Annotated in this window: 51 protein-coding genes, 1 pseudogene and 1 riboswitch (2 of these 53 running past the window's edge); of the genes and pseudogenes, 27 read left to right on the top strand and 25 right to left on the bottom strand. The window is 71.7% G+C overall.

Annotated features, from left to right (window positions below; all coding sequences use genetic code 11):
- Together ACWD4J_RS03340 and ACWD4J_RS03335 are read left to right on the top strand one after the other, a co-directional pair.
- Positions 1 to 1,668 carry the 3' portion of a glycoside hydrolase family 15 protein gene (locus ACWD4J_RS03340; RefSeq protein WP_451393533.1) on the top strand. Its footprint begins 120 nt before the window's first position, so only the last 1,668 of its 1,788 coding nucleotides appear in the window; its start codon lies beyond the left edge, outside the window; its stop codon occupies positions 1,666 to 1,668.
- A gap of 5 nt (positions 1,669 to 1,673) precedes the next feature.
- Positions 1,674 to 2,429, top strand: a complete 756-nt coding sequence (locus tag ACWD4J_RS03335) for an SDR family oxidoreductase (protein ID WP_451393532.1) — start codon at positions 1,674 to 1,676, stop codon at positions 2,427 to 2,429.
- 17 nt (positions 2,430 to 2,446) lie between these two features.
- Here ACWD4J_RS03335 and amaP read toward each other — a convergent pair whose 3' ends face one another.
- The 5 genes from amaP to ACWD4J_RS03310 form a co-directional block, all read right to left on the bottom strand.
- Positions 2,447 to 3,034, bottom strand: a complete 588-nt coding sequence (amaP, locus tag ACWD4J_RS03330) for an alkaline shock response membrane anchor protein AmaP (RefSeq protein WP_451393531.1) — start codon at positions 3,032 to 3,034, stop codon at positions 2,447 to 2,449.
- The gene (locus ACWD4J_RS03325; RefSeq protein WP_451393530.1) at positions 3,031 to 3,726 is read right to left on the bottom strand and encodes a DUF6286 domain-containing protein; all 696 of its coding nucleotides are present in this window, start codon (positions 3,724 to 3,726) and stop codon (positions 3,031 to 3,033) included. Before ACWD4J_RS03325 ends, amaP begins: the two co-directional genes overlap by 4 nt.
- The gene (locus tag ACWD4J_RS03320; protein ID WP_451393529.1) at positions 3,723 to 4,094 is read right to left on the bottom strand and encodes a hypothetical protein; all 372 of its coding nucleotides are present in this window, start codon (positions 4,092 to 4,094) and stop codon (positions 3,723 to 3,725) included. Before ACWD4J_RS03320 ends, ACWD4J_RS03325 begins: the two co-directional genes overlap by 4 nt.
- Positions 4,091 to 4,276 carry a hypothetical protein gene (locus ACWD4J_RS03315; protein WP_451393528.1) on the bottom strand — a complete coding sequence of 62 codons (186 nt, stop codon included), beginning with the start codon at positions 4,274 to 4,276 and terminating at the stop codon, positions 4,091 to 4,093. The genes ACWD4J_RS03320 and ACWD4J_RS03315 overlap by 4 nt, the downstream gene beginning before the upstream one ends.
- A 91-nt stretch (positions 4,277 to 4,367) precedes the next feature.
- Entirely contained in the window at positions 4,368 to 4,859 is a 492-nt protein-coding gene (locus ACWD4J_RS03310) for an Asp23/Gls24 family envelope stress response protein (RefSeq protein WP_451393527.1), read from the bottom strand.
- Between the two features lie 103 nt (positions 4,860 to 4,962).
- Between ACWD4J_RS03310 and ACWD4J_RS03305 the strand changes: the two genes are divergently transcribed.
- Positions 4,963 to 5,847, top strand: a complete 885-nt coding sequence (locus ACWD4J_RS03305) for a nucleopolyhedrovirus P10 family protein (protein ID WP_451393526.1) — start codon at positions 4,963 to 4,965, stop codon at positions 5,845 to 5,847.
- 154 nt (positions 5,848 to 6,001) lie between these two features.
- Here the strand turns inward: ACWD4J_RS03305 and ACWD4J_RS03300 are convergent, their stop codons facing one another.
- From ACWD4J_RS03300 to ACWD4J_RS03270, 7 genes are all read right to left on the bottom strand, one after another.
- A complete protein-coding gene (locus ACWD4J_RS03300) occupies positions 6,002 to 6,793 on the bottom strand; it encodes an enoyl-CoA hydratase/isomerase family protein (RefSeq protein WP_451393525.1) in 792 nt (263 codons plus the stop codon).
- A 235-nt stretch (positions 6,794 to 7,028) separates the two neighbouring features.
- Positions 7,029 to 7,250 carry a helix-turn-helix domain-containing protein gene (locus ACWD4J_RS03295; protein ID WP_018533414.1) on the bottom strand — a complete coding sequence of 74 codons (222 nt, stop codon included), beginning with the start codon at positions 7,248 to 7,250 and terminating at the stop codon, positions 7,029 to 7,031.
- Between the two features lie 414 nt (positions 7,251 to 7,664).
- On the bottom strand, positions 7,665 to 9,263 hold the full coding sequence (locus ACWD4J_RS03290) for an ABC-F family ATP-binding cassette domain-containing protein (protein ID WP_451393524.1): 1,599 nt from the start codon (positions 9,261 to 9,263) through the stop codon (positions 7,665 to 7,667).
- Between the two features lie 130 nt (positions 9,264 to 9,393).
- Positions 9,394 to 10,131 carry a hypothetical protein gene (locus ACWD4J_RS03285; protein WP_451393523.1) on the bottom strand — a complete coding sequence of 246 codons (738 nt, stop codon included), beginning with the start codon at positions 10,129 to 10,131 and terminating at the stop codon, positions 9,394 to 9,396.
- A gap of 454 nt (positions 10,132 to 10,585) precedes the next feature.
- Positions 10,586 to 12,022 carry a hypothetical protein gene (locus tag ACWD4J_RS03280; protein ID WP_451393522.1) on the bottom strand — a complete coding sequence of 479 codons (1,437 nt, stop codon included), beginning with the start codon at positions 12,020 to 12,022 and terminating at the stop codon, positions 10,586 to 10,588.
- Between the two features lie 165 nt (positions 12,023 to 12,187).
- Positions 12,188 to 13,315, bottom strand: coding sequence for an alpha/beta hydrolase (locus ACWD4J_RS03275; RefSeq protein ID WP_451393521.1), 1,128 nt, complete (start codon positions 13,313 to 13,315; stop codon positions 12,188 to 12,190).
- A gap of 201 nt (positions 13,316 to 13,516) precedes the next feature.
- Positions 13,517 to 14,227 carry a class II aldolase/adducin family protein gene (locus ACWD4J_RS03270; protein WP_451393520.1) on the bottom strand — a complete coding sequence of 237 codons (711 nt, stop codon included), beginning with the start codon at positions 14,225 to 14,227 and terminating at the stop codon, positions 13,517 to 13,519.
- A gap of 284 nt (positions 14,228 to 14,511) precedes the next feature.
- On the opposite strand from ACWD4J_RS03270, the gene ACWD4J_RS03265 reads away from it, so the two are divergent.
- The 16 genes and pseudogenes from ACWD4J_RS03265 to cobC all read left to right on the top strand — a co-directional run.
- Entirely contained in the window at positions 14,512 to 15,252 is a 741-nt protein-coding gene (locus ACWD4J_RS03265; RefSeq protein WP_451393519.1) for a lysozyme, read from the top strand.
- Positions 15,253 to 15,475: 223 nt separating this feature from the next.
- Positions 15,476 to 16,732: an anion permease gene (locus ACWD4J_RS03260; RefSeq protein WP_451393518.1), complete on the top strand. Its 1,257-nt coding sequence runs from the start codon at positions 15,476 to 15,478 to the stop codon at positions 16,730 to 16,732.
- 12 nt (positions 16,733 to 16,744) lie between these two features.
- Positions 16,745 to 16,966, top strand: a complete 222-nt coding sequence (locus ACWD4J_RS03255; protein ID WP_451393517.1) for a hypothetical protein — start codon at positions 16,745 to 16,747, stop codon at positions 16,964 to 16,966.
- Positions 16,967 to 17,166: 200 nt separating this feature from the next.
- A riboswitch (cobalamin riboswitch) is annotated at positions 17,167 to 17,296 on the top strand.
- Between the two features lie 145 nt (positions 17,297 to 17,441).
- A complete protein-coding gene (locus ACWD4J_RS03250) occupies positions 17,442 to 18,440 on the top strand; it encodes a cobalamin biosynthesis protein (protein WP_451393628.1) in 999 nt (332 codons plus the stop codon).
- Positions 18,437 to 19,948, top strand: a complete 1,512-nt coding sequence (locus ACWD4J_RS03245; RefSeq protein ID WP_451393516.1) for a cobyric acid synthase — start codon at positions 18,437 to 18,439, stop codon at positions 19,946 to 19,948. The genes ACWD4J_RS03250 and ACWD4J_RS03245 overlap by 4 nt, the downstream gene beginning before the upstream one ends.
- A complete protein-coding gene (gene cobN, locus ACWD4J_RS03240) occupies positions 19,945 to 23,607 on the top strand; it encodes a cobaltochelatase subunit CobN (RefSeq protein WP_451393515.1) in 3,663 nt (1,220 codons plus the stop codon). Before ACWD4J_RS03245 ends, cobN begins: the two co-directional genes overlap by 4 nt.
- Positions 23,604 to 25,676: a putative cobaltochelatase gene (locus ACWD4J_RS03235; RefSeq protein ID WP_451393514.1), complete on the top strand. Its 2,073-nt coding sequence runs from the start codon at positions 23,604 to 23,606 to the stop codon at positions 25,674 to 25,676. Before cobN ends, ACWD4J_RS03235 begins: the two co-directional genes overlap by 4 nt.
- The gene (cobO, locus tag ACWD4J_RS03230) at positions 25,676 to 26,284 is read left to right on the top strand and encodes a cob(I)yrinic acid a,c-diamide adenosyltransferase (RefSeq protein WP_451393513.1); all 609 of its coding nucleotides are present in this window, start codon (positions 25,676 to 25,678) and stop codon (positions 26,282 to 26,284) included. The genes ACWD4J_RS03235 and cobO overlap by 1 nt, the downstream gene beginning before the upstream one ends.
- A gap of 8 nt (positions 26,285 to 26,292) precedes the next feature.
- A complete protein-coding gene (locus tag ACWD4J_RS03225; RefSeq protein WP_451393627.1) occupies positions 26,293 to 27,825 on the top strand; it encodes a cobyrinate a,c-diamide synthase in 1,533 nt (510 codons plus the stop codon).
- Positions 27,822 to 28,574 (top strand): precorrin-2 C(20)-methyltransferase, encoded by a 753-nt coding sequence (gene cobI, locus ACWD4J_RS03220; RefSeq protein ID WP_451393512.1) that lies wholly within the window; start codon positions 27,822 to 27,824, stop codon positions 28,572 to 28,574. Before ACWD4J_RS03225 ends, cobI begins: the two co-directional genes overlap by 4 nt.
- Before the next feature lie 62 nt (positions 28,575 to 28,636).
- Positions 28,637 to 29,485, top strand: coding sequence for a precorrin-4 C(11)-methyltransferase (cobM, locus tag ACWD4J_RS03215; RefSeq protein WP_451393511.1), 849 nt, complete (start codon positions 28,637 to 28,639; stop codon positions 29,483 to 29,485).
- Positions 29,486 to 29,487: 2 nt separating this feature from the next.
- A complete protein-coding gene (gene cbiE / locus ACWD4J_RS03210; RefSeq protein WP_451393626.1) occupies positions 29,488 to 30,765 on the top strand; it encodes a precorrin-6y C5,15-methyltransferase (decarboxylating) subunit CbiE in 1,278 nt (425 codons plus the stop codon).
- Entirely contained in the window at positions 30,762 to 32,474 is a 1,713-nt protein-coding gene (cobJ, locus tag ACWD4J_RS03205; RefSeq protein ID WP_451393510.1) for a precorrin-3B C(17)-methyltransferase, read from the top strand. Before cbiE ends, cobJ begins: the two co-directional genes overlap by 4 nt.
- Positions 32,471 to 33,064, top strand: a complete 594-nt coding sequence (locus tag ACWD4J_RS03200; protein ID WP_451393509.1) for a precorrin-8X methylmutase — start codon at positions 32,471 to 32,473, stop codon at positions 33,062 to 33,064. The genes cobJ and ACWD4J_RS03200 overlap by 4 nt, the downstream gene beginning before the upstream one ends.
- Positions 33,061 to 33,996, top strand: a complete 936-nt coding sequence (locus tag ACWD4J_RS03195; RefSeq protein WP_451393508.1) for a sirohydrochlorin chelatase — start codon at positions 33,061 to 33,063, stop codon at positions 33,994 to 33,996. Before ACWD4J_RS03200 ends, ACWD4J_RS03195 begins: the two co-directional genes overlap by 4 nt.
- Positions 33,968 to 35,038, top strand: a pseudogene (gene cobC / locus ACWD4J_RS03190) (Rv2231c family pyridoxal phosphate-dependent protein CobC); the annotation flags it as partial. The gene ACWD4J_RS03195 and the pseudogene cobC, both read left to right, overlap by 29 nt.
- Before the next feature lie 121 nt (positions 35,039 to 35,159).
- Here cobC and ACWD4J_RS03185 read toward each other — a convergent pair.
- The 5 genes from ACWD4J_RS03185 to ACWD4J_RS03165 form a co-directional block, all read right to left on the bottom strand.
- Positions 35,160 to 36,125: an SCO1860 family LAETG-anchored protein gene (locus ACWD4J_RS03185; protein WP_451393507.1), complete on the bottom strand. Its 966-nt coding sequence runs from the start codon at positions 36,123 to 36,125 to the stop codon at positions 35,160 to 35,162.
- Positions 36,126 to 36,443: 318 nt separating this feature from the next.
- The gene (locus ACWD4J_RS03180) at positions 36,444 to 37,535 is read right to left on the bottom strand and encodes an amidohydrolase family protein (RefSeq protein WP_451393506.1); all 1,092 of its coding nucleotides are present in this window, start codon (positions 37,533 to 37,535) and stop codon (positions 36,444 to 36,446) included.
- Between the two features lie 162 nt (positions 37,536 to 37,697).
- Entirely contained in the window at positions 37,698 to 38,483 is a 786-nt protein-coding gene (locus tag ACWD4J_RS03175; protein WP_451393625.1) for an amino acid ABC transporter ATP-binding protein, read from the bottom strand.
- 38 nt (positions 38,484 to 38,521) lie between these two features.
- Positions 38,522 to 39,373 carry an amino acid ABC transporter permease gene (locus ACWD4J_RS03170; protein ID WP_451393505.1) on the bottom strand — a complete coding sequence of 284 codons (852 nt, stop codon included), beginning with the start codon at positions 39,371 to 39,373 and terminating at the stop codon, positions 38,522 to 38,524.
- Positions 39,370 to 40,239, bottom strand: coding sequence for a transporter substrate-binding domain-containing protein (locus tag ACWD4J_RS03165; RefSeq protein ID WP_451393504.1), 870 nt, complete (start codon positions 40,237 to 40,239; stop codon positions 39,370 to 39,372). The genes ACWD4J_RS03170 and ACWD4J_RS03165 overlap by 4 nt, the downstream gene beginning before the upstream one ends.
- 329 nt (positions 40,240 to 40,568) lie before the next feature.
- Here ACWD4J_RS03165 and ACWD4J_RS03160 point away from each other — a divergent pair, with 329 nt between their 5' ends.
- The 5 genes from ACWD4J_RS03160 (at position 40,569) to thpD (ending at position 45,336) form a co-directional block, all read left to right on the top strand.
- Positions 40,569 to 41,669, top strand: a complete 1,101-nt coding sequence (locus ACWD4J_RS03160) for a pyridoxal-phosphate-dependent aminotransferase family protein (protein ID WP_451393503.1) — start codon at positions 40,569 to 40,571, stop codon at positions 41,667 to 41,669.
- Positions 41,670 to 42,105: 436 nt separating this feature from the next.
- Positions 42,106 to 42,672, top strand: coding sequence for a diaminobutyrate acetyltransferase (gene ectA, locus ACWD4J_RS03155; protein ID WP_451393502.1), 567 nt, complete (start codon positions 42,106 to 42,108; stop codon positions 42,670 to 42,672).
- A gap of 61 nt (positions 42,673 to 42,733) precedes the next feature.
- Positions 42,734 to 44,005, top strand: a complete 1,272-nt coding sequence (gene ectB, locus ACWD4J_RS03150; protein ID WP_451393501.1) for a diaminobutyrate--2-oxoglutarate transaminase — start codon at positions 42,734 to 42,736, stop codon at positions 44,003 to 44,005.
- Positions 44,006 to 44,044: 39 nt separating this feature from the next.
- Positions 44,045 to 44,443: an ectoine synthase gene (locus ACWD4J_RS03145; RefSeq protein WP_451393500.1), complete on the top strand. Its 399-nt coding sequence runs from the start codon at positions 44,045 to 44,047 to the stop codon at positions 44,441 to 44,443.
- 5 nt (positions 44,444 to 44,448) lie between these two features.
- Positions 44,449 to 45,336 (top strand): ectoine hydroxylase, encoded by an 888-nt coding sequence (gene thpD / locus ACWD4J_RS03140; RefSeq protein WP_451393499.1) that lies wholly within the window; start codon positions 44,449 to 44,451, stop codon positions 45,334 to 45,336.
- A 64-nt stretch (positions 45,337 to 45,400) separates the two neighbouring features.
- Here thpD and ACWD4J_RS03135 read toward each other — a convergent pair whose 3' ends face one another.
- The 5 genes from ACWD4J_RS03135 to ACWD4J_RS03115 form a co-directional block, all read right to left on the bottom strand.
- A complete protein-coding gene (locus ACWD4J_RS03135; RefSeq protein ID WP_451393498.1) occupies positions 45,401 to 46,453 on the bottom strand; it encodes an aminotransferase class V-fold PLP-dependent enzyme in 1,053 nt (350 codons plus the stop codon).
- Positions 46,454 to 46,567: 114 nt separating this feature from the next.
- Positions 46,568 to 47,443 (bottom strand): glycosyltransferase family 2 protein, encoded by an 876-nt coding sequence (locus ACWD4J_RS03130; RefSeq protein ID WP_451393497.1) that lies wholly within the window; start codon positions 47,441 to 47,443, stop codon positions 46,568 to 46,570.
- Positions 47,444 to 47,588: 145 nt separating this feature from the next.
- Complete coding sequence (locus ACWD4J_RS03125; RefSeq protein WP_451393496.1) at positions 47,589 to 48,311, bottom strand: DsbA family oxidoreductase; 723 nt, start codon at positions 48,309 to 48,311, stop codon at positions 47,589 to 47,591.
- A gap of 76 nt (positions 48,312 to 48,387) precedes the next feature.
- Positions 48,388 to 48,894 (bottom strand): N-acetyltransferase family protein, encoded by a 507-nt coding sequence (locus ACWD4J_RS03120; RefSeq protein WP_451393495.1) that lies wholly within the window; start codon positions 48,892 to 48,894, stop codon positions 48,388 to 48,390.
- Entirely contained in the window at positions 48,891 to 49,925 is a 1,035-nt protein-coding gene (locus ACWD4J_RS03115; RefSeq protein WP_451393494.1) for a GlxA family transcriptional regulator, read from the bottom strand. Before ACWD4J_RS03115 ends, ACWD4J_RS03120 begins: the two co-directional genes overlap by 4 nt.
- 71 nt (positions 49,926 to 49,996) lie before the next feature.
- Between ACWD4J_RS03115 and ACWD4J_RS03110 the strand changes: the two genes are divergently transcribed.
- A complete protein-coding gene (locus ACWD4J_RS03110) occupies positions 49,997 to 51,418 on the top strand; it encodes an MFS transporter (protein ID WP_451393493.1) in 1,422 nt (473 codons plus the stop codon).
- 58 nt (positions 51,419 to 51,476) lie between these two features.
- Here the strand turns inward: ACWD4J_RS03110 and ACWD4J_RS03105 are convergent, their stop codons facing one another.
- Entirely contained in the window at positions 51,477 to 52,085 is a 609-nt protein-coding gene (locus ACWD4J_RS03105; RefSeq protein ID WP_451393492.1) for a DUF1349 domain-containing protein, read from the bottom strand.
- Positions 52,086 to 52,150: 65 nt separating this feature from the next.
- A complete protein-coding gene (locus tag ACWD4J_RS03100) occupies positions 52,151 to 53,680 on the bottom strand; it encodes an aldehyde dehydrogenase (NADP(+)) (RefSeq protein ID WP_451393491.1) in 1,530 nt (509 codons plus the stop codon).
- A gap of 133 nt (positions 53,681 to 53,813) precedes the next feature.
- Here ACWD4J_RS03100 and ACWD4J_RS03095 point away from each other — a divergent pair, with 133 nt between their 5' ends.
- Both ACWD4J_RS03095 and ACWD4J_RS03090 read left to right on the top strand, forming a co-directional pair.
- Positions 53,814 to 54,587 carry an IclR family transcriptional regulator gene (locus ACWD4J_RS03095; protein WP_451393490.1) on the top strand — a complete coding sequence of 258 codons (774 nt, stop codon included), beginning with the start codon at positions 53,814 to 53,816 and terminating at the stop codon, positions 54,585 to 54,587.
- Between the two features lie 128 nt (positions 54,588 to 54,715).
- Positions 54,716 to 56,170 (top strand): peptidoglycan D,D-transpeptidase FtsI family protein, encoded by a 1,455-nt coding sequence (locus tag ACWD4J_RS03090; RefSeq protein ID WP_451393489.1) that lies wholly within the window; start codon positions 54,716 to 54,718, stop codon positions 56,168 to 56,170.
- A gap of 171 nt (positions 56,171 to 56,341) precedes the next feature.
- On the opposite strand, the gene ACWD4J_RS03085 is transcribed toward ACWD4J_RS03090, so the two are convergent.
- On the bottom strand, positions 56,342 to 57,295 hold the 3' portion of the coding sequence (locus tag ACWD4J_RS03085) for an NCS2 family permease (protein WP_451393488.1). Its footprint extends 507 nt past the window's final position; 954 of the gene's 1,461 nt are visible here — the last part of the coding sequence; its start codon lies beyond the right edge, outside the window; it ends in the stop codon at positions 56,342 to 56,344.

The following is a 57,295-nucleotide window of genomic DNA, read 5'->3' as shown; positions in this document are numbered from 1 at the left end:
GCCGCGCTCCTCGGCGACGAGGAGAACGGGCACTGGCGTATCGCGCCGAAGGGCGCGGGCGGCCCCTGCACCCGCCGTGCATACCGCCCGCACTCACTGGTACTGGACACGGTCTGGGAGACCGGCACGGGCACGGTCCGCGTCACCGACCTGATGCCGCAGCGCGACCGCTTCCCCGACGTCGTCCGCATCGTCGAGGGCCTCTCCGGCGAGGTGCCGATGTGCAGCACACTCAGGCTGCGCTTCGACTACGGCTCGGTCATCCCCTGGATGCGCAGGGACGACGGCCATCGCGTGGCCGTGGCGGGCCCCGACTCGATGTGGCTGCGCAGCGAGCCCGAAGTGCGCACGCAGGGCAAGGACTTCGGTACGCACTCGGAGTTCACGGTCGGCGAGGGCGACAAGGTGGCGTTCGTGCTCACCTGGCACCCCTCCCACCAGCCGCGTCCCCCGCTCGTCGACCCGCACCAGGCGCTGGCCGACAGCCTCGAGGACTGGCAGGCCTGGGCGGACCGGTGCCGGTACAAGGGCCCGCACGCGGACGCGGTCCTGCGCTCCCTCATTACCCTCAAAGCCCTCACCTACGCCCCGACCGGCGGCATCGTCGCCGCCGCCACCACCTCGCTCCCCGAGGAGATCGGCGGAGTGCGCAACTGGGACTACCGCTACTGCTGGCTGCGCGACTCGACGCTCACCCTGGGCGTGCTGCTGGAGGCCGGCTACCTCGACGAGGCCAAGGCGTGGCGGGACTGGCTGCTCCGCGCGGTCGCGGGCAGCCCCGGCGACCTGCAGATCATGTACGGCCTGGCGGGCGAGCGCAGGATCCCGGAGTACGAACTGCCGTGGCTGGCGGGGTACGCGGACTCGGCCCCGGTGCGGATCGGCAACGAAGCGGTGCGGCAGCTGCAGCTCGACGTGTACGGCGAGGTCGTCGACTCGTTCATGCTGGCGCGCCAGGCGGGCCTGCCGGCCAAGCCCCACGCGTGGCAGGTGCAGCGCCGCCTGCTGGAGTTCCTCGAGTCCGTCTGGCACCAGCCGGACTCGGGGCTGTGGGAGGTCCGCGGCCCGCGCCGCCACTTCGTGCACTCCAAGATCATGGTGTGGGTGGCCGCCGACCGTACCGTGCGCGCGCTGGAGGCGGACCCGAGGCTGCGCGGTGACATCAACCGCTGGCGCGCGATGCGGGACGCGGTGCACCGCGAGGTGTGCGAGCGCGGCTTCGACGCGGAGCGGGGCACGTTCACGCAGTCCTACGGCTCCCGCGAACTGGACGCCGCCCTGCTGCTCACCCCCCGCGTCGGATTCCTGCCGCCGACGGACCCACGGGTGACCGGGACCATCGAGGCGGTGCGCAAGGAGCTCGCCCACGACGGCTTTCTGCGCCGCTACAGCACGGAGCAGACGAACGTCGACGGGCTGCCCGGCGGCGAGGGCACCTTCCTCGCCTGCTCCTTCTGGCTCGTCGACGCCCTGCACCTGACGGGACGCACGCAGGAGGCCCGCGAGCTGTTCGAACGGCTGGTGGGGCTCTGCAACGACGTCGGCCTGCTCGCCGAGGAGTACGACCCCGTGAACCGCAGGCAGCTCGGGAACTACCCGCAGGCATTCAGCCACATCGGCCTGGTGGGGGCCGCTTTCACCCTGTTCGGGACCGAGGAGGCAGGATAGGGGCCATGGATCTTGGACTGAAGGACCGCGTCTACGTCGTCACCGGAGCCACCCGGGGCCTGGGCAACGCGGCGGCGCGTGAACTCGTCGCGGACGGCGCGAAGGTGGTCATCACCGGCCGGGACGAGAAGCGCGTCGCCGACGCCGCCGCCGAACTCGGCCCGAACGCCGTCGGCCTGGCCGCGGACAACGCGGACCCGTCCTCCGCCGGACACCTCATCGCGGCCGCGCGCGAGCACTTCGGGGGCTTCGACGGCGTACTGATCAGCGTCGGCGGACCGGCACCCGGCTTCCTCGCCGACAACACCGACGAGCAGTGGCAGTCGGCGTTCGAGTCCGTCTTCCTCGGCGCGGTGCGCCTGGCGCGGGCGGCCGCGGCGGAACTCGACGAGGGCGGCGTCATCGGCTTCGTCCTGTCCGGTTCGGTGCACGAGCCGATCCCCGGGCTGACGATCTCCAACGGCCTGCGCCCCGGCCTCGCGGGCTTCGCCAAGTCGCTCGCCGACGAGCTCGGTCCGCGCGGCATCCGCGTCATAGGGCTGCTGCCGTCCCGTATCGACACGGACCGGGCCCGCGAGCTGGACGCCCTCTCCGCAGACCCGGAGGCCGCCCGCGCGGCCAACGAGGCGAACATCCCGCTGCGCCGTTACGGCACCCCGGAGGAGTTCGGCCGCACGGCGGCGTTCCTGCTGTCGCCGGCAGCGTCGTATCTGACGGGGATCATGCTGCCGGTGGACGGCGGCGCGAGGCACGGCTTCTGAGGGGAGCCAAGGGCTCCTTACGTGACCCGCTCCGCGCGGTGCCTGACCGCGCGGAGCTGGACCTCGGCGGGCAGCCGGTCCAGCCCGGCCGAGCCGCGGGCATGGGCCAGCGCCTCGCCGACCAGCTTCCGCAGGGCATCCCCGGGCGCGGCGAATGGCTGTAGCACCAGTCGCATCCGTGCCTCGGGGGCGCCCCGCCGCCCGGTCAGCGTGGCGTGCGCCCGCTCGACACCGTCCAGCGCTCCCGCCTCGCTCGTCAGGACGGACTCCAGGGCCCGCCCCCGCAGCAGCGCCCCCTCACCGTCGCCGGTGTCGACCAGCACCTCGGCCAGCCGGCGCCGGCGCAACTGGGCCGTCAGCCACCACAGGGCGAGCAGCAGGAGCACCGCGAGGACGGCGATGACGGTGGGCCACCACCAGCCTTGGTCCTGCCATCTGGCCCGGTCGGCGTCGCTCAGCAGCACATCGTGCTTGCCGTCGTGGATCCACCACGACGGCGGTGTGACGCCGAGGCCGACGGCGAGCACCGAGCCGCCCAGCACGAGCAGCACCAGGCCGACGATGCCCAGCAGCACGCGGTTGACCGTCCTCAGCACTGCTCTCACCCCTTCTTGCCGGGCCGGCGGACGTGCACGGAGAGGGCTGGCGCCCGGCCGAGCCCCAACTCCCTCACGGCGTCCGCGAGCACGGTGTCCAAGTCGCTGCGCACGTCGTCGAGTTCACGGAAGTGCGACACCGCGCGGACGTCGACCTTCTTACGCCTCGTACGCACGCGTACGGACCGCACTCCCGCGACCTCCATGGCGCGGTCACGCAGCACCATGGCGGCGGCGTCGCGGTGCAGCCCGGACCGTACGTCGGGGTGCACGCGCCGCATGGGCAGGACCGCACGGCGGCCCGGTGTGGCGGCGAGCACCAGCAGCCACAGCCCCAGGGCGGCGGCCACCCCGGCGCCGGTCAGCACCCAGGTGTCGTCGAGGGGGCGTTCGGCGAGCTCGCGGACGAGGGTCTTGCGCCACTGCATCGCGGGCCGGCCCGCGCGCACGGCCGCGACGTCGTACAGCATCAGCCCCGCACCGGCGAAGACCAGCAGCGCGACCAGCGCCGCGGGGATGCGGCGGGCGGACCAGAAGCGGCCGGGCCTGCGGTCGTCGCCCTCGGCGGTGGGCAGCGGTTCGTACGAGGCCGCGGACGCGGACTGGTCGAGCCCGTTCTGCGTCCCGGCCTCCTTCCGCTCGATGACCGGCAGAGGCTGGGTGCCGCCGGCCGAACCCGACGGGCCTTGGGACTCGCTCACCGTGTCCTCCCCTGTGCCGCGCTGCGCGCGTACGCCGAGTGCAGCCGCTCCACCTGGACGGCCACTTCGGGCACCTCCACCCCCGCCAATGCCTTTACCCGCTCGGCGACGCGCCGACGCACGGCACCGCACTGGCGTCCGATGTCGGATGGATAGTCGAGTTCGAGGCTGATCCGGACGCGGGCGGCCCGAACGCGGCCGGTCTCCTTGTGCACGGTGACCGTCGCATGCGGCGGCTCACCGCCCTTGGGTACGGCGTCCAACGCCTCACGTGCCGCCCAGGCGGCAATCTTGGCGACGACTCGGTCGGCGATCCGGGTCGCGCCGCGCTCTGCGGGCTCGACGACCTGACCGGGCAACGGCGTCACCGCCGCCGTTCGCCGCGGGTACGGAAGAATTCACCAGGTTCCATGTCCCCCTCCAGGAACCGCCCTGCGACGAATCCGACGGCGCCGAGCGCCGCCACAAGGAGGAAGGCTCCGAAACCGCCGAAGTATCCGGCGAACCCCAGCGCCATTCCGGCGATCAAGCCGATAATGGTCATGTTCATTGTGCGCTCCTCTGCGAGAGCCTCGAGAGCGTGCGGCGGCGGGGGGCGCCCGCGTCGACGGCGAGCGTCACTCACGGACCTGGAACGCTCGCTACTGCAGCCTCGTCTCGGGCTCTTCGTCCTCTTCCTCCGGGACCTTCACATCGCTGACGGCGATGTTGACCTCCACCACCTCGAGCCCCGTCATGCGCTCGACGGCCGCGATCACGTTCTCCCGTACGTCACGGGCGACGTCCTCGATCGCCACGCCGTAGACGACGACGATCTCCAGGTCGAGGGCCGTCTGTACCTCGCCGACCTCTGCCTTCACCCCGCGCGTGACGGACCTGTCACCGCCGCCGGGCACCCGCTCGCGCATGGCGCCGAAGGTACGGGAGAGGCCGCTGCCCATCACGTGCACGCCGAAGACGTCGCGCGCCGCGAGCCCGGCGATCTTCTCTACGACGCCGTCGGCGATGGTCGTACGTCCCCGGGTGCCGGGGTCGCCGCCCCCGCGCCGCACCGGGCCGCCCTTCCTGCCCCGCTCCTCCGGCGACGCCTGCTCGCGGGGCTCCGGGCCTTTCTGCTGTGTCGTCTCAGTCATCGCCGCTCATCCTTTTAGGAAACTTTTAGGAGGGGATGTACTTATTTGTTCACATTAAGCGCGGTTTCCCCACTGCGCGCCAAAGATGCGGCAGGCTGGAGCAATGACGGCGGACCGATGGGCACAGGCGGTACGGCGACAGCTGGCCCTGGGCAGGCTGCTGCCCCTCGGTGGGCCGCGCGACGGAGCGTGGCTGGCGGAATCGGCGGCTGACTCGGTATTGCGCGGCGCGGCGGACGCGCTGCCCGGCATCCGCCTGGGCCCGCTCCGCATCTCCCCGGCCGACCCGGACGAGGCACAGGCCCCGGCGGTACCGCCACCGCCGAGCGGCCTGTCGCCCGGCCCGCTCCGCATCACCGCGGAGTTCGCCGCGAGCCCGGCCGACCCCCTCCCGACGACGGCCGAGCGCCTGCGCGCGACCCTGTTCACCACGGCAACGCAGGACATCGGCCTGACCGTCACGGAGGTGGACCTGCGGGTTTCGGCCCTCCTCGACCCGGAGCCCCAGGCTCCCGAGCCGACGGCGCCGAAACCCGCCACGCCGGAACCGTCCGCCGCGACGACCCGCAACGGCGAAGGGCTAACACCGCCGGCGGACGCACACCGCCCGTCGGGAGCAGCATCCAGCGGCCGGACGGATGTGCTCCCCGAACGCGAGGAGGGGGCCGAGGGGGCTGGCCGGGGAGCGGAGTCGCCGTCCGAGCCGGGCGCAGACGGCGACGAGGCCCGGGTGGCTGCGGAGGTGCTGGCCGTGCCGGGCGTGGTCCGGTTGACGGGTACGCTCGGCGGCCGCGGGCGCGCGGTTCACATCGAGGAGCACCCGCAGGCGGCCTCCGATACGGCCCTCCCCCGCCGGCACGTCCGCATCGAACTGGCGGCATCGCGCGACCACCGCGCCTTGGACGTGGCCCTCGCGGTCCGCACAGCGGTCACCGAGTCCCTGCCGAACCATCCGACAGTCGCGGTAGTGGTGACAGAACTGCCGTGACACGCGACCACGGCGGTCGCGTGTCACACGGCAGCGGCACAGGCACAGGCACGCCACATCCAGCCGCGGCAGGGCGGTCGCCGGCACAGCAAACCGCCGTGCGGCCTGCAAGACCCGGCACGGCAGCCCGCCCCGCGACGCCTCGGTGGCGCGCTCAGTCGCCGAGTCCCGCCAGGTCCCGCAGGCGGCGGGCCTGGGCGGCGCGCTCGGCGGCGCGCTGGGCGTCGTAGTCGCGGGTCGTCGCACCCTGGAGCAGCGCCTTCGTCTCGATCACCGCATCCCGGGGCGCCGCGAGGAGCGCGGCCGCAAGGTCGCGGGCCGCGGCGTCCAGCTGGTCGCCGGGCACGACGAGGTTGGCGAGGCCGATGCGCTCGGCCTCGTCGGCGTGGACGAAGCGCCCGGTGGCGCAGATCTCCAGCGCCCGGGCGTAGCCCACGAGCCCCACGAGCGGATGCGTCCCGGTGAGGTCGGGCACCAGGCCGAGGCTGGTCTCGCGCATGGCGAACTGCACATCGTCGGCGACGATCCGCAGATCGCAAGCGAGAGCGAGCTGGAAGCCCGCACCGATGGCATGGCCCTGGACAGTGGCGATGGTCACGATGTCGCTGCGCCGCCACCAGGTGAACGCCTCCTGGTACTCGGCGATCGCCGCATCCAGCTGCTCGTCCGAGCCGCGCGCCAGATCGATGAACGACGGCTCCCCGTCGAACCCTTCGGGCGTGAACGCCTGCCGGTCGAGGCCGGCGGAGAAGGACTTGCCCTCGCCGCGCAGCACGACGACACGGACACTGCCCGGCAGCGCCCGTCCGGCCTCGGTCAAGGCCCGCCACATCGCGAAGTTCTGGGCATTGCGCTTGGCAGGATTGGCCAACGTCACCGTGGCGATCGCCTCGTCGACGGTGAGCCGCACGCCGTCCTTGTCGAGTACCGGGTCGAGCGAAGCCATGGGGCGCCTCCGATGGAATGCAGTCGGGCAGGGTGCCGTACCCGGACACCCGTAAGTGACTGCACAGTAACCACCCGGCCGATCACCGGACCGACCGGGTGGCCACCATCGAAGCTGGGGAGCCTCCCCGACCACTCGACTCCGCCCCGCTCTCGATTTCTCCCCCCAGCACCTCAAGGGCCTGGGGCGAGTCCCCGGAGCGAGGGGGACGTCACGAGCCGGGAGGCCTCCGCCGTCAGGACGCGGCGGCCTTCTTGCCTCGCGTTGCCCCGCCGCGTCCCCGCAACGTGACCCCGGACTCACTCAGCATCCGGTGTACGAAGCCATACGAGCGGCCGGTCTCCTCGGCCAGTGCCCGAATGCTCGCACCGGAGTCATACTTTTTCTTCAGGTCTGCCGCGAGCTTGTCGCGCGCGGCGCCGGTCACCCGGCTGCCCTTCTTCAGAGTCTCGGCCACCCGTGCCTCCTCATGGGAAGTGCGCTCTGGACTCTCATGATCACCCCTCCGGAGCTTCCTGGCCACCCATTCGGCAAGGTCCATGTATCAAGGTTTGGACTCACGGAACCGGTCATCACGAGCGGAATTCCAGCTTCCGGCGGCGGTTTCGATCATGGCTTCCCGAATTCACAAGCTAATGAGCAGGTCAGAGCCGCGTTGTGACGCGACCCCGACCCATGCCCGATCCGGCCCGGAAATCGATGTACGACACACCGCTGTATGAGGAGATCTCACACAGATGATGGATCACGGATCGGCCGAATGATCCATGCGCAGTGGATCAGTGAATTCGATCAAGCAACGCGCGGCACCGCCAGGCCGAAATCGGCCGGGCATGCCGAGATAAACGATCATGCTCGGCCGGAAAACCGGTCAGGCCAGCGCGACCAGGTCCGCGTAGTCGGCGCCCCACAGGTCCTCGACGCCGTCCGGCAGCAGAATGATCCGCTCGGGCTGGAGCGCCTCGACCGCTCCCTCGTCGTGCGTGACGAGGACGACCGCACCCTTGTATGTGCGCAGGGCGCCGAGGATCTCCTCGCGGCTGGCCGGGTCGAGGTTGTTGGTCGGCTCGTCGAGCAGCAGGACGTTGGCCGAGGAGACCACGAGCGTGGCGAGCGCGAGGCGGGTCTTCTCGCCGCCGGACAGCACACCGGCCGGCTTGTCGACGTCGTCGCCGGAGAAGAGGAAGGAACCGAGGACCTTGCGCACCTCGACCAGGTCCATGTCGGGTGCGGCGGAGCGCATGTTCTCGAGCACCGTGCGGTCCGCGTCGAGCGTCTCGTGCTCCTGCGCGTAGTACCCGATCTTCAGGCCGTGGCCGGGCACGACCTGGCCGGTGTCGGGCTTCTCGACGCCGCCGAGCAGCCTGAGCAGCGTGGTCTTGCCGGCGCCGTTGAGGCCGAGGATGACGACCCGGGAGCCCTTGTCGATGGCCAGGTCGACGTCGGTGAAGATCTCCAGCGAACCGTACGACTTGGACAGGCCCTCGGCCGTGAGCGGCGTCCTGCCGCACGGGGCGGGCTCGGGGAAGCGCAGCTTGGCGACCTTGTCGGCCTTCCGCTCGGCCTCGAGACCGGCGAGCAGCTTGTCCGCGCGGCGGGCCATGTTCTGGGCTGCAACCGTCTTGGTGGCCTTGGCGCGCATCTTGTCGGCCTGGGAGTTCAGCGCGGCGGCCTTCTTCTCGGCGTTCTGGCGCTCGCGCTTTCGGCGCTTCTCGTCGGCCTCGCGCTGCTGCTGGTAGAGCTTCCAGCCCATGTTGTAGACGTCGATCACGGAGCGGTTGGCGTCCAGGTAGAACACCTTGTTGACGACCGTCTCGACGAGGTCGACGTCGTGCGAGATGACGATGAAGCCGCCGCGGTACGTCTTCAGGTAGTCGCGCAGCCAGACGATCGAGTCGGCGTCGAGATGGTTCGTCGGCTCGTCGAGCAGGAGGGTGTCCGCGTCCGAGAAGAGGATGCGGGCCAGTTCGATACGGCGCCGCTGACCGCCGGAGAGCGTATGGAGCGGCTGGCCGAGCACCCGGTCGGGCAGGTTGAGCGCGGCGGCGATGGTGGCGGCCTCGGCCTCGGCGGCGTACCCGCCCTTGGTGAGGAACTCCGTCTCCTGCCGCTCGTACTGCTTCATGGCCTTGTCGCGCGTCCCACCCTTGCCGGTGGCGATGCGCTGCTCGTTCTCGCGCATCTTGCGGATCAGGACGTCGAGGCCGCGGGCCGAGAGGACGCGGTCGCGGGCGAGTACGTCGAGGTCGCCGGTGCGCGGGTCCTGCGGCAGGTAGCCGACCTCGCCGGAGCGGGCGACGGTACCGGCGGCGGGGATGCCCTCGCCCGCGAGGACCTTGGTGAGCGTGGTCTTGCCGGCGCCGTTGCGGCCGACCAGGCCGATGCGGTCGCCCTTGGCGACACGGAAGGTGGCGGACTCGATGAGGACGCGGGCACCGGCGCGCAGCTCGATACCGGAGGCGGTGATCACGGACAGACTCCTGAGCAGGGTGGACGGCGGGATGGACAGCTCGGTCGGATCACGCCGTCTAATGCGTGAGGAGAATGGCCATGGGGAGATTCTAACGGGACCGTGCAACCGGTTTTTCAGTGCACGGCGATTATCCGCCGCTGGAGGCTGTGTTGTTGCGCACTGTGCCCCGGCCTTCCGGACCTGCGACGGTGCTGCTGCCGCGAGTGCGGCCGTTGCCGCCGGGTCGCTCGTTGGCGAGGGGTGCGCGCCGCGGAACGATCCTGCCGAGCTCGTCGACCGCCACGACCTCCGCCGTCCAGGACGCGGCGGGGCTGCTGCACGGCTGCGCCACGAGGAGCGCGCGGCCGTGCCGCACCGAGCGCGCCGGTTCGAAGGCGCAGCCCTGGCCGGCGGGCAGCACCCACCGGAGATCCCCGTCCGTGAGGCGGTACGCGGCGATGCGGTACGGCGTGACGACGGCGAGCATGCGGGAGCCGGGCGCAAGGCGCTGCAGTACACCGGCTCCCCCACGCGCGCGTGGGGTGCGCAGCCAGGCGGCGGCCTCAGGGGCGGCACGGTGCCAGCGCACGGCGCGTCCGTCGCGGCGGGCCGTGTCGGTGACCAGCCCGTCGCTCCAGAGCGCGATGGCGTGCCCACGCAGAGGCAGCACGGAGAGCGGCCTGTGACCCTCGCGCGTATACGCCCACCTGGTGCGTCCCGTTCCCGGGTCGTACGCCTCGACGGCCCTGCCCGTCGTGCGCAGGCCGGGTTCCGGGGCGCCCGGGTCCTCCACGCGCGCGTGGACGGCGAGGTGGTCCCCGAAGGGCGCGGGGCGCGAGAGATGCGCCGCGGTCAGGAGGGGCACCGCGAGGAGGCCGAGGACCATGGACAGCACGAGGCGGGAAGGACGGCGGGACCGGCCGCGCGGCAACGGGGGCTGCGGAGCTGGATGCTGTGGCACGGCGGGCTGAGGCCCGGGCTGCCGAGGCGGGTGGTGCTGCGGAGCAAGGGCCCGGGCAACCGGGGATTCGGGGGCGGGTGACTTCGGGGCGGGCCGCACCCGAAGTCGTGCGTAGGCGCTCACGTCGGTCGCGTCGAACGGCAGAGCCGCCACGCAACACCCCCTTCCGCACCATCATCCGATATCTCCGGGTGTGCCCCGGAAAGCCCGCGAATCAGGCGGAGAGCGTAGCCGCGGCTCCTGCGAGCGGGCCGCAGGAGCGTGCCGACACGGCGCACGGGTGGGCGGCCGTCCCTCATTCGGCGTCTCCGGGGCGTTGTCAGTGCCCGGTGCCAGACTGTGGGCCGGGTCACATTCCGGCGCCGGGAACCCGGGCCGGCTACGCGCCTCCCTTGTGCACCTGGAAGGCGGCGCGGCGTACGGCCTTGGCGAGCGCCGGGTCGGGGTGGGCCGCGGCGAGGGCCACCAGCACCTGGACGGTGCGCGGGTGGCCGACGGCGCGCACCTCGTCGAGGAGCGCCGGCACGGTGGGCTGCGTCGCCGACTCCAGGTGGCGTACGAGGAGTTGGGCCTCTCCGTGGTCGGCGACGGCCGCGGCGGTGTCCACCCACAGCCAGGTCGACTCCTCGCGGGTGAGCACCGCGTGGACGTCCTCGGGGTCCACGCCCTCGTGCTCGGCCAGCCACAGCAGGGCGTAGGGCCGCAGCGACGGTTCCTCAGCCGCCGCTCTGACGTCCGCCTCCGCCGGGGCGCCGACGACACGCAGGGCTTCGAAGGCGAGACCGCGCAGCAGGGCGTCCTCGCCTCGGGCGGCGTCCAGGAGTTCGGTCATGGCGCTGCCCACGGGACGGGCGGCGAGCCAGGCGCGGTACTCGGCCCGTGCCGCGTTCGGGCGCAGCCGCGCGCATCCGCGCAGCATGTCCTCGGCGGGCTGCTCGATGTTCCCCGCGGGGCTCTGCGCGGCCACGCAGATCTGCTCGAGCTTGACCCAGACCGCCCAGCTGCCGAGGGGCGTGAGCGTGGCCTGCCCGTCGGAGCAGGTGAGTGCGCCGACGACGGCGAGCGCGTCGAGGCCCCAGTCGAGCACGGGGCCCAGCGGCATGTCCTCGTGGCTCGATTTGTGCGCGTCTGCGGACGCGGCGGTGCCGGGCCCGAGGGCCGGAGTCTCGGCATGCGGCCCGTAGGGGATCTCGCAGCGCTCGGTGCGCAGTTCCGTGACGCGCTGCTGGAGCAGGTCGAGCAGTTGCGAGACGGGAACGGGCCCGGCCGACAGCTGGAGCAGGGACAGCACCTGCGGCATCGCCTCGACGACCTCGGCGACCGTGGCGGGCGCGAGCTCGTCCGGTGCGGGGTGGGCCAGCGACCAGGCGTCGAACAGGGCGACCCAGCCGCGCAGTACGGCGGAGTCGTCCCGGTCCCAGGCGCGCAGCCGCCAACCCGGGCGCGCGATGTCTCCGTGCACCTCGACGAGCCCGGCGAGCCGCGCCGTGTCCCAGTCGGCGCGGACCTGCTCGGACGTCAGATCCAGGTCGGCCGCGGCGCGTTCGGCAATCGCGTCGGAGAGGGTGCCGGCGCCGTCGGAGGCCGAGCCGTGGCGGCCGGGCCGCAGGGCGGCGTCTGCCCAGCGCGCGACCCGGACGGGGCCGGCGAGTCCGCTGCGTGCCATGCGGGCCAGTTCCGCGGGTGGTGGGGTGCCCTCGGGAGGCCTGGGTGCGGGTCGCTGGGGGCGTCGCTCGGACACCGCTCGCGGGGCGGCGGCAAGCGTTCGCGGACGGACTAGTCGGAGCCTGGAGTCGCGCGGGATACGGGACGTCACGGGAGCAGTCTTCCGGTTGACGGTCCGAAAACCCAAACGGAATGCCACGCGAGTAGAGACGGAGCCCGCAACAGCCGGTTTTGTGCCCCTGAGCAGCCGTGAAACGGAAGGCAGGGGGAAGGGCCCGGCGGTGCTCCGTCGGGTGAGTCGCGGGCGTGCCGACGCCTACATCAGAGGCGTCAGGAAGCGGCGCAGAGTCTCTTCGTAGTGTGCGGGGTCGGCGTTCCACATGGCGCTGTGCGGTGCGTTCGGCACGGCGTGCAGGGTGACCGTGTCGCGGCGTCGGTCGGCCAGTCGGCGGCTCAGGCTCCAGGGGGCGACGGCGTCGTCGGGGCCGTGCATCACAAGGGTCGGGACCTTCAGCGCCTCCGGGTCGAGGGCCTCCTCGATGGCGCCGCCGTGCAGGCCGGCGCGCCCCTGTGCCGCGCGGACGGCGAGCGGCAGCAGCGGCCCCGGCGTGCGCCGGGCCGAGGCGAGGGCGCGCAGCGTGGCCTCCCAGCTGAGCACGGGCGAGTCCAGCACGAGCCCGGCGATCCGGTCGCGCAGCGACGAGCGTGCGGCCGCGTGGAGGGCCATCGCGGCGCCGGTGGACCAGCCGAGCAGGACGACGCGCTCCGCGCCGTACCGCAGGGCATAGCGGATGGCGGCGTCGAGGTCGCGCCACTCCGTGTCGCCGAGATGGCAGAGCCCGTCCGGGGAGCGGGGCGCGCCCGGATCCCCGCGGTACGTGATGTCGAGCAACGGATAGCGCAGCCGGTGCATGAACTCCATGAGGACCATGGGGTGCTCGCGGGTGGTGCCGAGCCCGTGCACGCTGATCACCCAGCTGTCGCGGGCGCCGGGCACGAACCAGGCGGGCAGGGGACCGAGTTCGCCGGGGATGTCGACGTCGGTGTACTCGAGGCCGAGGGCGGTCTTCGGGTTGCCGATGTGCACCTGCGGAGTGAGCCAGACGCGCGCGCCCGGCCTCAGTTCGCCGTAGGTGACCCGTTCGAGGCGGCGTACGACGGTGTCGGCGGGGTGCGGCGCGGTGTCCAGTACGCCGCCGACGACCGCATGGCAGCCTTCGCCGGTCAGGCCGTAGGTGCCCGGCCGCAGTGCGGCGAGGTCACGGGTCAGTGTGACCTGTCCCGCGGCGGTGCCGTGGACGGTGAGCCTCGGCTCGGTGGGAAGCGGCCGCCCGGCGGGCGCCTTCAGGGCGGCGTCGCTGGCGAGCCTGCCGGCGGCGACCATGGCCGCACCGGCTCCGATCACTGTGGTGACGGCCGCTGCCGTCGCTGTGGCGGTGCGCACGGATCCAGTGTCGTTGCGAAGGCCCCCGACGGCCAGCCGAACGGAACGCTGGAGTGACGACGGACGCCACGGACACACCCCTCGTGCCCCGGCTGCACCCCGGTCACCACCGCCCGCCACACCTCGACAGGGCCCCCGGACCGCAGGCGATACGGGCCCTATGGCCCCGAGGCCCGTGGCGCCGAGACCCCGGGGCGCCGCTCAGCTCCGCGGCTGTCCGTACCCGCGCAGCTTCTCCTCCACTTCGCCGAGCTGGTCGCGGGACAGGAGGGTGGGGGTGCGGCCCGGCAGGGCGCTCGCCGACAGCCAGACTCTGCACATCCACTCGAGCTGGGCCGTCCGGTCGTAGGCCTGGTCAAGGGTGTCGCCATATGTGATGGTGCCGTGATTCTGAAGTAGACACCCCGTGCGGTCCACCAGGGCATGGAGCATGTTCTCGGCCAACTCGTCCGTGCCGTACAGGGCATAGCGTGCGACCCGCACGGGGCCGCCCAGCGCTGCCGCCATGTAGTGGATCAGGGGCAGCTCCGGCACGAGGGCCGAGACGGCGGTGGCGTGCACCGCGTGGGTGTGGACCACGGCCCGGGCGCCGGTGCTGCGGTAGACCGCGAGGTGCATGGGCAGCTCGCTGGTCGGGGCGAGGTCGCCGAGTACCTGGTTGCCGTCGAGGTCGACACCGACGGCGTCCTGCGGCGTCAGCCGGTCGTACGGGACTCCGGTCGGAGTGACCAGTACGGTGCCGCCGACGCGCACCGACACGTTGCCGGAGGTGCCGACGACGAGCCCGTCGGTCACGGTGCGCCGGGCGGTCGCAACGAGTTCCTCCCAGGATGCCCGCAGACCGTCCGCCTGCCCGCGCTTCGGCTCCCGGCCGCCCGCACCGGCGACACCGCCCACGTCACCCATCGCCATCCACCCGCCATCGACCGCTTCCGGATCCGCCCCGCGGCCGCGCTGCCGGCCGCCGCGCCACCCACCCTGCCAGCCGCCGTACGAGCGGCTGCACCGACCACCCCGCGACCACGTGCTGTAAAAGCATCGCGGCGGAGTGTGACGCGATCTTCCGCTGTCCGTTAGGCCACATATGCACACACACGCCCATGTGGAAGTGAATTGGCCGGAGATCGACGGTCCGCAAAGAGGCCTCCGATACCCTCTGGTGGATTTGTCATGCACGTCGCCATCCGGGGGGAAATATGGCTCGTGATCGCAAACCGTCGCGCCACCGTGCCCGCATCGCCGCGATCTCCGCGGCGACACTCGCGTTAGGGGCCACCGCGCTCGCCGAGATTCCGGTTTCCGCGGCGAGCAAGCCGAAGGGGCACGACGTCTCGTCGCACCAGAAGGACGTCGACTGGCAGAAGGCGCGGAGCAAGGGCGCGAGGTTCGTCTACGTGAAGGCGACCGAGTCCCACACCTACCGCAACCCGTATTTCGGTCAGCAGTACGACGGGGCCCGCAACGCGGGCATGATCCGCGGCGCCTACCACTTCGCGCTGCCCGACAAGTCGTCCGGCAGGACACAGGCGCAGTACTTCGTGAGCAACGGCGGGACCTGGACGGCGGACGGCTGGACTCTGCCGCCGGCCCTCGACATCGAGTACAACCCGTACAGCTCGAAGAAGTGCTACGGCCTGAGCAGGACCAGGATGGTCGCGTGGATCAGGTCCTTCAGCGACGAGGTGAAGCTGCTGACCGGCCGCCGGCCCGTGATCTACACGAATACGAACTGGTGGAAGAAGTGCACCGGCAACAGCGCGGCCTTCGCCTCGAACCACGCCCTGTGGCTCGCCCACTACAACGCGTCCGCCGGGTCCCTGCCCGCGGGCTGGCAGTACTGGACCTTCTGGCAGCACGACAACAGCGGCAGCCTGCCGGGTGACCAGAATCTCTTCAACGGCTCGATGACGGCGCTGCGGAGGTTCGCCCGGGGATAGTCAGGGGGCATGCGGGGACGGTCCGAGCGCGGCGGAACGCGCGGTTCCGCCGAAATTCCGGGCTTTCCCCGACCTTCATGATCGACTGCGCTGCCACTCCAAACGGAACCGGAGTGGCAGCACACCAGTTAGGGCCACCCTGCAGCCCCACCCAGTTCATCTTCCGTTCACTCAGGTTGCCTACGGTCCACTTGCCAATGACGTCAAACAGAAGCCTGGGTAAATGGAACACATCACGCTTCTCCTCGGGATCGTGATCGTCACCGCTCTCGTGTTCGATTTCACGAACGGTTTCCACGACACAGCCAACGCGATGGCGACGACCATCTCGACAGGCGCTCTGCGACCGAAGACGGCGGTGGCCATGTCCGCCGCACTGAACCTCGTCGGAGCCTTCCTCTCCGTGGAGGTCGCCAAGACGATCTCCGGCGGCATCATCAACGAAGAAGGCATCAGAACCGAGGTGATCTTCGCGGCGCTCGTCGGCGCGATCCTCTGGAATCTGCTGACCTGGCTTCTGGGCCTCCCCTCCAGCTCGTCCCACGCCCTCTTCGGCGGCCTGATCGGCGCCGCCGTGATGTCCGCCGGCTGGTCGTCGGTCAACGGCAGCACCGTCGTCACCAAGGTGCTGATACCGGCCGTCGCCGCGCCGGTCGTCGCCGGCGTCGCCGCGATGCTGGCCACCCGTCTGACGTACCGCATAGGCAGCCGCGCCGACGACAAGGCGACGGCCCCCGGCTACCGCGCCGGACAGATCGCCTCCGCGGGCCTCGTCTCCCTCGCCCACGGCACCAACGACGCGCAGAAGACCATGGGCATCATCACGCTGGCCCTGGTCACGGGCGGTGTCCTCTCCCCGGGCTCCAACCCGCCGGTCTGGGTCATCCTCTCCGCCGGCCTCGCCATCGCGATGGGCACCTACCTGGGCGGCTGGCGCATCATCCGCACCATGGGCAAGGGCCTGACCGACCTTGCGCCGCCGCAGGGCTTCGCCGCGCAGACCAGCGCCGCGACGGTCATCCTCGCCTCCTCCCACCTCGGCTTCTCCCTCTCCACCACCCAGTCCTGCTCGGGTGCCGTGATGGGCGCGGGCATCGGCCGCAAGGGCGCCGTGGTCCGCTGGTCGACCGCGACCCGCATGTTCGTCGCCTGGTGCCTGACGCTGCCGGCCGCCGGGCTCGTCGGCGCGGCCGCCGAGTTCCTCACGAAGCAGGGCACGTGGGGCGTCATCCTCACCGGTGCGCTGCTGGTCGTCGGGGCCGGTGTGATCTGGGCGCTGTCGCGCCGCCAGCCGGTCACCCAGGACAACGTCAACGACGTCAGCGACGGCCGCGCCGCCGACGACAGCACCGGCCCCGCCGGGGACGTCGACGCAGCGACCGAGGGCGCCCTCCCTGCCGCGCTCGACGGCGACCTGAAGGCCACCATCCCGGCACCGCCCGGCGCCTCGCCGGAGCCCGCCAAGACCGCATCGGTGTAAGGAAAGAGCAGCATGAAGATCGACTGGGCAGCTCTCGGCTCCGTCTTCGGAGTCAGCCTCGTGGTCACCGTGGCCCTCGTGGGCCTGTTCACCCTGGGCATCGTCGGCCTCTCCAAGCGGCAGCGGGCGACGGAGCAGGGCGACTCCGCGGCCCTCGCGGTCAGCGGCGCGTACGCGTGCTTCGCGCTCTGCGCGGCGGCCGTCGGGTACGGGATCTATCTGATCGTCGCCTGACGGCAATCGGCTTGGGCCTTTGTGTGGGGTGCGGGACGCAGGAGCGTCCCGCACCCCACACGCATGCCCGCCCCAGGTGTGTGCGGCACGGCACACGCCCGTGTGTGGCCCTTCGCACACTCTCCCGTCGCAGGTCAAGTGCGAGTTGACGGGCCTTCGGGGGGCGTGGTGGACTTCCGGAGCCATATACGGCGGCAGGAGAGGAAGCCGGTGCGAATCCGGCGCGGTCCCGCCACTGTCACCGGGGAGCGCTCCCCCACACGGAAGTCACGGCCCGTACGGACGGGTTGGAAGGCCGGGGGAAGCGTAGATCCGGGAGCCAGGAGACTCTCACCGCCGGTCACGTCGAACCAGGGCGCGGACCCTGAGTGAGGACATATCGCCATGCGCGACTGCCCGTTGCCCGATGTGTTGAGAAGTACGAGGAATCTTCCAGGCGTATCGGCGGGCTGACCCCATGCCTTCGGCCGATCCGATGCATCCGGCTGGTTCCACGCATGCCGAACGTGCCGGACGCGGACGTGTCTTCGCATACGGCGCCGCCGCCGGCCTCCTGGCCGACCTGCTCCTCGGCGATCCGCGCCGGGGCCATCCGGTCGCCGCGTTCGGCCGCGCCGCGGCCGCCGTGGAGCGTGCGCTGTGGCGGGACCACCGCGGATGGGGCGCGCTGCAGACCGCGGTGTGCGCCGGGGGCGCGACCGCTCTCGCCGCGCTGGCCGCCCGTTCCGTACGCACCTCCCGTACCGCCTCCGTCGCGCTGACCGCCGCCGCGACCTGGGCCGTGGTCGGCGGCACCTCGCTGGGCCGCGAGGCGCGGGCCGTCGGCGGGGCGCTGGCCGCCGGGGACGTCGAGGGCGCACGGGAGCGGCTGCCGCATCTGTGCGGACGCGATCCACAGGCGCTGGACGCCGATGGCATCGCGCGGGCCGTGGTCGAGTCCGTCGCCGAGAACACGTCGGACGCCGTGGTGGGTGCGCTCGTCTGGGGTGCGGTGGGCGGTGTGCCGGGCCTTGTGGGGTTCCGGGCCGTCAACACGCTGGACGCGATGGTGGGGCACAAGTCGCCCAGGCACCGGCGGTACGGGTGGGCTTCCGCGCGGCTCGACGACGTCGCGGGGTGGCCGGGGGCGCGGCTCACCGCTGTGCTCGCCGCGGTTGCCGGGGGCGACCCGCGGGGGGCCGTGCGGACTTGGCATGCGGATGCCGCCAAGCATCCGAGCCCCAACGCCGGGGTCGTCGAGGCCTCGTTCGCGGGGGCGCTCGGCGTACGGCTCGGCGGGACACTTTCGTACGGCGGAAAAGTCGAGCACCGGCCTGTGCTCAACGGCTCCGGGCGAGCCGTTGAGGTGGCCGACATCGAGCGGGCCGTGCGGCTTTCCCGGCGGGTTGGCTGGCTTGCCCTCGGCGTGAGCGCCGCGGGAGCACTGGTGCGCGGGCAGGCCTCCGCGCGTACGAGACGCGGAGGGAACTCATGAGCGGTGGCGGGCTGTTGGTGGCCGGGACCACCTCCGATGCCGGGAAGAGTGTCGTCACCGCCGGGATCTGCCGGTGGCTCGTGCGGCAGGGGGTCAAGGTCGCGCCCTTCAAGGGGCAGAACATGTCCCTGAACTCGTTCGTCACGCGGGAGGGTGCCGAGATCGGGCGGGCGCAGGCCATGCAGGCGCAGGCGGCGCGCGTCGAGCCGACGGCGCTCATGAACCCCGTGCTGCTCAAGCCCGGCAGCGACCGCAGCAGCCAGGTCGTGCTCATGGGCAAGCCGGTCGGTGAGCTGAGTGCCCGCGGCTACCACGGCGGCCGTCAGGAGGCCCTGCTCGGCACCGTCCTGGAGTGCCTGGAGGAGTTGCGGGGCACGTATGACGCGGTGATCTGTGAGGGGGCGGGCAGCCCCGCCGAGATCAATCTGCGGCGCACGGACATCGTCAACATGGGCATCGCGCGGGCCGCGCGGCTGCCGGTCGTCGTCGTGGGCGACATCGACCGGGGAGGGGTCTTCGCGTCGTTCTTCGGTACGGTCGCGCTACTCAGCCCCGAGGACCAGGCGCTGATCGCCGGGTTCCTGGTGAACAAGTTCCGCGGGGACGTGTCCCTCCTCGAGCCGGGACTCGACATGCTGCACCAGCTCACGGGCCGCCATACGCTCGGTGTGCTGCCGTTCCGGCACGGTCTCGGGATCGACGAGGAGGACGGGCTGCGGGTCTCGCTCCGCGGGTCGGTCCGGGAGTCCGCGGTGGCTCCCCCCGTCGGCGACGACGTGCTGCGGGTCGCCGTGTGCGCGATCCCGCTGATGTCCAACTTCACGGACGTGGACGCACTCGCCGCCGAACCGGGTGTCGTCGTGCGGTTCGTGGACCGTCCCGAGGAACTCGTCGACGCGGACCTCGTCGTCGTACCCGGCACCCGCGGCACCGTACGCGCCCTGGAGTGGCTGCGCGAACGCGGTCTCGCGGACGCGATCGCGCGCCGCGCCGCCGAGGGACGTCCGGTCCTCGGCATCTGCGGCGGGTTCCAGGTCCTCGGCGAGCACATCGAGGACGAGGTCGAGTCCCGTGCCGGCCAGGTCGAGGGGCTCGGACTGCTGCCCGTGCGCGTGCGGTTCGCGAAGGAGAAGACCCTCACGCGCCCGTCGGGCACGGCGCTCGGCGAATCCGTCGAGGGGTACGAGATCCATCACGGCGTCGCGGATGTGACGGGTGGTGAACCGTTCCTCGACGGCTGCCGGGTCGGTGAGGTGTGGGGCACGCACTGGCACGGCTCGCTGGAGTCGGACGGGTTCCGCCGTGCGTTCCTGCGCGAGGTCGCGCGGGCTGCGGGCCGCCGTTTCGTCCCCGCGCCCGACACCAGCTTCTCGGCGCTGCGCGAGGAGCAGCTGGACCTGCTCGGCGATCTGATCGAAGAACACGCGGACACAAGTGCGTTGCTCCGCCTGATCGAGACCGGTGCACCCTCCGGTCTCCCCTTCCTTGCTCCGGGGGCACCCTCATGACCGTCCTGCTTCTGTCCACCGCCGACACGGATCTGCTGGCGGCCCGCGCCTCCGGCGCCCCGTACCGGATCGGCAACCCCGCGCGCGTCGACGCGGCGGCCGATCTGCCCGCGCTCATCGACGGCTGCGACATCGCCGTCGTACGTCTCCTGGGCGGCAAGCGCGCCTGGGAGGACGGGCTCGCCGCGCTGAAGCGGTCGGGCATTCCGACCGTGCTGCTCGGCGGCGAGGCGGTGCCGGACGCCGAGTTGATGGCCGAGTCGTCCGTGCCGGCGGGTGTGGTCGCCGAGGCGCTGCGCTACCTCGTCGAGGGCGGTCCCGGGAACTTCGTGGAGCTGGCGCGCTTCCTGTCCGACACCGTGCTGCTGACGGGGCACGGTTTCGCCGAGCCGCAGACGATGCCCGAGTACGGAGTCCATGGCGGGCGCGCTCACGATCCGGCGCGGCCGACCGTCGGCGTGCTCTTCTACCGGGCGCACGAGCTGTCCGGGAACACCGCGTTCGTGGACACCCTGTGCGACGCGATCGAGGCACGGGGCGCCAACGCGCTGCCGGTGTACTGCGGTTCCCTGCGGGGCGCGGACGCGGGCCTGTACGAGATCCTCGGGCAGGCCGACGCGCTGGTCGCCACGGTGCTCGCGGCGGGCGGCACGCACGCGTCGGAGGCCTCCGCGGGCGGCGACGAGGAGGCGTGGGACATCGGCGCGCTCGCCGACCTGAACATCCCCGTCCTGCAGGGCCTCTGCCTGACCTCCTCGCGTGCCGCCTGGGAGGAGTCGGACGCCGCCCTCTCCCCCATGGACGCGGCGATGCAGGTGGCGATCCCCGAGTTCGACGGGCGGCTGATCACCGTCCCGTTCTCCTTCAAGGAGCAGGGGCCGGACGACGTACCGGTGTACGTCGCCGCCCCGGAGCGAGCAGCGCGGGTGGCCGGAATCGCCGTACGCCACGCCAGGCTCAGGCACAAGCCGAACACCGAGAAGAAGCTCGCGCTGGTCTTCACGGCGTACCCGACGAAGCACTCCCGGGTCGGCAACGCGGTGGGACTCGACACCCCGGCGTCGGCGGTCCGCGTCCTCGACGCGCTGCGCGACGCGGGCTATGCGGTCGAGGGCCACCCGGCGGCCGGTGACGAACTGATCCACCGGCTCATCGAGGCGGGCGGCCACGACGTGGAGTGGCTCACCGAGGAGCAGCTGGCGGCAGCCCCCGCGCGCGTGCCGCTCGCCGACTACCGGGCGTGGTTCGACAAGCTCGACCCCGAGCTGCGGGACGCCATGCTGGAGGCCTGGGGCGAGCCGCCGGGCAGCCTGTACGTCGACGGCGACGACATCGTGCTGGCGTCCCTGCAGTTCGGGAACGTGGTGGTCATGATCCAGCCGCCGCGTGGCTTCGGCGAGAACCCGATCGCCATCTACCACGATCCGGACATGCCGCCGTCGCACCACTACATGGCCGCGTACCGCTGGCTGGAGGCTGCACCGTCGGAGGGCGGCTTCGGCGCGGACGCGATCGTGCACATGGGCAAGCACGGCACGATGGAGTGGCTGCCGGGCAAGGGCCTGGGACTCAGCGGGGGTTGTGCCCCGGACGCGGTCCTCGGCGACCTGCCGCTGATCTACCCCTTCATCGTCAACGACCCCGGTGAGGGCACCCAGGCCAAGCGCCGCGGGCACGCCACGGTCGTCGACCACCTCGTACCGCCGATGGCCCGCGCGGACACCTACGGCGACCTGGCCAAGCTGGAGCAGCTGCTCGACGAGTACGCGCTGGTCAGCGACCTGGACCCGACGAAGGCCCCGGCCGTGCGCGCCCAGATCTGGACGCTCGTCAAGGCCGCCGAGCTCCACCACGACCTGCACGTGAACGAGCAGCCGGACGACGACGAGTTCGACGAGTTCGTCATGCACATCGACGGCTATCTGTGCGAGATCAAGGACGTGCAGATCCGGGACGGCCTGCACATCCTGGGCGGCGGCCCGGTCGGCGAGCCGCGGGTCAACCTCGTCCTGGCCGTGCTGCGGGCCTCGCAGGTGTGGGGCGGGCAGGCGAACGCGCTGCCGGGTCTGCGGGCCGCACTGGCCCAGCACTTCGGGCTGGTGGAGAAGGAACTGCTGGCCGAGCCGGGCGCACCCGTGAAGGTGCCGGTGGAGCTGACGGACCTGGTGGACGGGCCGTCCCGTACCGCATCGGACGCCGTCGACCTGCTGGAGCAGCTGTGCCGGCGGATCGCGGAGGGCATGGAGGAGCGCGGCTGGGCGACCGCGGAGGCCGCCGGTCTCGTACGGGAGGTGCTGGGCGTCGCACTCCCGGACGCCGTGGCGGTGGTGGAGTTCGCGTGCCGCGAGGTCGTGCCGCGGCTGGCGCGGACGACGGACGAGATCGACCACATCCTGCGTGCGCTGGACGGCGGTTACGTCCCGGCGGGCCCGTCCGGTTCACCGACCCGCGGGCTCGTCAACGTCCTGCCGACGGGCCGGAACTTCTACTCCGTGGACCCGAAGGCGATCCCGTCCCGCCTGTCCTGGGAGGTGGGGCAGTCGCTCGCGGACTCGCTGGTGGCGCGGTATCTCGCGGACACCGGCGAGTACCCGAAGTCCGTCGGCCTGACGGTCTGGGGCACGTCCGCCATGCGCACGCAGGGCGACGACATCGCGGAGATCCTGGCCCTGCTGGGCTGCCGCCCGGTGTGGGACGACGCGTCTCGGCGCGTCACCGGCTTCGAGTGCGTCCCGCTCAGCGAACTCGGCCGCCCGCGCATCGATGTCACGGTCCGTATCTCGGGCTTCTTCAGGGACGCGTTCCCGCACGTCGTCGCGCTGATCGACGACGCGGTACGGGCCGTGGCCGAGCTGGACGAGCCCGCCGACCGGAACTACGTACGGGCGCACGCCGACGAGGACACCGCGGTGCACGGCGACCGGCGGCGGGCCACCGCTCGCATCTTCGGTTCGAAGCCAGGGGCTTACGGGGCCGGTCTGCTGCCGCTGATCGACGCCCGGAACTGGCGCAGCGACGCGGATCTGGCCGAGGTGTACGCGGTGTGGGGCGGCTACGCGTACGGCCGCGGACTCGACGGGCGTGCGGCTCGCGGCGACATGGAGACGGCGTTCCGGCGGATCGCGGTGGCGGCGAAGAACGTCGACACGAGGGAACACGACCTGGTCGACGCCGACGACTACTTCCAGTACCACGGCGGGATGGTCGCGATGGTGCGGCATCTGACGGGGGCGAACCCCGAGGCGTACGTGGGCGACTCGGCGGTCCCGGACCAGGTGAAGACCCGCACGCTCGGCGAGGAGACTCACCGCGTGTTCCGCGCGCGTGTCGTCAACCCCCGCTGGATGGCGGCGATGCGCCGCCACGGCTACAAGGGGGCCTTCGAGATGGCCGCCACCGTCGACTACCTCTTCGGGTACGACGCGACGGCGGGCGTCGTCGACGACTGGATGTACGAGAAGCTCAGCGCGGAGTACGTCTTCGACGCCGAGAACCGGGATTTCATGAAGAAGTCCAACCCCTGGGCGCTGCGCGGCATCACGGAACGGCTCCTCGAGGCGGCCGACCGCGGCCTGTGGGCCGAGCCGGACGCACAGACGCTGGAGCAGTTGCGGGCCACGTATCTGGAGCTCGAGGGCGATCTGGAGGGCGACGAGTGAGTACCCCCTATCCGTTCACCGCGATCGTCGGGCAGGACGATCTGAGGCTGGCGCTGCTGCTGAACGCGGTCTCGCCGGCTGTCGGCGGCGTGCTCGTGCGCGGCGAGAAGGGCACGGCCAAGTCGACGGCTGTAAGGGCCCTCTCGGCCCTCATACCGGACGTGGACGTCGTCGCCGGGTGCCGGTTCTCGTGCGACCCCGCCGCGCCCGACCCGCAGTGCCCGGACGGGCCGCACGAGCCGGGCGGCGGGACGGCACGGCCTGCGCGGATGGTCGAGCTGCCCGTCGGTGCGTCCGAGGACCGGCTCGTGGGCGCGCTCGACATCGAGCGGGCACTCTCGGAGGGCGTGAAGGCGTTCGAGCCGGGACTGCTCGCGGACGCGCACCGCGGCATCCTCTACGTCGACGAGGTCAACCTGTTGCATGACCACTTGGTCGATCTGCTGCTCGACGCCGCGGCCATGGGCGCCTCGTACGTCGAGCGCGAGGGTGTGTCCGTGCGCCACGCCGCCCGCTTCCTGCTCGTCGGGACCATGAACCCCGAAGAGGGCGAGCTGCGGCCGCAGTTGCTGGACCGGTTCGGGCTGACCGTGGAGGTCGCGGCCTCGCGCGAGCCGGATCAGCGGGTCGAGGTGGTCAGGAGGCGGCTCGCGTACGACGACGATCCCGCCGGCTTCGCGGCGCGCTGGGCCGACGAGGAGGCCGCGGTACGGGCGCGCATCGTGGCGGCGCGGAAGCTGCTGCCGTCGGTGCGGCTCGGCGACGGGGCGCTGCGGCAGATCGCGGCGACCTGTGCCGCGTTCGAGGTCGACGGCATGCGTGCCGACATCGTGATGGCGCGGACCGCGACGGCGCTGGCCGCGTGGGCGGGGCGTACGGACGTGCTCGCCGAGGACGTGCGGCAGGCCGCTCTGCTCGCGCTGCCGCACCGGCGTCGGCGCAATCCGTTCGACGCCCCCGGTCTCGACGAGGACAAGCTCGACGAGACGCTGCAGGAGTTCGGCGGGGACGACGACCCCGATCCGGACGGGCCGGGCGGTGGCGGCGGGCAGCCGCCTCAGGACAGCGGGCCGGACGCACCGCCTCCGGCCCGTGCGGAGGACGACTCCCCGGCGTCCGAGGGGGACGACTCCGGACAGCAGTCCGCCGGGGGTTCCGCTGCGGCCGGCCGTCCCGGCGAGGCGTCCGACGACGCCGAGGGCCGCGGCGGCCCCGGCCGCGAGCAGGCCGCCGTACGCGCGGCTGAGCCGTTCCGTACGAAGACGCTGACCGTGCCCGGCCTCGGTGAGGGCGCCGCCGGGCGGCGGTCGCGGGCGCGTACCGAGCACGGCCGGACGACGGGGGCCCGGCGGCCCCAAGGCGCGCTGACGAAGCTGCACTTGGCCGCCACCGTGCAGGCCGCGGCGCCGCATCAGCGGGCGCGCGGGCGCAGTGGTCCGGGTCTCGTCGTCCGGCGGGACGATCTGCGGCAGGCGACGCGGGAGGGCCGCGAGGGCAACCTCGTGCTCTTCGTCGTGGACGCCTCCGGGTCGATGGCCGCCCGGCAGCGGATGAGCGCCGTGAAGGGCGCGGTGCTGTCGCTGCTCCTCGACGCGTACCAGCGGCGGGACAAGGTGGGGCTGATCACCTTCCGCGGGTCGGCGGCCGAGGTGGCGCTGCCGCCCACCTCGTCGGTGGACGCGGCCGCGGCACGGCTCGAGTCGCTGCCGACGGGCGGCCGTACTCCGCTTGCGGCCGGACTGCTCAGGGCGCACGACGTGCTGCGGGTGGAGCGGCTGCGGGATGCCGCGCGGCGGCCGCTGCTGGTCGTGGTGACGGACGGTCGGGCCACGGGTGGCCCGCAGCCGGTGGAGCTGGCCCGGCGTGCGGCGCGGCTGCATGCGGCCGAGGGCATCGCGTCCGTGGTCGTCGACTGCGAGTCGGGGCCGGTACGGCTCGGGCTCGCAGCGCAGCTCGCCGGCGATCTCGGCGGGACGGCGGTCACGCTCGACGAGCTGCGGGCCGACGCCATCGCCGGACTGGTACGTGACGTTCGGGACGTTCAGGGAAGCAAGAGGAGGGCCGCGTAATGCCGCAGGGGCAGCCTGCCGTCGTACCGGACGACGGACTCACCACACGTCAGCGCCGCAACCGGCCGCTCGTCGTCGTGCACACCGGTATCGGCAAGGGCAAGTCGACCGCCGCGTTCGGGCTGGCGCTGCGCGCCTGGAACCAGGGGTGGCCGATCGGGGTGTTCCAGTTCGTCAAGTCGGCGAAGTGGAAGGTCGGCGAGGAGAACGCGCTCAAGGTGCTCGGTGCCTCCGGCGAGGGCGGGTCGGTGGCCTGGCACAAGATGGGTGAGGGCTGGTCGTGGATCCAGCGCGCCCCGTCCGACGGGGAGCTCACGAACGAGGAGAAGGCACGCGAGGGCTGGGAGCAGGTCAAGCGCGACCTGGCCGCGGAGACGTACCGCCTGTACGTGCTGGACGAGTTCGCGTACCCCATGCACTGGGGCTGGATCGACACCGACGAGGTGATCTCCGTGCTCCGGGACCGGCCCGGCACCCAGCATGTGGTGATCACCGGGCGCAACGCCCCCGAGAAGCTGGTGGACTTCGCGGATCTCGTGACCGACATGTCGAAGGTCAAGCATCCGATGGACGCAGGCCAGAAGGGCCAGAGAGGCATCGAGTGGTGAGCGGCGGTGTGGGGAGCGGCTCGGGCTGCCGGGTGCCCCGGCTGGTCGTCGCCGCTCCCTCGTCGGGCAGCGGCAAGACCACCGTGGCCACGGGGCTGATGGCGGCGTTCGCGGAGCGCGGTCTCGCGGTGTCGCCGCACAAGGTCGGGCCCGACTACATCGATCCCGGCTATCACGCGCTGGCGACGGGGCGGCCCGGGCGGAACCTCGATGCGTACATGTGCGGGCCCGAGTTGATCGCGCCCCTGTTCGCGCACGGGGCGCGGGGGTGTGATCTCGCCGTCGTCGAGGGTGTGATGGGGCTGTACGACGGGGCGTCGGGGTGGGGTGAGCTGGCCTCCACCGCGCAGGTGGCCAAGTTGTTGCGGGCTCCTGTGGTCCTTGTTGTCGATGCGTCGTCGCAGTCGCGGTCGGTTGCCGCGCTTGTGCACGGGTTCGCCTCCTGGGATCCCGAGGTGCGGATCGGGGGCGTGATCCTCAACAAGGTGGGGTCCGAGCGGCACGAGTCGCTGCTGCGAGAGGCGTTGGACGAGTCCGGAGTGCCTGTTCTCGGCGCGTTGCGCCGGGTCCGGCAAGTTCGTACGCCGTCCCGGCATCTGGGGCTCGTACCTGTTGCCGAGCGGCGGGGGGAGGCCGTGGAGGCGGTGCGGGCGCTTGCCGAGCAGGTTCGGCAAGGGTGTGATCTTGAGGGGTTGTTGGCGTTGGCGCGTAGTGCGCCTGCGTTGTCGGGTGCGGCTTGGGATGCGGCTGAGGCGGTGGCCTGCGGCGCTTCTTTCCCCAAGCCCGCCCCTTCCCGAAACCGGGGCTTCGCCCCAGGCCCCCCTTCTCTGGCCGGGGATGGTTCTTCGCGTGCGGGCTCGGGGGCGGTTGTGCCCACCCTCCCCCATGGCCTTAAGGGCATGGGAGGTACCCCCATCGCCCTGCGGAACGCCTGCCCACAACCTAGGGTCGCCATCGCGGCAGGCGCCGCCTTCACCTTCTCCTACACCGAGCACTCCGAACTGCTCGTCGCCGCGGGAGCCGAAGTCGTCACCTTCGATCCTCTCCGGGACGAGCAGCTGCCCGAGGGGACGTGCGGGCTGGTCATCGGGGGCGGGTTTCCCGAGGTGTATGCGCCGGAGTTGTCCGCCAACGAGGTGTTGCGTAAGGCCGTTGCCGAGTTGGCCGGCTCGGGGGCGCCCATCGCCGCCGAGTGTGCCGGACTGCTGTATCTCGCCCGCTCCCTGGACGGGAAGCCGATGTGCGGTGTGCTGGACGCCGATGCCCGGATGTCCGAGCGGCTGACGCTCGGCTACCGGGAGGCCGTGGCGGTGTCGGACAGTGCGCTGGCGGAGGCCGGTACGCGGATGCGCGGCCACGAGTTCCACCGCACAGTCGTCGAGCCGGGCGCGGGTGCGGCTCCCGCCTGGGGCCTGCACTCCCCTGAACGCCGCGTCGAAGGCTTCGTCCAGCAGGGCGTGCACGCCAGTTATCTGCATACGCACTGGGCCGCCGAGCCCGGTGTGGCCCGTCGGTTCGTCGAGAGGTGCGCAAGGTCATGAGCAGCAGGCTGGTAGGAGTGGGGGTCGGCCCCGGTGACCCCGAGCTGGTGACCGTCAAGGGTGTCAACGCCCTGCGCGCCGCCGACGCCGTCGTCGTGCCCGTGATGGCGGCGCCCGACGGTCAGGACGGCGGCGAGCCGGGGCGCGCCGAGGCGACCGTGCTGCACTACGTCCCCGAGGAGAAGGTCGTGCGCGTCGTCTTCGCCCTCAACGAGCGCACCGACCGGGCCCGGCGCGAGGCCGCCTGGGACGCGGCGGGCGAGCGGGTGGCGGAGCTGCTGCGGCGGCACGGCACGGTCGCGTTCGCCACGATCGGCGACCCCAACGTGTACTCCACCTTCACGTATCTCGCGCAGACCGTCACCGAGTCGGTGCCGGGCACGGTGATCGAGACGGTGCCGGGCATCACCGCGATGCAGGATCTGGCGGCACGGTCGGGTGCCGTGCTGACGGAGGGCACGGAGCCGCTGACACTGGTGCCCGTCACAGCGGGTTCGGCCGTTCTCAAGGACGCTCTGTCCGGGCCCGGCACGGTGGTGGCGTACAAGTTCGGGCGGCTCGCCGGTGAAGTGGCGGCGGCGCTGCGTGAGACCGGGCGGATCGACGACGCGGTGTGGGGGGCCTCGCTGGGTCTGCCCGAGGAGTCCATCAGGCAGGCCGCGGAACTGGACGGCGGCGCGGTGCTGCCGTATCTGTCGACGCTCATCGCGCCCGCGCGGCGCGACGGCGGCCGCGGCGGAAAGTTGTGACGCCGCCGCCCTCCCCTCCTCACCCCCTTCCTCACCTGAACGACCCGAGAGGACGACATCCCATGGCCGATGTGGCCGACGCCGACGCCAACGCCGGCAAGGTGACCTTCGTCGGTGCCGGTCCCGGCGCCGCCGATCTGCTCACGTTCCGTGCCGCGCGCGCCATCGCCGATGCCGACGTCGTCATCTGGGCGGCCAGCCTGGTACAGGCGGAGGTCCTCGAACACGCGCACGGGGACGCCGAGATCCTCGACTCGGCGACGATGTCCCTCGAGGACGTCGTCGCCGTCTACCGGCGGGCCGCCGCCGAGGGCCTGAAGGTGGCGCGGATCCACTCCGGCGACCCGGCGCTGTGGGGCGGCACGCAGGAGCAGCTGGACCGGTGCGCGGAGATCGGCATCGAGACGGAGATCGTGCCGGGTGTGTCGTCGTTCTCGGCGGTCGCAGCGATCGCGCAGCGCGAGCTGACCATCCCGGAGGTGGCCCAGTCCGTGATCCTCACGCGGCTCGGCGGCGGCAAGACGCCGATGCCGCCGGGCGAGGAGGTACGGGAGTTCGCGCGGCACGGCACGACGATGGCTCTGTTCCTGTCGGCCGCGCGCAGCGGCCAGTTGGTGCGGGAACTGCTGGAGGGCGGCTATCCGACGACCACGCCGGTCGTCGTCGCGTACCAGGCGACCTGGCCCGAGGAGCTCGTGCTCACGTGCACGATCGGCACGCTCGAGGAGACGGTCAAGGAGCACAAGCTGTGGAAGCACACGCTGTTCCTGGTCGGCCCCGCCCTGGACGCGCACGGCACCCGCTCGCACCTCTACCACCCCGGCCACTTCCACGGCTTCCGCAAGGCCGATCCCGAGGCCCGCAAGGCTCTTCGGGCCGAAGGCGCTGGTACGCAGGGCGCGAAGCCATGATGGTGATCACGGTGTTCGGGACGGGCACGGGGGCGCCCCTGTCGCCGGACGCCGAGGCCGCACTCGCCGACGCCGGTCTGGTGATCGGCGCACGCCGTCATCTCGACGCGGCCTCCGGCTCACTGCCGGCCGGGGCACAGCACATCGTGCTGGGTCCGCTGGCGCCCGCCCTGGATGCGGTCGAGCAGTACGTGAAGGAGTACCGGGAGCGGCCCGGAGCCGGCGGCCGCGTCGTCGTGCTGGCCTCGGGCGATCCGGGGTTCTTCGGGATCGTACGGGCGCTGGCGGAGCGGTTCGGGTCCGCGGCGCTCGACGTACGGGCGGGGGTGTCGTCGGTGGCGGCCGCGTTCGCGCGGAACGGGCTGCCGTGGGACGACGCGGTGGTCGTGAGCGCGCACGGCCGTGAGCTGCGTACTGCGGTGAACGTCTGCCGGGCGCATCCGAAGGTGGCGGTGCTGACCGGTCCGGGCGCGGGACCCGCCGAGCTGGGCGCCGCTCTCGCCCGCTCGACTCGCGGGCGCACCCTCGTCGTCGCGACCGCGCTCGGCGACCCCGGACGCGAACGCGTCGAACGGGTCACGCCCGCCGAGGCCGCCGCGCGAGACTGGGGTCCGGCGGTGAACGTGGTCCTGTGCCTGGACGAGTCCCGTGCCCGCGCGCCCATGCGCAGTGTCGCCGGGCCCCGGCCCGCGCCGGCCCGATGGGCGCTGGACGAGACCGAGTTCGAGCACCGCGACTCGATGATCAGCAAGTTCGAGGTACGGGCGCTGGCGCTGGCCAGACTGGGGCCGCGCGTCGGCGACCTGGTCTGGGACGTGGGGGCGGGCTCGGGCTCGGTCGCCGTGGAGTGCGCGCGGTTCGGCGCGGCCGTCGTCGCCGTGGAGCAGACGGCCGACGGCATCGCGCGCATCGAGGCCAACGCCGCGGCGCACGGCGTCGATGTGCAGGCCGTGCACGGCGCCGCGCCGACCGTACTGTCCGATCTGCCGGACCCGGACGCCGTGTTCGTCGGCGGCGGGGGCCGGGAGCTGCCCGCGATCGTCACCGCGTGTGCGCGGCGGGCGCGGCGCGCAGTCGTGGTGGCGATGGCCGCGCTGGATCGCGTGCCGGCGGCGCGGTCCGCCCTGACCGGGGCCGGGTTCGTGTGCGACGGGGTGCTGCTGTCCTCGTCCCGGCTTGCGCCGCTGCCGGGCGACGTGACCCGGCTCGCGGCCACCAATCCCGTTTTTCTGCTGTGGGGCACGCGTCCCGCGGCGCGTGCTGAAGGAGTGACCCAGTGATCGGCCTGATCTCCGCGACCGCGGCGGGTGCCGCGGGCTGTGAGCGGCTGGCGGCCGCCTGGCCCGGGCGGACCCGGGTGTACGACGGGGCCGTGGGGGACGCCGTGCGGCGGGCCTTCGGCGAGTGTGAGCAGCTTGTGTGTTTTCTCGCCACGGGGGCCGTTGTTCGCCTCGTCGCCCCGTTGCTGGGCGACAAGGCGTCCGACCCCGGGGTCGTGTGCGTCGACGAGGCCGGACGGTTTGCCGTGTCGCTTCTCGGGGGGCATGGCGGGGGCGCCAATCAGCTCGCCCAGGAGGTGGGCGAGGTGCTCGGCGCTCAGCCGGTCGTGACCACCGCGACCGACTCTGTCGGGGTACCCGGGCTCGATACGCTCGGGGTGCCCGTCGAGGGGGACGTTGCCGGGGTTACCCGGGCCCTGTTGGACGGGGAGCCGGTTGCCCTTCAGGCGGAGGTGGCTTGGCCGCTGCCGGCCCTGCCGTCCAACGTGACGTACTCCGAGCAGTGCCCGCCGTCCTGGGCTGCCGTCCGCCTGACCGATCAGCTGCTTGAGCCCTCGGACCGTGAAGTCGTCCTTAGGCCGCCCTCCCTCGTCGTAGGCGTAGGCGCCTCCAAAGATGCCCCCGCCGACGAGGTCCTCGGACTGATCCGTGCCGCCCTCCGTGACGCCGGGCTCTCCCCCCTCTCCGTCGCCGAGCTGGCCACCGTCGATGTGAAGGCCGAGGAGCCCGGGATCGTCGAGGCGGCCCGGCAGCTCGGGGTGCCCGTCGTGACGTACGGCGCCGACGCACTGGCGGCCGTCGACGTTCCGAATCCGTCGGGGGCGCCCCTCGCCGCCGTGGGCACCCCGTCCGTGGCGGAGGCCGCAGCGCTCGTACGCGGTGGTGAACTCCTCGTACCGAAGCGGAAGTCCACGCGACCCGACGGACAACCCGCCATGGCCACCTGTGCCGTCGTGCGCAGGCCCGCGCGCGGGCGGCTGGCCGTCGTCGGTCTCGGTCCCGGTGCGCGGGACCTGCTCACGCCCCGCGCGAAGGACGAGCTGCGCAGGGCGTCCGTCCTCGTCGGGCTCGACCAGTACGTCGACCAGATCCGCGATCTGCTGCGGCCCGGGACCCGGATCCTGGAGTCGGGTCTCGGTGCGGAGGAGGAGCGGGCACGTACGGCCGTGGCCGAGGCGCGGCGCGGGCAGGCCGTGGCACTGATCGGCAGCGGCGACGCGGGCGTGTACGCGATGGCGTCGCCGGCGCTGGCCGAGGCGTCGGACGACATCGACGTGGTCGGTGTGCCGGGCGTGACGGCGGCGCTGGCGGCCGGGGCGATCCTCGGCGCTCCGCTCGGGCACGACCACGCCTCCATCAGCCTCTCCGACCTGCACACTCCGTGGGAGGTCATCGAGCGGCGGGTGCGGGCGGCGGCCGAGGCGGACATCGTCGTCACGTTCTACAACCCGCGCAGCCGCGGCCGCGACTGGCAGCTGCCGAAGGCGCTCGCGATCCTCGCCGGGCACCGGGAGCCGACGACGCCCGTCGGTGTCGTACGCAACGCCTCACGCGCCGACGAGTCGAGCCGGCTGACGACCCTGGCCGAACTCGATCCGGCGACGGTCGACATGATGACGGTCGTGACGGTCGGCAACACGGCGACCCGTGAGATCGCGGGCCGTATGGTCACGCCGCGCGGCTACCGCTGGCAGGAGGGGACCGAATGAACCGCGTCGTCCATCCCATCGAGCAGGAGTCGTTCCGGCGGCTGCGCGCCCGGCTCGACACCTCGCACTTCCCGCCGTTGACGCGGGCGGTCGTGGAGCGGGTCGTCCACTCCGCTGCCGACCTCGACTACGCGACCGACATCGTCACCGACGAGGGCGCGCTGGAGAAGGCGCACGCCGCACTGCACGCCGGGGCCCCTGTCGTCGTGGACGTGGAGATGGTGGCCGCGGGCATCACGCGCCGCGAGACCGTGTGCCGGCTGAAGGACGCCAGAGCCACACCGTCGCTGACGCGTTCGGCGCATGCGGTCCGGCTCGCGTACGAGCAGGTCGGGCCCGGTGCGCTGTGGGTGATCGGCTGCGCGCCGACAGCCCTGGAGGAGCTGCTCACCCTCGATGCCGCGCCCGCGCTGGTCATCGGCCTGCCGGTGGGGTTCGTGGGCGCGGCCGAGTCCAAGGCGGCGCTGCGCGAGAGCGGCCTGCCTGCCGTCAGCAACATCTCCGAGAAGGGCGGTTCGGCGGTCGCAGCGGCCGCGCTCAACGCCCTCCTGTACCAACCCGTTTCAACGGCTCCGAAGGAGAACCCGTGACCACCCCGCCCGCTCTGCTCATCGCCGGCCACGGCACCCGGGACGAGGCAGGCGCCGAGGCCTTCCGCGACTTCGTACGGGAACTGGGCCGCCGCCACCCCGAACTGCCTGTCGCGGGCGGGTTCATCGAGCTGTCGTCGCCCCCGCTCGCCGAGGCGGTGGGCGAGCTTGTCGAGCAGGGGGTACGCCGTTTCGCCGCCGTACCGCTGATGCTGGTGTCCGCCGGGCACGCCAAGGGCGACATCCCGGCGGCCCTGGCCCGCGAGAAGGAGCGGCACCCCGGCATCTCGTACACCTACGGGCGCCCGCTGGGTCCGCACCCCTCCCTCCTCGCCGTCCTCGAGCGGCGGCTCGACGAGGCGCTGGGGGGCACGGCCCGCACGCCCCAGGACCGCGCCGACGTGACGGTGCTGCTGGTCGGCCGTGGCTCCACCGACCCGGACGCCAACGCCGAGGTGCACAAGGCGGCACGACTGCTGTGGGAGGGCCGCGGCTACGCGGGCGTGGAGACCGCGTTCGTGTCCCTCGCCGCGCCGGACGTGCCGTCGGGCCTGGACCGGTGCGCCAAGCTGGGCGCGCGCCGCATCGTCGTACTCCCCTACTTCCTCTTCACCGGCATCCTCCCGGAGCGGGTGCTCCAGCAGACGGAAGGCTGGGCGGCGGTGCACCCGGAGATAGAGGTGCGGTCGGCCGACGTCATAGGCCCTGAGGAGGAGCTGCTCGACCTGGTGATGGAGCGGTACGAGGAGGCGGTCAAGGGCGATCTGCGGATGAACTGCGACTCGTGCGTGTACCGCATCGCGCTGCCCGGCTTCGAGGACAAGGTGGGTCTGCCCCAGCAGCCGCACTTCCACCCGGACGACGACGGCCACCACCATCACCACCAGGGACAGGGACATCACCACCATGGCGGCCATGCACACGCCCACTGACGCCGGCGGGCCGGACCTCCGCCATCACGGCGACGCCGAGGTACGCGGCGCATCCGGGCTGACGGACCTCGCGGTGAACGTGCGCGCGGGCACCCCGCCGGACTGGCTGAAGGCACGCATCGCGGCATCTCTCGACTCACTGGCCGCCTACCCGGACGGCCGGACCGCACGGGCCGCGGTGGCGGAGCGACATGGTCTGCCGCCGGAACGGGTGCTGCTGACGGCCGGCGCGGCGGAGGCCTTCGTCCTTCTCGCACGGGCGCTGAAGCCCCGCAACCCCGTTGTCGTGCACCCGCAGTTCACCGAGCCGGAGGCGGCCCTGCGCGACGCCGGACACGAGGTGGGCCGGGTCCTGCTGCGCGAGGAGGACGGCTTCCGTCTGGATCCGGCGGCCGTTCCCGAGACGGCCGATCTGGTCGTGATCGGCAACCCGACGAACCCGACGTCCGTGCTGCACCCGGCCGCGCTCATCAGCGAACTCGCCCGACCGGGAAGGACGTTGGTGGTCGACGAGGCGTTCATGGACGCGGTGCCGGGTGAGCGGGAGGCGCTGGCAGGCCACACGGACGTGCCCGGCCTGGTCGTGCTGCGCAGCCTCACGAAGACGTGGGGGCTCGCGGGCCTGCGCATCGGCTACGTCCTGGCGGACCCCGCCACGATCAGCGCACTGCAGCACGCCCAGCCGCTGTGGCCCGTCTCATCGCCCGCGCTCGCGGCCGCCGAGGCGTGCTGCGAGCCGAACGCACTCGCCGAGGCCGAACAGGCCGCGCTCCGCATCGCCGCGGATCGCGCCCACCTGATCGCCGGGCTCGGGGAGTTCGACGAGGTGCGGCACGTGGCGGGCCCCGCCGAAGGCCCCTTCGTCCTCGTCCGCGTGCCCGGCGCCGACCGGGTGAGGGACCGCCTGCGGGACCTTGGCTTCGCGGCCCGCCGGGGCGACACCTTTCCGGGGCTGGGCCCGGACTGGCTCCGTCTGGCGGTCCGGGACCGGGCGACGACGGACGCGTTCCTGCTGGCGCTGGGGAAGGCGCTTCAGGGCTGAGCGGTACGGCTGCTCAGCCCTGCTCGCGCCGGTAGGTGAGGGCGCCCCGCGGCCGCGTCCGGCAACTCGGCGGCGGACCCCCCTCCGGCCCGCCGCCCGCCCCGCCCCCGGAGCCGCCGGATCAGCCCCGCCGACGCCGGCGCGTCAGTACGAGCGCGCCGCCTCCCGCTGCCACCAGCACGGCGGCGACCCCCGCGATGTACGGCGTGGTGGAGCTGCCACCGGTCTCCGCGAGATCCTGGTCCCCCTCGACGGCTTCCCCGGCGGCCCCCTGCGCCCGTACGTCCTTCTCGGTGCCGGACGTGCCGGACGCGTCCTCACCCGCTCCGGACGACGCGTTGCCGGAACCCTGCGCCGCAGGCGCGTCCGGCGACTCGCATGTGGCGCCCGCCAGCGTCACCGTGCCCTCCACCTCGGCGACGTTGAGCTTCAACGGGTTCACGGACACCTTGAGTTCGAGCGCGGTGGCCGCGGCCGTACGCGTCGTGGTGTGCGTCCTGGACAGGTCGAGCCGCACCTCGCCGACGCCCGGCACCTTCAGCTCCGACGTGCCGCCCGCGGTCAGCGTCACCTTCTTGCCGAACACGGTCACCGCGCCCAGCACGTTGGACTCGGCGACCGGCTGCTTCCCGGCTTCGCAGACCGCCTTCGAGGTCACCTCCTCGACCTCGATGAGCGACAGCAGCGGCAGACCGGGCACATGCACCTTGGCGTGGGCGAGGTTGGTGTACCCCTCGGCCTTGTGCTCGTCGACCGTGGCCTTCGCGGTGGCGACGTCCGCACGGAGCACGCTGAACGGCTTTCCGCCGTCGACGCCGTCCAACTGCGCGGTGAGCGCGGTCTTCTCGGCGCTCTGCGGGGCCTGCACCTCGTTGAGCGAGACCGTGAGCGGGACGTTCACGGACTTGTCGAGCAGAGAGACGTCGAGGCCGGTGCGGAGGACGACGGCGCTCGACTTGCCTCCGTGACCGCCGGTCGCGCCGGCGGGGACCGCCGAGGCGATGACGGCGGGGCCCGCGGCGAGTGCGCCGACGGCAGCGGCGGCGGTGAGACGACGTGCGGGCATGCGGAACGAGTAGCTGTTCAAGGTGGTGGGACCCCTACAAGAGACAGGAAAACGTCAAGAGATGACGGTCATCGTGGAGACGACCGGAGATGACTGGAGATGACACGCAGTCATACGGCGTCGTCGGCCGCCCCGCCATGGGGACTTCGGCACAGCGCACCGACGACGCCGATGCGGGAATCCTCACGCACCAGGCGTTCATGGTCAGCCACCTGGAGCCAGTTCACTCCAAAGTGAGGTTTCCGCCCACCTATTCGATTTCTGAGGCACGTACGTGCCCCTGCGTCACCCGTGCCGCGTAACGGACAGCCCTCCACAGAAGCACCCGAAGGGCGCGGGCTAGCCCACGACCCGCCCGTTCAGCACCACGCGCCGCGGCGCGGCCAGCACCCGTACGTCGGCACGCGGATCCCCGTCGTACACCACGAGGTCCGCGGGGGCGCCCTCCGCCAGGCCGGGGCGGCCCAGCCACGCGCGGGCGCCCCACGCCGTGGCGGAGAGGGCCTCGACGGGCGGGATGCCCGCGGTGACCAGCTCGGCGACCTCGGCGGCGACCAGGCCGTGGGCCAGCGAGCCGCCCGCGTCGGTGCCGACGTAGACGGGCACCCCGGCGTCATAGGCTGCACGGACGGTGTCGTAGCGGCGTTCGTGCAGCCGGCGCATATGGGCCGACCAGCGCGGGAACTTGGACTCGCCGCCGTCCGCGAGCCGCGGGAACGTGGCGATGTTGACGAGGGTCGGGACGATGGCGACGCCGCGCTCGACGAAGAGCGGGATCAGGTCCTCCGTCAGCCCCGTCGCGTGCTCGATGCAGTCGATGCCGGACTCGACGAGGTCGCGCAGCGAGGCGGCGGCGAAGCAGTGCGCCGTCACGCGGGCGCCCAGCCGGTGGGCCTCGGCGATGGCCGGTGCGACCGCCTCGCGCGGCCAGCACGCGGTCAGATCGCCGGCCTCGCGGTCGATCCAGTCGCCGACGAGCTTGACCCAGCCGTCGCCGCGGCGGGCTTCCTGGGCGACGTAGGCGACGAGCTCCTCGGGCTCGATCTCATGGGCGAAGTTGCGGATGTAGCGGCGGGTGCGGGCGATGTGCCGCCCGGCACGGATGATCTTCGGCAGGTCGTCGCGGTCGTCGATCCAGCGGGTGTCGGAGGGCGAGCCGGCGTCACGGATCAGCAGGGTGCCGGCGTCCCGGTCGGTGAGGGCCTGCTTCTCGGAGACGTCCTCGGGTACGGGGCCGTGGCTGTCGAGGCCGACGTGGCAGTGGGCGTCGACGAGGCCAGGGAGGGCCCAGCCCTCTACCGTCCGGACGTCGCGGGCGGCGGCGGGCCGCTCGTAGGTGATGCGGCCGCCGACCACCCACAGGTCGTCGCGGACGTCCTCGGGGCCGACGAGGACTCGTCCCTTCACGTGCAGCACCGCTCGGTCGCTCATGACTCGCACCCTAGCGCTGCGCTGTGCTTGGGCCGAAGGCGTGGTTGACCCAAGGCTTGCGATACCCGCCGTCGTGGGCTGTGCCCACCCTCCCCCATTGCCTCAAGGGCATGGGAGGTACCCCCATCGCCCTGCGGGACGCCTGCCCACAGCGGTCAGCGGTCAGTCCCGTCCCTCCACGTCCGCTGCCGCCGGGTCCAGGACCCTCGACAGGAAGTGGCGGGTTCGATCCTGTTGTGGGTTGCCGATGACCTGCTCGGGGGCGCCCTGTTCGACGATCACTCCGCCGTCCATGAACACCACGCGGTCGGCGACCTCGCGGGCGAACGTCATCTCGTGCGTGACGACCATCATCGTCATGCCGTCGTCGGCGAGCATCCGCATCACGGCGAGGACGTCGCCGACGAGCTCGGGGTCGAGGGCCGAGGTGGGCTCGTCGAAGAGCATCACCTCGGGGCCCATCGCCAGGGCGCGGGCGATCGCGACGCGCTGCTGCTGCCCGCCGGAGAGCGACGAGGGGTAGGCGTCGGCCTTGTCGGACAGGCCGACCCGCTGGAGGTTCTCCGCTGCGATCCGGGCGGCCCGCACCTTGTCGCGGCCGAGCACGCGGCGCTGCGGCAGCGTGAGGTTCTCGGTCACGGACAGGTGCGGGAAGAGGTTGAACTGCTGGAACACCATGCCGATGCGGCGGCGCACGGCGTCGATGTCGACGTCCGGGTGCGTCACCTCGCTGCCGCCCACGAAGACCTGGCCCGCGGTCGGGGTCTCCAGCAGGTTGACGCAGCGCAGCAGCGTGGACTTGCCGGAGCCGGAGGGGCCGATGACGCAGACGACCTCGCCGGCGGCGATCTCCAGGTCGATGCCGCGCAGCACCTCGTTGTCGCCGAACGACTTGTGCAGGCCGCGGACCTGGATCTCCGGGCGGGCGGTGCCGTCCGTCTTCTTCATGGTTCCCTTCGAGGGGTTCACGGGGGTTGCCTGTCCGCTCATCGGGGCTCCCCCGCCCTGCCTTCGAGGCGGCGTACGACGAAGCCGAGCGGCACTGTGACGAGCAGGTAGCACAGGCCGGCGACCAGGATCGGTGTGGAGTTGGCGGTCTGGCTGGCCAGGTCCCGCCCGAACTTGGCGAGTTCGCGCTCCTCCAGTGTGACGCCGAGGAACAGCACCAGCGAGGAGTCCTTGAACAGCAGGACGAGCTCGTTGGTGAGCGGCGGGATCACGATCCTGATGGCCTGCGGGATGATGATCGACACCATGGCGCGGGTGTGCGAGAAGCCCAGCGAGCGGGCGGCCTCCATCTGGCCCTTGGGCACGGCCTGGATGCCGGCCCGGATGGTCTCGGCCATGTATGCGGCGGAGACCAGGCCGAGTGCCAGCGCGACCTTGCCGTACGTGCCGCCGGGGATCTCGGTGCCGGGGAAGGCGAGCGGCACGGCCACGCCGACGAAGATGAAGATCAGCAGGGCGGGCAGGCCGCGGAAGATCTCGATGTAGACGCCGGCGACCCAGCGGTAGGGGCCCACCGACGACAGCCGCATCAGGGCGATGACCATGCCTAGGACCAGGCCGAACACGAAGCCGGACATCGTGTACACCACGGTGTTGCGCAGCGCGATGGTGATGATGTCCGGGAACAGCCGCTTCGCGAGGTCGACCTGGGCGAACTGGTTCGCCAGCCGGCCCCAGTCGGCGGTGACGCCGAGGAGGACGACCACCGCCACGAAGACCGCGTACTGGGCGCCGCGCGAGAGGGCGCGCCGCTGCCGCCGGGTCAGACCGGTTGTGGTCGGCGTCCCGTCGGCGGCCACGTCCGGAGCAGAGCTGCCGACACCGCTCATGAGGCGGAGGCGGACGGGGTCGCGGCGGCGGACGGGGATGCGGCGGCCGCGTCGTACGGGCCGATCCACTTCTCGTAGAGCTTCTTGTACGTGCCGTCGGCCTTGGCCTGCGCCAGGGCCTTGTTGATGGCGTCGAGGAGCGCGGTGTTGCCCTTCTTGACCGTGAAGCCGTACTGCTCACCGGTGTCGATGTTGTCCACGACCTTGAAAGCGTCGGCGTTGGCCTTGTCCTTCAGCCAGCCCTGCACGACCGGGTAGTCGATGATGACGGCGTCGACCTGGCCGGTGCGCAGCCCGTTGAGGACCGCGTCCGAGCTCTCGAAGGAGACGGAGTCGAAGCCCTTGCTCTGCGCGTACTCCTCGCCGGTGGTCTGCGCCTGGGAGCCGAGCTTCTTGCCCTTGGCCTTGACGTCGTCCAGCGAGGTGATGCCGCTGTTCTTGTCGGCCAGGACGGCCTGGGTGGCGTTGAAGTAGGGGTCGGAGAAGTCGACGTTCTTCTTGCGCTCCTCGGTGATGGTCATGCCGGCCGCGGCGAGGTCGCACTGGCCGGAGTTGAGGAACGCGCCGGTCTTGAAGTTCTCGAAGGGCGTGTCGACGATGTCCTGCTTGACGCCGAGGTCCTTGGCGACCAGGTCGATCAGGGAGACGTCGAAGCCCTGCACCTTGCCGTCGATCTCCGACTGGAACGGCGGGTACGGCAGGTGGGTGCAGGTGGTGAGCTTGCCGGCCTGGACGAGCTGGACGCCGCCCGCGGTGGTCTTGCCGCCCCCGCCGTCGTTCGATGAGCAGCCGGCTGCCAGCAGCAGTCCGGCGGCTGCAGCGGCGGCGGCCAGGGTGCGGGTCCTGCGGCCGAAGACCGTCTTCACGGAAACCTCCTGAGGGATATCGGGCGGGATGCCTGCTATGCGAATCCGCACGTGGGGGACGGTCCCGAGCCCTCAGTTTCCGGGCAGCACGGAGCGCGCGCTTCTGATTATAAGGAGATGTTTGAGTTCCTCAAATCAAAGTGATGATAGAGGGGCCCTGTCGCCTCTGATCCACCGACTGATGGGCTCATGGGAGTGCCAGTTACGCTCGGACGGCCCGCAACGATCGCCGGAGACAAACCTCTAGAGGTCCGTACGAACGTCGCAGAGCGACCTATTCACCCGTATCGGATTCGCCTGAATCGGAAGACCCGGAAGAGAGCACCGCCGTGACCCACCCCTTCCTCGACCTGGCCCCGCTGAGCGCCGCGCGCTTCGCCGCGATCGAGCAGCGCGTGGTGCGACTGCTGTCCACCGAGCAGGATGTGGTGATCACGCAGGGCGAGGCGCTGCTGCCACTGGAGGGCTGCATCCGCGGGGCCGCACGGCCGGGCACCACGGCGCTCAACGTGATCACCGGTCCGTACGGGCAGACGTTCGGGAACTGGCTGCGGGACTGCGGTGCCACCGTGATCGATCTCGCCGTGCCCTTCCACACGGCCGTGACGGCGGCGCAGATCGACGAGGCACTGACCGGGCACCCCGAGATCGACTTCGTCTCGCTGGTGCACGCCGAGGCGGCCACCGGCAACACCAATCCGGTCGCGGAGATCGGCGAGGTCGTACGGGCGCACGGCGCGCTGTTCATGCTGGACGCGGTCGCGTCGGTGGGCGCCGAGCCGCTGCTGCCGGACGCGTGGGGCGTGGATCTGTGTGTGATCGGCGCACAGAAGGCGATGGGCGGTCCCGCGGGTGTGTCGGCGGTGTCGGTGAGCGAGCGGGCCTGGCAGCGCATGGCCGCCAACCCGCAGGCGCCGCGCCGCTCGTACCTGTCGCTCCTCGACTGGAAGGAGCGCTGGATCGACGGCGGCCGCAAGGCGCTGCTGCATGCTCCGGCGCAGCTGGAGATGCTGGCGCTCGAGGCATGCCTGGAGCGCATCGAGGCGGAGGGTCTGGGCGCGGTGATGACCCGCCATGCGACGGCCGCGGCGGCCACGCGCGCGGGTGCGCTCGCGCTCGGCGGGGGCCTCGAGCCGTACGTGTACGAGGCCCGGGACGCGGCCCCGGTGGCGACGACGCTGCGTACGCCGGCCGGCGTGGACGCCTCGGAGGTGGTGGCGCGCGCCCTGGCCGCGGACCCGGTGCTGCCGCTGGTCGCGGGCGGCGGCGCACTGTCCAAGGAGATGATCCGCGTCAACCACTACGGCCCGGACGCGACGCGCGGTGTGGTCCACTCCGCGCTGGCCGCGCTCGGCGGGGCACTGGCCGAGTCCGGCCTGACGGTGAACCTGGAGGCCGCGCGCCGGGCGGTGGCGGAGACCTGGCGCTAGGCCGCTGCCGCGGCAATGCGAAGCACGCCCGTACGCGTTCCGTAAGGGAATCCCTCGGTCGCGACGGGCGTGCCGACTACTCCTTCAGTTCAGCGTCCGAAGTAATGAAGAGCGAGAACCCGAACAAACACCCCAGCCATAATTCCTGAATTTAATTCGGCACAGCTACCGGTGTTCTTCTGCCCGCTTTCCCGGGTCCTAAACGCAAAGATTCTGCGAACACCAAACGACGTAATTCGGTCACGTCTCGCGAGAGTTACACCCGTGTGACGCACTCCACATCACGTCCGATTCATCTCTTATTTCCCGGGCAAACCTGCACTTTTTGCAGCCGTCTCGCACGGCCACTCGCGCCCGCGCGATAACACATAGGTGCTTCCTGCGTAACCCTGCCCGGCGATGCAATCCACGGAATTGCTCGGTAAATTCACTCCGCATGACCGCAGCACAAGCAGACCTTGCACGTGCCCGACAGAATTTCGCGGAATTGCCCGCCGTGGACCGACTCGACCGGCCGGAGGTGGCGGACGGAGCCGCGATCTGGCGCATCGCCAGAGACTCGAAGACCCTCGATCTGAACTCGTCGTACAGCTATCTGCTGTGGTGCCGTGACTTCGCCGGCACCTCACTCGTGGCGCGCGGCGCCGACGGCGAACCGGTCGGCTTCATCACCGGCTACGTACGGCCCGAGCGCCCGGAGACCCTGGTGGTCTGGCAGGTGGCGGTGGACGAGGCACACCGGGGCCGGGGCCTAGCCGCCACGCTCCTGGAGGGGCTCACCTCCCGGGCGGCCGCCGAGCGCGGGGTCAGCTCGCTCGAGACGACGATCACGCCCGGGAACACCGCGTCGGAGCGGCTGTTCACCTCGTACGCCGAGAGGCAGGGCGCCCAGGTCGTACGCGAGGTGCTGTTCGACGCGGCGCTGTTCCCCGACGGCGGGCACGACTCCGAAGTGCTCTACCGCATAGGCCCGCTCGGTCGGCGTGATCCGCTCGGCGACTGAACGCACGCACTCACTCCCCCCACCGATCACTCCCCCCACCCATCTCCCAGGAGATTTCGCTGTGACCATCACCCAGCCCTACCTGAGTGTCTTCGAGACCCTGGAGTCGGAGGTGCGCAGCTACTGCCGCGGCTGGCCCACCGTCTTCGACCGTGCGCAGGGCAGCCGTATGTACGACGAGGACGGCCACGAGTACCTCGACTTCTTCGCCGGCGCCGGCTCGCTCAACTACGGCCACAACAACCCGGTGCTGAAACGCGCGCTGATCGACTACCTGGAGCGCGACGGCGTCACGCACGGGCTCGACATGTCGACGACGGCCAAGCGTGCCTTCCTCGAGTCGTTCCAGAATCTCGTGCTGCGCCCGCGCGACCTGCCGTACAAGGTCATGTTCCCGGGGCCGACAGGCACCAACGCTGTGGAGTCCGCGCTGAAGCTGGCCCGGAAGGTCAAGGGCCGCGAGGCGATCGTGTCGTTCACGAACGCCTTCCACGGCATGTCGCTCGGCTCGCTCGCCGTCACCGGCAACGCCTTCAAGCGCGCCGGTGCGGGCATCCCGCTCGTCCACGGCACGCCGATGCCCTTCGACAACTACTTCGACGGCACGGTCCCGGACTTCCTCTGGTTCGAGCGGCTCCTCGAGGACCAGGGCTCGGGCCTGAACCAGCCCGCCGCCGTGATCGTCGAGACGGTGCAGGGCGAGGGCGGCATCAACGTCGCCCGCCCCGAGTGGCTGCGCGCCCTCGCGGACCTGTGCAAGCGCCGGGACATGCTGCTGATCGTCGACGACATCCAGATGGGCTGCGGCCGCACCGGCGCGTTCTTCTCCTTCGAGGAGGCGGGCATCACGCCGGACATCGTGACCGTGTCCAAGTCCATCAGCGGCTACGGACTGCCCATGTCGCTCTGCCTGTTCAGGCCCGAGCTGGACATCTGGGAGCCGGGCGAGCACAACGGCACGTTCCGCGGCAACAACCCGGCGTTCGTGACGGCCGCCGCGGCCCTGGAGGCGTACTGGTCCGACGGGCCCGCCATGGAGAAGCAGACCCTCGCGCGCGGCCAGCAGATCGAGCAGGCCCTGGTCGCGCTCACCGACGAGCACCGGGACGAGGTCAAGGAGTACCGCGGCCGCGGCCTGGTGTGGGGCGTCGAGTTCCACGACAAGGCGCGGGCGAGCGCCGTTGCGCAGCGGGCCTTCGAACTCGGCCTGCTCATCGAGACGTCGGGCCCGGAGAGCGAGGTCGTCAAGCTCCTTCCGGCCCTCACCATCACGCCCGACGAGCTGGAGGAAGGGCTGCGGACGCTCACCCGAGCAGTGCGCGAGACGGCCTGAACCAGCACAACCCCACCTAGGAAAGGAAACCGCACCACCGTGATCGTCCGATCGTTCAAGGACATCGAGGGAACCGACCGTCATGTGAAGGCCGAGTCCGGCACATGGGAGAGCAAGCGCATCGTGCTCGCGAAGGAGAGGGTGGGGTTCTCGCTTCACGAGACGACCATGTACGCGGGTACGGAGACGTCGATGTGGTACGCGAACCACATCGAGGCCGTCCTCTGTGTGGAGGGCGAGGCCGAGCTGACCAACGACGAGACCGGCGAGAAGCACTGGATCACGGCCGGGACGATGTACCTGCTGAACGGCCATGAGCACCACACGATGCGCCCCAAGACGGACTTCCGGTGCATCTGCGTCTTCAACCCGCCCGTGACAGGACGGGAGGACCACGACGAGAACGGCGTCTACCCCCTGCTGACAGAGGAGGCCTGAAGCCCATGACCACCATCACCGACCTGTACCCGACCCGTGGCGCCTCGGAGGTGGCGGTCCCCCGGCAGGACCCGGTCGTCTGGTCGGCGCCGGACGCCCCGGGGCCGATCGCGCCGGCCGACCTCGAGTCGTACGAGCGTGACGGCTTCCTGCCCGTCGAGCAGCTGATCAGGCCCGACGAGGTCGCCCTCTACCGGGCCGAGCTGGACCGGCTGATCGCCGACCCGGCGGTGCGTGCCGACGAGCGGTCGATCGTGGAGCCGAAGTCGCAGGAGATCCGTTCCGTCTTCGAGGTGCACCGGATCAGCGAGGTCTTCGCGGGCCTGGTGCGCGACGAGCGGGTGGTGGGTCGCGCCCGGCAGATCCTGGGCTCGGACGTGTACGTCCACCAGTCGCGGATCAACCTCAAGCCCGGATTCGGCGCGTCCGGCTTCTACTGGCACTCGGACTTCGAGACCTGGCACGCCGAAGACGGTCTGCCGAACATGCGGACCGTGTCCGTCTCGATCGCGCTGACCGAGAACTTCGCCACCAACGGCGGCCTGATGATCATGCCGGGTTCGCACCGGACGTTCCTCGGCTGCGCGGGCGCGACGCCGGAGGACAACTACAAGAAGTCGCTGCAGATGCAGGACGCGGGCACCCCGTCGGACGAGGCCCTGACGAAGTTCGCCGACCGGCACGGCATCCGGCTGTTCACCGGCCCGGCGGGCTCGGCGACGTGGTTCGACTGCAACTGCATGCACGGCTCGGGCGACAACATCACCCCGTATCCGCGCAGCAACGTCTTCATCGTGTTCAACAGCGTGGAGAACGCGGCGGTGGAGCCGTTCGCGGCGCCGGTACGGCGGCCGGAGTTCATTGGCGCGCGGGACTTCACTCCGGTGAAGTGACGGCGTAGTGCATGAAGGGCTCGGCACCCCTTGGGGTGCCGAGCCCTTCATGTCATCCAGTGGGTCAGCCGGACAAGGCGTCCAGCAACCGGTCGACATCCGCCGCCGAGTTGTAGATGTGGAAGGCGGCCCGCAGATTGCCGGCCCGGTCGGAGACCTCGATGCCGGCGCGGCTGAGCTCCGGCTGCAGTCGGCCGAGTCCGGGGACGGAGACGATGGGCGACCTGGGCGCGGGCACCGGCTCGTGCCCCAGCGAGGCGAGACCGGCGCGGAACCGGTCGGCGAGCGCGAGGTCGTGGGCGCGCACCGCCTCCACGCCGATCTCCTCGACCAGCGCCAACGAGTGCCGGGCACCGGCGTACGAGAAGAGGCTGGGGCTCTCGTCGAAGCGGCGCCCGGAGTGGGCGAGTTCCTCGACGGGCCCGTAGCAGCTGTCCCACGGATGCTCGCCCGCGACCCAGGACGCGAAGACCGGGGTCAGGCCGCCGAAGTCCTCCGGAACGACGAGGAAGCCGACGCCGCGCGGGCAGACGAGCCACTTGTAGGTGACGGCGGAGGTGAAGTCGTCGGCGTCCGCGTCGAGGGGCAGCCAGCCGGCGGCCTGGGACACGTCGACGTACGTCCGCGCGCCGTGTGCCCGCGCGGCCGCCCGGATCGCGGGCAGGTCGGCGATCCGGCCGTCGGCGGACTGCGCGGCGCTCACGGCGACGAGCGCCGTGCCCGGGCGCACGGCCTCGGCGAGGCCCTCCAACGGCACGGCGCGCACCTTCAGGTCCCGGCGGGTGTGGAACGGGTTGACGACGGAGCTGAAGTCGGCTTCGGCGGTGAGGACTTCGGCGCCCTCGGGCAGCGAGGCGGCGATGAGCCCGCTGTAGACGGCGACGGACGCCCCGGCCGCGACCCGGCTCACCGGAACACCCGCCAGCCGGGCGAAGGAGGCGCGCGCGGCCTCCACGTCCGCGAACATGTCGCCCGGCCTGCCCTCCGCGACGGACTCCACGGCCTGCTGCATGGCGGCGACGGTACGAGCCGGGAGGAGCCCGGTGCTCGCGGTGTTCAGATACGTCGTACGGGGCGCGAACTCGGTGGCGGCAAGGCTGCCGGCGAGAGTCTCCATGAGGCCACTGTGCCGCCCCCTCCAACCCGTGGTCCATCGGGTTTCTCTTAGGGGAACCACTAAGGATTCCTTATGTTTGCCCGCTGATCTGCGCTGGACCGGTGACCCGCCCCGCTAGATGACCGGCGGGCGCCCCAGACGGGTCATCCGCCACACGGTGGTCCACCGCATGGGCCGCCGCCCGCCGCACGGAGTGCGTACGCCCTCGGCGAAGCCGCCCGCCCAGGCCCGCAGACCGCCCAACGACCGGGTGCGGGCCAGGGTGAGCAGGGTCCAGGTGCCCAGGTAGACGGGGATGAGCGGGTGGGGAAGGCGGCGCCGCGCCAGCCAGACGCGGTTGCGGGCGGTCATGCGGTGGTAGACCGCGTGCCGGGCGGGTGAGGTCTTCGGGTGCTGGAGGAGCAGCTCGGGCTCGTAGAGGATCTTCCAGCCCGCGTCGAGGGCCCGCCAGGCGAGATCCGTCTCCTCGTGGCAGAAGAAGAAGTCCGCCGGCCAGTCGCCGATCTCGTCGAGCATCGGCATCGCGAAGGCGTGCCCGCCGCCGAGGAACGCGGTCACCAGGCCGCGGCGCATCGGGTCCTTGGCCCTCAGGCGCGGCACATGGCGGCGCTGGGTCTCGCCGTTCTCGTCGGCGATGCGGAAGCCGACGATCCCGAGGCGCGGGTCGCTCGCGAACAGCTGCTGGACGGTGCGGAAGACATCGGCGTCGACCAGCAGCCCGTCGTCGTCGAGCTCGATGACGACGTCGACGTCCCCGAACTCGCGCAGCCTGGAGATGGCGACGTTCCGTCCGCCGGGGCAGCCGAGGTTGTCGTCCAGCTCGTTCACGGTCACGTCGCCGGGGAAGTCGGGGAGCGGGGAGCCGTTGCCCACCACCACGATCCGGGACGGCTGCACGTCCTGCTTGGCCACCGCCTCAAGGAGCGCGTCGACCTCCTTGGGCCGGTTGCCCATGGTCACGATGGCCACACCCAGGCGCGGTTCGGACAAGGGAACGCTCCTCATCTCGGCGACGGTGCCCGAGATCGTAACCGTTCACCACGCCGCCCACCCGCAGCCGGGCCCCGTTCAACTCCCCCTCGAACGCCAGTACGGCATGGCGGGGACCGGCCTGCGGGCGAGCGCAGCGATGCCGTTACCGCTGCGGCACGGCGCAGCCGTCAGGCCCGCACGCCTCGCCGTCCCCGTCCGTGGCCGCGGCGATCGTCGTCAGCGGCGCGCGGCTGCTCCAGGCCTGCTCGAGCGCCTGGGCGAAGACCTCTGCGGGCTGGGCGCCGGAGACGCCGTACCTGCGGTCGAGGACGAAGAACGGGACGCCGTTCGCGCCCAGTTCGGCGGCCTCGCGCTCGTCCGCACGCACCTCGTCGGCGTACCGGGCCGGGTCGGCGAGCACGGCACGCGCCTCGTCCGCGTCCAGGCCGGCGGCCACCGCCAGCTCCACGAGGCGCTCGTCGTCGTCGAAGACGGATCGCTCATCGGCGAAGTTCGCCTGGTACAGCAGGTTGATCAGCCCGTCCTGCCTGCCCTGCTCCTTGGCGAGGTGCAGCAGCCGGTGCATGTCGAAGGTGTTGCCGTGGTCGCGGCCCTCGGTGCGGTACGCGAGGCCCTCGGCCGCGGCTTGCGTGCCCAGGTTGTGCTCACCGGCCTGCGCCTGCGCCTCGCTCATTCCGTACTTCTTGGTGAGCATCCCGAGGACGGGCTCGGTGTCGCCCTTGGCGCGGTGGGGGTCGAGTTCGAAGGAGCGGTGCACCACCTCGACCTCGTCGTGGTGCGGGAAGGCTTCGAGCGCCTTCTCGAATCGAGCTTTTCCGACATAACACCAGGGACAAGCGATGTCCGACCAGATCTCGACGCGCATGCCTTCGGCTTCTCTCCACTCGTACGGCTACGGAGACGCCCTCCGCAGCCATAGATGAACGTTCAAGCAGCCACGCTCATTCCCCCACCACCGAAAACCGCAGGAACAGGTGGTGGTCGCCCTCGGCCGGCGGGTTCTCCGGGTCGGGGAGCCAGCCCTGGTGGGCGTAGAACGCCTGGGCGCGCTTGTTGTCGACGTGCACGTCGAGGACGGCTGTCCGCCTGTCGTCGGCGCGCCACTGCTCGACGCAGACGGCGTGCAGCTCGGTGCCTATGCCGCTGCGCCAGTGGTCGGGGTCGACGTGGAACTGGAAGAGCTTCACCGTGTCGGCGGGGGCGCCTTCGGGCGTGCGGAAGGAGGCGATGGCCGCCAGACGGCCGTCACGCACCGCGCACAGCACATGGCCGTCGGGGCGGTCGATGACCTCGCGCCAGACGGCGCGCCAGTCGACGCCGTCGTCCGGGAGGCCGTCCGGGTAGTACGTGGCGCGGGCGCGCACATGCAGCTCGGCGACGGCCGCCGCCTCGGCGGGCAGGGCGGCCCTGATCTCGAGGGAGCCGGCGGTCCCGTGTGTTCTGATCATGCGGCGGAGGACGTACTGGGGGCCGCAGCGGTTCCGAGGCGGCTGAACTGGGCCCGGTACGCGCTCGGCGTGAGTCCCGTCCGGCGGACGAGATGGCCGCGGAGGGAGTCCGCCGTGCCGAGGCCGCAGGCCCGGGCCACCTGGTCCAGGGGGAGGGCCGTCGTCTCGAGGAGTTCTTTCGCGCGCTCGATGCGCTGGTGCAGCAGCCACTGCAGGGGGCTCACGCCGCTCTCGGCGTGGAAGCGGCGGGTGAGGGTCCGCACGGAGACGCCCGCGTGGCGGGCGAGGTCCGTGAGCGTGAGGGGCTTGTCGAGGTTGCGCATCGCCCACCCCCGGGTGTCGGCGCACGCGTTGCCGCGCTCCGGCGGCAGCGGGGTCTGCGTGAACTGGGTCTGGCCACCGGGCCGCACGGGCGCGACGAGGGCGCTCCGGGCCACCTGGTTGGCGATCGCGGCACCGTAGTCGGTGCGGATGATGTGCAGGCACAGGTCGATCCCGGCGGCGTACCCGGACGAGGTCATGATCTGCCCGTCCTGGACGTAGAGGACGTCGCCCTTGAGGTCGAGCGCCGGATAGCGCTGGCGCAGCTCCTCGGCGAGCTCCCAGTAGGTGGTGGCGCTGCGTCCGTCGAGCAGTCCCGCCTCCGCCAGTACGAACGCGCCGCTGCAGATGGAGGCGATGCGGCGGCCGTCCGCCGCGGCCTCGCGCACCGCTTCCACGGTCCCCGGGTCGGGCTCGTAGCGGTGTCCGGTCCCCGCGACGAGCACGGTGTCCGCCTCTTTCAGGGCGTCGAGTCCCCGGTCCACGTGCAGGCCGAGCCCGCCCGTCGTGGTGATGGGTCCGGGCTCCGGGGTGCACACCGTCACCTCGTATCCGGGCCGCCCGTCCACCTCGACCTTCCCGAAGAGCATCTCGGGGATCGCCAGGTTGAACATCGACACCGGTGATGGCGCGATCACGGCGATACGGTGCGCCCGGCCGGGTCGCCGGGACCGCGGCGAACCCGGCGAGGACTGCTGCGCGACAGGCATGGCCAGAACCTCCGGGTGTATGGCATTCAGGCCACTACTGTATGCGCTCGCGGCTCGAGACGCTGGGGGGCATGTCAACGAACTCCGTTACGCACACTCCTCGTTCGACCACCTCGGGGGAAGCCGGCGACCCCGGCCACCCCGGCGTCTCTCACCGTTCCTCCCCCGGCCTCACCCTCACCGCCGCTCTCCTCGGCTTCGCGTTGATCACGCTGGACGCCTCGGTCGTGAACGTGGCGCTCCCGGCGATCGGCGGCGCCCTGGGCGGCGGCATGTCCGGGCTGCAGTGGGTCGTGGACGCGTACACGCTGGCGTTCGCGGCGCTGATGCTGTCCACCGGCGCGTTCTCGGACCGGGCCGGCGCCACCCGTGCGTATGCGATCGGCGTCGCGGTGTTCACGTTGGCGTCGGCCGCGTGCGGTCTGGCCCCCTCGCTGCCGGTGCTGATCGCCTCGCGGGTCGTGCAGGGTGTGGCGGCGGCGGTGATGCTGCCCGCCTCGCTCGCGCTGGTACGGCAGGCCTACACGGATCCGAAGAAGCGGGCGCGCGCCGTGGCGGCCTGGGCCGCGGGCGGTTCGGCGGCCGTGGCGCTGGGCCCGGTCGCGGGCGGCGCGCTCACCACGGCATGGGACTGGCGCGGCATCTTCTTCGTCAACCTGCCGCTGGGCGCCGTGGCGCTCGCGCTGCTCGTCCGCGCCCCGCGTTCGCAGCGCCGCCCGGCCCCGCTGGACCTGCCGGGTCAGCTGGCGGCGGTGGTGGCGCTCACCGCACTGACGTTCGCGGTCATCGAGGGCGGTGAGGGCGGTACGGCGGGCCTGGTCGCGCTCGTGGTCGCGGTGGCGGCGGCCGCGGCGTTCCTGGGGATCGAGGTGCGGCAGCCGCACCCCGTCGTACCGCTCGGCCTGTTCCGCAACCGCACGGTGGCCGTCACGGTCGCCGCGGGCGCGGCGGTCAGCGTGGCGTTCTACAGCATGGTGTTCGTCTTCTCGCTCTTCTTCCAGCAGGTACAGGGGCGTTCGGCGCTGAACGCCGGGCTGATGTTCCTGCCGATGACCGGGCTGATCGCGGTGACGAACATCGTCGCGGGCAAGCTGGCGGGCCGTTTCGGTCCGCGGTTGCCGATGCTCCTCGGCCAGGTGCTGGCCGTGGCCGGGCTGCTGCTGGTGCTGGGCGTCGACGCGCACACGCCCGGTCCGGTGCTGGCGTTCCTGCTGGTGCCGCTCGCACTGGGGTGCGCACTGACCGTCCCGCCGCTGACCGCCGCGATGATGGACGTCGTGCCCGCGGAGCGCGCGGGGCTTGCCGCGGGCGTCCTCAACTCGGCCCGGCAGGTGGCGGGCGGCCTTGGCATCGCCGCCTTCGGGACACTCGTGTCGGACGGCGCGTCGGGCGGATTCCTGGCAGGGATGAGGATCAGCCTGCTGATCAGCGCGGGGTTGCTGGGCGCGACAGCCGTCGCGACGCTGCGTCTCCGCCCGGGGACGGCGTCGTAACCCGTAAGAACGGAGCACTGCGTCGCCGGTCGCGGGCGGCGGCAGTGCCCCACGGGTGTCAGCTGCCGTCCCGCAGCCCCTGCGGCCAGTTGGGCCGGAACTCGATGTCGTCGAAGACGGCCACGCACCCCTCCCCCACGGGCGACTGCGCCATGAAGCCGACGAGGGCGGCGCCCGACGCCTCGGCGTCGCCGAGTGTGAAGAGGCGGATGAAGGTCCACTCCTTGCCGTCTCTCGACGCATGGAAGGCGAACGCCCTGCCGGTGCGGCTGACGCGGAGCCAGACGCTGCTGCCGTCCACGACGAAGGAGTTGGCGTCGTCGGAGTGGCCCCGGGTCACCACCGTGCACACGGTGGGCAGGTCGGGCGAACGCTCCAGGCAGAGCTTCGCCCAGGCCCGCTCGCCGACGTGCACGTACAGCACGCCCGCGTCGAAGGCCGCCGCGAAACCGACCGTGACCTGGGCGATCAGCTGGAAGTCCCCCTCCGGCGCGCCCAGCAGCCGGGGCGCGTCGGAGGCGGGGTCCAGTGCCTCGCCCGTGGGGGGAACGAACCGGTCCTGGCGGGCTCCCGCCCAGCCGGTGAGCGCCCCGTCCTCGTACGACCAGTGGCCGTCGGGGCCATAGGTACGCAGCGGGAACGGGAGTTCGGGAAGTTCGAAATCCATCGCCACAGTGTCGCAGGTGGGCGGGGCGTCCCGCCCACCTGTCGGGGGATGTGCCGGGTGCGTCTTCAGAGCTCCATGTGCCCGTTGAACCGGCGCGGCAGCCCCAGCGGGTTGTCGTCGCGCAGCTCGGGCGGGAGCAGCGCCTCGGGCGTCGTCTGGTACGTGACCGGGCGCAGCCAGCGCTCGATGGCGGTGCCGCCCACCGAGGTGGAGGTGGACGTGGTCGCCGGGTAGGGACCGCCGTGGTGCTGGGCGGGCGCGACCGCGACACCGGTCGGCCAGCCGTTGACGAGCACGCGCCCGGCGAGCGGGGTGAGCTCGGCGAGGATCTCCGCGCCGTTGCCCTGCCCGGCGACCTCCTCCGATGAGAGGTGGACGGTCGCCGTCAGGTTGCCGGGCAGCCGGGACAGCACGGCGGTGACCTCCGCGTCGTCCTCGTAGCGGGCGACGATCGTGACCGGGCCGAAGCACTCCTCCAGGAGGATGTCGTGCTCGCCCTCGGCGGCCAGCTTGGCGGCGGGGACGGTGAGGAAGCCGGGTGCGACGGTGTGCTCCCCGCCCGCGCCGGGGGTCACCGGGGCGTCCACGTCGGGCAGTTCGGCGCGCTCGCGGACGCCCGCGACGAAGTTGTCGCGCATGCGGTGGTCGAGCAGCACGCCCGCGTCGACGTTGCTGACGGCCTCGGTCAGCGACTTCACCAGGCGGTCGCCCTCGGTGCCGGCGGGTGCGAGGACCAGGCCGGGCTTGACGCAGAACTGGCCGACGCCCAGCGTCATCGACCCGGCGAGGCCGGTGCCGATCTGCTCGGCGCGCTCGGCGGCCGCGGCCTCGGTGATCACGACCGGGTTGAGGGAGCCGAGCTCGCCGTGGAACGGGATCGGCACGGGGCGGGCCGCCGCCGCGTCGAACAGGGCGCGGCCGCCGCGTACGGAACCGGTGAAGCCGGCGGCCGCGATCAGCGGGTGCTTGACGAGCTCGACGCCCGCCTCGAAGCCGTGGACCAGGCCGAGGACGCCCTCGGGGATGCCGTGCTCGGCGGCGGCCCGGCGCAGCACCGCGGCGACCAGCTCGGAGGTCGCCGGGTGGTCGGGGTGCGCCTTGACGACGACCGGGCAGCCCGCGGCGAGCGCGCTCGCGGTGTCGCCGCCCGGCACGGAGAAGGCGAAGGGGAAGTTCGACGCCGAGTAGACGGCGACGACACCCAGCGGCACCTTGTAGCGGCGCAGGTCCGGGATGGGCGGGGTCGCGGTGTCGTCGGGGTGGTCGATGACGACGCCGAGGAAGGCGCCCTCGTCGACGATGCCGGCGAAGGCCCGCAGCTGGAAGCAGGTGCGGGCGAGCTCGCCGGTGAGCCGGACCGGGCCGAGCGCGGTCTCGGCGTCGGCGGCCTCGACGAGCTGGTCCTTGGCGCCTTCGAGGAGGTCCGCCGCGGTCCGCAGGAAGGCGGCGCGCACGGTGCGGTCGGCGAGGGCTCCGCGGGCGGCGTGCGCGGCACGGACGGCCTGGTCCACCTCCTGGGCTGTGGCCTCCACCGCAACCTGCTCGCGCTGCTTCCCGGTTCGGGGGTCGACACTCCAGACTGGTGCTGCTGCCACCGTGGATCCCTTCCTGATGTAATGCCGCAGTTCTTGTGCCACTCACCAGGGCTGTTCGATATGCTGAACGCTGTCTCTGATGATGAACTTTGTCTCGGAGACTATTTCCCGGCGAACGAAGGGGTCAAGGGCGATGTCGGCAGGCGAGACGGGCGGCGGGTCGCAGGTCAAGTCCGCGGTGCGCACCGTGGAATTGCTGGAGTACTTCGCCGGCCGCCCCGGAATGCACTCGCTGGCCTCCGTCCAGGAAGCCGTCGGCTACCCCAAGTCCAGCCTCTACATGCTGCTGCGCACGCTGGTCGACCTGGGCTGGGTCGAGACGGACGCGACGGGCACGCGGTACGGCATCGGCGTGCGCGCCCTCCTCGTCGGCACGTCGTACATCGACGGCGACGAGGTCGTGGCGGCCGCCCGCCCGACGCTGGACCGGCTCTCCGACGACACGACGGAGACGATCCACCTGGCGCGCCTCGACGGTACGAACGTCGTCTACCTCGCCACGCGCCAGTCGCAGCACTATCTGCGCCCCTTCACCCGCGTCGGCCGCCGTCTGCCCGCCCACTCGACGTCCCTCGGCAAGGCGCTGCTGGCCACGCACACCGACGAGCAGGTGCGCAAGCTGCTGCCGGAGACGCTGCCTGCGCTCACCGAGCACACGATCACCGACCGCGAGAAGCTCATCGAGGAGCTGCACCAGATCCGTGAGCAGGGCTTCGCGGTGGACCGCGAGGAGAACACGCTCGGCCTGCGGTGCTTCGGCGTCGCGGTCCCCTACCGCACTCCCGCGCGCGACGCGATCAGCTGCTCGGTCCCGGTGGCCCGGCTGACCACGGCCCACGAGCAGATGGTCAAGGACGCGCTGTTCGACGCCCGCGACCGGCTGACGATGGCGACACGGCGGCTCTGACCGGGCGTCGGCCGGTCGTTCCGACAGCGTATGAGGCCTTGATCACAGTATGAGAAGTCCCTGAGAAACCGGGCTTAAGGGGACTCACGGGGAACATCTGCTCCACTCCGCTCGTCCTTCTGTGCGGCATGAACAAGACGATCAGGCGCGCTTCGGTCTTCAGCCTGCTCCTCGTGCTCGCCCTGCTGGTCAGGGCGACATGGGTGCAGTTCTACGAAGGCCAGGCCCTCGCGGACAACAAGAACAACCGGCGGACAGCGATCGAGAAGTACGCGTACCCGCTGGGCGACATCATCGTGGCCGGTGACGCCATCACCGGCTCGAAGCGCACAACGGGCAGCGACCTCGCGTACGAGCGCACGTACAAGGACGGCAAGCTGTACGCGGCGGTGACGGGCTACAGCTCGCAGGTGTACGGCGCGACGCAGCTCGAGGGGATCTACCAGGATCTGCTCGACGGCAAGGACACCCGGCTGAAGAACCCGGTCGACACGGTCACGGGCAAGCGCGCCGATCCCGGCGACGTCGTCACCACCATCGACCCGGACGTGCAGAAGGCCGCGTACGACGCGCTCGGCGGCAAGAAAGGCGCGGCCGTCGCCATCGATCCGACCACCGGGAAGATCCTCGGCATGGTCTCGACGCCGTCGTACGACCCGTCGGAGATCAGCGGGACCACCGACTCCGCGGCGTGGAGCGCGCTGACCAAGGACAGCGACAAGCCGATGACGAACCGTGCGCTGCGCCAGCCGCTGCCGCCCGGCTCGACGTTCAAGCTGGTCGTCGCGGCCACGGCGCTCGAGGACGGCCTGTACTCGTCGGTGGACACCAGAACGGACAGCCCGAACCCCTACACACTGCCCGGCACGACCACGGTGCTGAAGAACGAGAGCACGTCGGCCCCCTGCGAGAACGCCACGATCCGCACCGCCCTGCAGTACTCGTGCAACAACGTCTTCGCGAAGATGGCCGTCGACCTGGGCCAGGACAAGGTGAAGGCGATGGCTGAGAAGTTCGGCTTCAACGACACGGAGCTGGACGTGCCGGTGCGGGCGTACGCGAGCGTCTATCCGTCGGACATGGACAAGGCGCAGACGGGCCTGTCGGGAATCGGGCAGTTCGACGTCACCGCGACCCCGCTGCAGATGGCGATGGTGTCGGCCGCGATAGCGAACGGCGGCGAGATGGTGTCGCCGCACATGGTGTCGCAGATCAGCGACGCCGACGGCAATGTGCTGCGGGACTACGACGACAGCACGGACACCAAGCGGATCGTCAGCTCGTCGACGGCCGAGCAGCTGCAGTCGGCGATGGTCACGGTCGTCGAGCAGGGCACCGGCACCAATGCGCAGATCAGCGGCGCGACGGTGGGCGGCAAGACCGGTACGGCGCAGCACGGCGAGAACAACAGCAAGACGCCGTACGCCTGGTTCACGTCGTACGCGAAGGACAACAGCAGCGGCAAGGAGGTCGCGGTCGCCGTGATCGTCGAGTCGTCGGACGCGGCCCGCTCGGAGGTCAGCGGCAACGGGCTGGCGGCGCCGATCGCGAAGGCGATGATGCAGGCCGCGCTGCGGAGCTGAGCCGCCACCCCACAGGCGAGGGCCGCCCCCAGTCCCCCGGGGGGCGGCCCTCTTCACGCACCTTGCCCGACAACGCGGGGTGCCGCTGTGCCCACCCTCCCCCATTGCCTTAAGGGCATGGGAGGTACCCCCACCGCCCCAGCGGCACGATTGCCCACAGCGGCAGCGGCGTCACTTCACGCCGAGCAGCTGCTCCAGCGGGTCGATCGCGAAATACACCAGGAACAGGGCCGAGGCGCCCCACAGCAGCCAGTGCACCTCGCGGGCCTTGCCCAGGACCGTCTTGATGACGACGTACGCGACGAAGCCGGCGCCGATGCCGTTGGTGATGGAGTACGTGAACGGCATGACCGCCATGGTCAGGAACGCGGGGATCGCAACGTCGTAGCGGTCCCAGTCGATGTGCTTGACCTGCGTCATCATCAGGAAGCCGACCGCGACGAGCGCGGGGGCCGCCGCCTGCAGCGGGACGATCGTGAGCACCGGCGTCAGGAACAGCGCCAGCGCGAACAGGCCACCCGTGATCAGGTTGGCGAAGCCGGTGCGGGCACCCTCGCCGACGCCTGCGGCGGACTCGATGTACGAGGTGCTGGAGGACGCGGAGGCCGCGCCGCCCGCGACCGCCGCGGCACCGTCGATGAGCAGGACGCGGCCGAGGTTGGGCACCTTGCCGTCCTTGTCGAGCAGTCCGGCCTCGGCGCTGATGCCGACGACGGTCCCCATCGTGTCGAAGAAGTCCGACAGGATGAGCGTGAACAGCAGCAGGACCACGGTGATGACGCTGACCTCGCCGAAGGAACCGAAGAGGCTGAATTCGCCGAGCAGTCCGAAGTGCGGGGCGGAGAAGACGTCGTCGGGCAGCTTGGGCGTGGTGAGGCCCCAGCTCTTCACGTCCGCGACCGCGTTGATGACGATGGCGAGCATGGTCATCGCGACGATGCTGATGAGGATCGCGCCCTTGACCTTGCGCGCCAGCAGCCCGATGGTCAGCAGCACACCGAGGCAGAAGACGAGGATCGGCCAGCCGGCGAGCGTGCCGGTGCCGCCGAGCTGAACCGGCACGGTGGTGCTCGCGGCGTCCGGGATACGGCTGACGAACCCGGCGTCGACGAAGCCGATGAAGGC

This window comes from Streptomyces sp. NPDC002577, assembly GCF_053594815.1.
Note: the sequence above shows the minus strand (reverse complement) of the source record. Positions and strands in the feature narration are given on the sequence as shown.

Coding starts and splice junctions, on each gene's coding strand:
- ACWD4J_RS03335 (WP_451393532.1), top strand. CDS start 1,674: ATGGATCTTGGACTGAAGGACCGCGTCTACGTCGTCACCGGAGCCACC.
- ACWD4J_RS03315 (WP_451393528.1), bottom strand. CDS start 4,276: ATGAACATGACCATTATCGGCTTGATCGCCGGAATGGCGCTGGGGTTC.
- ACWD4J_RS03310 (WP_451393527.1), bottom strand. CDS start 4,859: ATGACTGAGACGACACAGCAGAAAGGCCCGGAGCCCCGCGAGCAGGCG.
- ACWD4J_RS03305 (WP_451393526.1), top strand. CDS start 4,963: ATGACGGCGGACCGATGGGCACAGGCGGTACGGCGACAGCTGGCCCTG.
- ACWD4J_RS03300 (WP_451393525.1), bottom strand. CDS start 6,793: ATGGCTTCGCTCGACCCGGTACTCGACAAGGACGGCGTGCGGCTCACC.
- ACWD4J_RS03285 (WP_451393523.1), bottom strand. CDS start 10,131: ATGGTCCTCGGCCTCCTCGCGGTGCCCCTCCTGACCGCGGCGCATCTC.
- ACWD4J_RS03270 (WP_451393520.1), bottom strand. CDS start 14,227: ATGGCGATGGGTGACGTGGGCGGTGTCGCCGGTGCGGGCGGCCGGGAG.
- ACWD4J_RS03265 (WP_451393519.1), top strand. CDS start 14,512: ATGGCTCGTGATCGCAAACCGTCGCGCCACCGTGCCCGCATCGCCGCG.
- ACWD4J_RS03260 (WP_451393518.1), top strand. CDS start 15,476: ATGGAACACATCACGCTTCTCCTCGGGATCGTGATCGTCACCGCTCTC.
- ACWD4J_RS03255 (WP_451393517.1), top strand. CDS start 16,745: ATGAAGATCGACTGGGCAGCTCTCGGCTCCGTCTTCGGAGTCAGCCTC.
- ACWD4J_RS03250 (WP_451393628.1), top strand. CDS start 17,442: ATGCATCCGGCTGGTTCCACGCATGCCGAACGTGCCGGACGCGGACGT.
- ACWD4J_RS03245 (WP_451393516.1), top strand. CDS start 18,437: ATGAGCGGTGGCGGGCTGTTGGTGGCCGGGACCACCTCCGATGCCGGG.
- cobN (WP_451393515.1), top strand. CDS start 19,945: ATGACCGTCCTGCTTCTGTCCACCGCCGACACGGATCTGCTGGCGGCC.
- cobO (WP_451393513.1), top strand. CDS start 25,676: ATGCCGCAGGGGCAGCCTGCCGTCGTACCGGACGACGGACTCACCACA.
- cobI (WP_451393512.1), top strand. CDS start 27,822: ATGAGCAGCAGGCTGGTAGGAGTGGGGGTCGGCCCCGGTGACCCCGAG.
- cobM (WP_451393511.1), top strand. CDS start 28,637: ATGGCCGATGTGGCCGACGCCGACGCCAACGCCGGCAAGGTGACCTTC.
- ACWD4J_RS03200 (WP_451393509.1), top strand. CDS start 32,471: ATGAACCGCGTCGTCCATCCCATCGAGCAGGAGTCGTTCCGGCGGCTG.
- ACWD4J_RS03180 (WP_451393506.1), bottom strand. CDS start 37,535: ATGAGCGACCGAGCGGTGCTGCACGTGAAGGGACGAGTCCTCGTCGGC.
- ACWD4J_RS03175 (WP_451393625.1), bottom strand. CDS start 38,483: ATGAAGAAGACGGACGGCACCGCCCGCCCGGAGATCCAGGTCCGCGGC.
- ACWD4J_RS03170 (WP_451393505.1), bottom strand. CDS start 39,373: ATGAGCGGTGTCGGCAGCTCTGCTCCGGACGTGGCCGCCGACGGGACG.
- ectA (WP_451393502.1), top strand. CDS start 42,106: ATGACCGCAGCACAAGCAGACCTTGCACGTGCCCGACAGAATTTCGCG.
- thpD (WP_451393499.1), top strand. CDS start 44,449: ATGACCACCATCACCGACCTGTACCCGACCCGTGGCGCCTCGGAGGTG.
- ACWD4J_RS03135 (WP_451393498.1), bottom strand. CDS start 46,453: ATGGAGACTCTCGCCGGCAGCCTTGCCGCCACCGAGTTCGCGCCCCGT.
- ACWD4J_RS03125 (WP_451393496.1), bottom strand. CDS start 48,311: ATGCGCGTCGAGATCTGGTCGGACATCGCTTGTCCCTGGTGTTATGTC.
- ACWD4J_RS03120 (WP_451393495.1), bottom strand. CDS start 48,894: ATGATCAGAACACACGGGACCGCCGGCTCCCTCGAGATCAGGGCCGCC.
- ACWD4J_RS03115 (WP_451393494.1), bottom strand. CDS start 49,925: ATGCCTGTCGCGCAGCAGTCCTCGCCGGGTTCGCCGCGGTCCCGGCGA.
- ACWD4J_RS03110 (WP_451393493.1), top strand. CDS start 49,997: ATGTCAACGAACTCCGTTACGCACACTCCTCGTTCGACCACCTCGGGG.
- ACWD4J_RS03105 (WP_451393492.1), bottom strand. CDS start 52,085: ATGGATTTCGAACTTCCCGAACTCCCGTTCCCGCTGCGTACCTATGGC.
- ACWD4J_RS03095 (WP_451393490.1), top strand. CDS start 53,814: ATGTCGGCAGGCGAGACGGGCGGCGGGTCGCAGGTCAAGTCCGCGGTG.
- ACWD4J_RS03090 (WP_451393489.1), top strand. CDS start 54,716: ATGAACAAGACGATCAGGCGCGCTTCGGTCTTCAGCCTGCTCCTCGTG.